Below are 57671 nucleotides of genomic sequence, written 5' to 3'. Positions count from 1 at the left end.
AAAGATTCGGGTCGCATCCGGGTCCCTCCGCAACCATCCCCTACATCAAAGCGCACGGTTCCCAAGCGGGCCGCTATATGGCGCGGGTCCCGCGCCTTAAATGGGTCGCAGTGGACGTCGGCGCATGCGGTCCATATCCCTGTCCGCCTTTGCCATAACTCGCGAACGCGATGAGAAAGAGGGCTTTTGAATGAGGCACTTTGTTACGCGTCACGCCTGGTGGACAATCCACGCATCGCGCATGACCATCGCCTGCCTGCTTACGCTGGCGGCAGTTCACGCGCTCGGTCTGACGGTGGAACTCTCAGCGGTGATCAGCGCCATCGTGGCAACCCAAGCGAATATCGGTAGTTCGCTTCGCAAGGCGTTCGAGCAGGGTGTCGGCTCACTCGCGGGTGCCATCGTCGCGGCGGCTGTCGCGCTAGCGTTGCGGCCGGACGATCCGATCTCGACGGCACTCGCCCTCGCGATCGCGTTAGTGCCACTCGCGGTAATGGCGGCTATTTCGGTTGGCTTCCAGATCGCGCCGATCTCGGCCACCGTCGTCCTCCTCGGGGCGCCGGGGCTTGAGGTCGGCCCGGAGGTACTCGCCGTAGAGAGGGTGATCGGTGTCGCGATCGGCCTAACGGTCGGGCTGGCCGTCGGTATAGTGGTGCTGCCGGCCAAAGCATCGCGCTCGGCGGTGGAAACGGCAGCTAGGGTCGCGCATCTGCTGGCCGCGCAGTTGCGGGCTATCTTGCCCGAAGTGGGCACAGGCGAGGACGAACTGACGACGCGCGCAGGGAAAGTCCGCGGCGAGCTGACGGCGCTAGCGACCTTCGCGGCCGAGGCCGCCCGGGAGCGACGGCTCGCCATCGGGCGTAGGCCCGATCCCGAACGCATCCTACGGGCCCTGCGCCGTGTGCGGCACGACGTCAACATGCTGCGTCGCGCTGCCCGCGGTGGCGGAGACGACACCCTCGTAGGCACGCTTGAACAGCCGTTCCGTCGCGCGATCGTCAGGGGAGCTGAGGCGCTCGATAGCGTACAGGGCCAACTCTTAGGCCGCCCCGTCCCCGGCCCCTCCACCCCCCTAGAACCCATCGTGCGTGATTACCGGGATGGCCTGGACACAATGCGGAAGACAGGTGAGACGGAAGACTTGACCACACCCGAACTTGCGCGCCTGTTCGGCATCAAATTCGCTTTGCGCCAACTTGAACGTGACCTGAGTGCCCTCGCAGAGGTAGCGACCGAGATCGCTTATCCGAAAATCCGTTGGTGGCGACGCTGGAGCTAAAATGCTTGCTCCGGCACGCAGCGAAAGAAAAACGTGTTCCAAAGCTGCGACCTCCGCGAAGAACGAACCGCGATCATGGCAAACATTCAAAAGAATTCCGTCTATACAAGAAACTGCCTCCTGTTTGCCGATCGGAGTTATCCGTACATCAGCGCTCATAAAAACAAGACTATCGGATTGCTCGCCGCTGCCCGCCCATCGGTCGATAGCTTCCAGCGCTCCGATCCTGCCAACAGACTCGATAATGCATGGTTTACGCGCTAAATCAACATTTAGCTCCCTTAATCGACTTGAATAAACAAATAACGTATATACATAAGGTAATAGGAATGTAGAGACTTATAACGGAGAACGAATTGTCTTATCACGGAAAGTACAAACTACCTTTCGAGATTCTGCACGACCCGAAACTGAGCCGCCGCGAAAAGGCTCATATGCTTAAACAATGGCGAGACGACAAAACGGCCTACATGCGTGCTAGTTGCGAGGGTATGAAGGGCGAAGATAGGGCTGATCTTTTGACGGAAATCAACGTAGCGCTCACCGCGGTATGATGATGACAACACCACTTTCTGCACAGATCAGGATTTAGGTCTCAGTTTTTTGGACGGTAATACAGCGCGATTGGTTTTTGAGTTTCTTTGATTTCAATCAGGATCCGTTCGCGGATCGAGAGCTATGGCGACTGGCGTTGTGTCGGGAACCGCTACGAACATTTCCTGCTGATCCGCAGGCAAGGGCGACTGCCGTCGAATACGAAGCAGCAGGAAAACCGCGAAGCTCACGGCCACGGCCGACTCAAACGCAAAAAAGCTGTAGGGGCCATAAAGAGCCATTAAAACGGACGCCAATAAGGGTCCAACCGTCGCGCCGATGGAATAGACCATCAGGAGACGCCCGGCCGCTGCGACATAATGCTTGCGTTCGAGCCGATCGAATGTCTCCGCGACGCAGATTGGGTAAACACTGCTCATAGCTCCGCCGAAACCTATTGCCAAAACCAGCAGCGCATAGAATGACGATCCCACCACGATGGAACGCGCCAGTAGTCCCCAGCAAGCGCCGACCATCAAAAGCGCTCCGGCAAGGACGACGCGGCGATCATATCGGTCGGCGAGAATTCCGACGGGCAGTTGAAATGCTAAACCACCCAGCACAACGACACTCATGAAAAGTGCGGCATCCGAGACATCGAGCCCGATACGTCGTGCGAAGACCACGCCGAGAGCGTAGAAGGATCCCACCAGCAATCCGGCGACACCAGCACCGAAAAATCCGTCGGGAGATGCCGCGTACAAATCTATCGTACGCAGTGGACGATGCTGCTTAAGATCCGGTTCGTTAAGGCTCGTCAAAGCCACAGGTATGAGTGATAGCCCAATCAAACAAGCGGAAAGGATGAATAGTTCCGAACCATCTATATTCGCGAGGTTGACAAGTGTTTGGCCCGTCGCGACCGCCAGATAGAAGGTGAGCATGTAGAGGCCGAGAATTCGCCCTCTTGTCGCATTGTTGCTGCGCTCATTCAGCCAGCTTTCGATCGCGGTGCTCAGACCGGCGATGCAAAATCCATTAAAGATCCGCAAGATGAACCACACCGTGAGCGTGAACGCTTGCGAATAAACTAAGGTCGTTACTGTGGTCAGTGCCGCGAAGACGGCGAAGGCGCGGATATGGCCGATCCGTAGGATTAGCCGCTTCGCATGCAGGCCACCAAACGCCAGCCCCAGATAGTAGGCCGCCATGATCGTACCAGTCAGTGCGACCGAATAGCCAGCCGCTTCCATGCGTAGTGGCAGGAGGACGCCAAGCAGTGAGTTGCCGACAATGAAAGCGCCTCCTCCGGTAAGCAGACCCTTAACCGACGCAAGGACTTCACGCACTCCGTGCGCCATCGTCATTCCCTCGTTTAAGCAGATCCGCCGGGCGCTGGAGCGGCATGGCTTGATATAGGCTTCTGCCGAAGCGGCCTACGTCTGACGGTCCAGATACGTTTCAATGACGAGAAAGTAGGGCCGAAACCCAGTCACTGCTCTCGTGTGCCGCAGTCCACTGAAGTTCCCTCTCTGGCTTCGGTACTGTCGTGAAATTGGCCACCTGGCAACCGTGGGATCGCTACCGTGAAACATAACGCTATCGGCCCCGCACAATCTCGTATCAGACGGTAGAGGAATGTTCACTGCGCCGTCATTACGGTTTGCGAGTTTTGTCATCTTCGAACCAAACGGCCGCCGTCTTTAGTCCCCTCTCGGCTTCGTAGCCATCGGCCCAAATCGAATAATCCGACGAGGTGGGCGAGTAAGGGTTGAGAGCTGTTGCGCCTTGTGCACGGGACGCTGCTCGGCCAGCTTCCCAAACTGTACGCTCGTGCTTGGCAAGCATGATCTTTTTAGCAAGCTCCTTGGTGATGTCTTCCATCAACTGCTCTCAAAATTCACAGATCGACTGCCGCTGTGGTCAGGGATGTCCGATCGGACCGGCAATATCGGTCTGATCTTCGTACTCGGTCTGCCGCTCGATCTCTCGCAGTACGACGCTCCAGTGGCGCTCGTCGTTCTCAGCATCGACCACCTGAGCCATCCGATGTTTGTCGCGGACGGCCACCAATGCTCCCTCAGGCCCAAGCTTTTCAATAAGAGCGGTTGCTTCACGCCGGACGCGTTTGGGCGTTATGAACAGTCCGCAAAGCCGCGCCAGCAGGTTCGTCAGCTTTGTCTGACCGAGGTTAGCAACATCAATAACGCGAACGATCCTGCGCCTATTCATCCGGTTGCTCGCTCACTACCCTGCGCGATCCAGCGTAGCGCTGTCGCGCCTGATCGGAGAGACAATGCCAGTTCCATGCGGCACTAAGCTCGTCAACCCGATCGTTTCTGCGGAAAGCCGATCTCTTTTCGGCGATCATCCGAGAACGTCGTCGCGGAAGAAGAGCACATCATGCTTCATCCTATCTATGGTTACGCCCGCCCCACCCGTCAACTACACCGTCCGCCAAGGCAATGTAGCGAACTCGTTCAAGTGTTCTTTTTCCCGACCTTCCGGCCCAAACCAAGCGACTTGGCCAATTTTGATCGCGACGCGGAGTAACCTGGTGCGACCATGGGATATTCGCCCTTCAGGCCCCAACGTCTTCGGTATTCATCAGGCGTCATTCCATGATGGGTCGCTATATGTCTCTTCAAGGACTTGAACGTCTTTCCGTCTTCCAAGCATACGATGTGATCATCGGTCACCGAGCGATTGATCGGAACGGCGGGTTTCGGCTTTTCGGGGACGGACTCTGCCACCGGCGCTTCTCGCGATCGTTCCAATGCAGCATGAACCAAAGCGATTGTCGCCGGCAAGTCAGATGCCGGCAGCGAGTTCTTGCAGACATAGGCCGCGACCACCTCGGCCGTCAGTTCCGTGATGAAATATTGACGATCGTTATCTTCAGTCAAAATGTTCACACTCCTCAGTGCTTCCGACTCGTTAAATAAGGGATTGAATAGCGGTACACAACTGCTCACTCCCATTTGACTTTATTCGTTCTCGATTTCCCTGCGCTATCCTCTGCGTCTGGTGCTGCTCGTCGCTATCCTGTGCTCGCACCGGCCATATCCGCACTGCTGATGTGATTGATTGCAACATCGTACCTCACTTGAGGTTGGCTTTGCGTTAGACAACGCCCATGGCTCGCATAGCCTCGGCGACGCGAACGAATCCGGTAATGTTGGCGCCCAAAACATAATTGCCGGGCGCTCCGTACTCCGCCGCAGTCTCGGCGCAGGCATCGTGGATGTTGTGCATGATCGCAGCCAAGCGCTCCTCGGTTTTCTCGAAGGACCAACTATCGCGGCTGGCGTTCTGCTGCATCTCAAGCGCTGAAGTTGCGACCCCACCCGCATTGGCCGCTTTCCCAGGCGCAAACAGCACCCCAGATTCCTGAAAAATATGCACGGCCTCAGGCGTACACGGCATATTGGCGCCTTCGCAGATTGCGACCATCCCATTCTTTACCAACGTTGCAGCGTCAGCGCCGGTGAGTTCGTTTTGGGTGGCCGATGGCATAGCTACGTCGCACGGCACATCCCAAATCGAACCGTCCTTGATATAATAAGTCCCATGCCCCTTGAGACGCGGATACTCAGATATCCGTTCTCTACGGATCTCTTTGATCTCCTTGACCAAACCAAGATCGATGCCAGTCTCATCCACGATGTAGCCGTCCGAATCGGAGCAGGCCACGACCTTGCCACCGAATGACACGATCTTTTCCATCGCATAGATTGCTACGTTGCCCGATCCGGACACCACGCAACGCTTGCCCTCGAAGGTCTGGTCGCGAGTCCCCAGCATCCGCCGCATGAAATAAGCGCTACCGAAGCCGGTCGCCTCGGTGCGGGCACGCGAGCCCCCGAAAGAAAGGCCCTTACCCGTGAGAACACCTGCTTCGTATCTATTCGTCAGGCGTTTATACATTCCGAACATATAGCCGATCTCGCGGCCCCCGACCCCTATGTCGCCCGCGGGAACGTCCACATACTCGCCGACATGTCGGTGCAGTTCGATCATAAAGGACTGGCAAAAGCGCATGATCTCACGATCTGAGCGTCCACGCGGATTAAAATCGGAGCCTCCCTTCCCTCCCCCGATCGGAAGGCCTGTCAGGGCATTCTTGAAGGTCTGTTCGAAACCGAGGAACTTAATGATGCCGACGTTCACTGAAGGATGAAACCGCAAACCGCCCTTGTAGGGTCCGAGTGCGGAATTGAACTGCACCCTGAATCCACGATTGATTTGCACATCGTTCTGATCATCGATCCACGGGACGCGAAAGATGATCTGTCGCTCCGGCTCGCATATGCGTTCAATCAATGCTTCGTCCGCGTATTCAGGATGCTTTGATATAACCCGTCCGAGACTTTCGAGAACTTCGTGAACGGCCTGATGGAATTCTTGCTCACCGAAGTTTCGGTGAATAACCGTGCTGAGGATCGGGCGCAATTTTTCGTCGATCGATTTCATCTTATCTTCCGGAAATAGCTGGCGAATGGTTGGAATACGCTATACTAAGAGTGCCTTATTACCGAGTGTATCTGGTCCATTCAGACTGATCAACGTGCTACGGATGGCAGGCTGATGAGCGTGCTGAAGCTCAAGCAGCGACCGGTTCCCGCACCGTGTGCCGCGCGATCTAGGCTCGATTTTCTCGCCATATAACGAAGACACCACTTGCGATGATGATCGTAGCTCCGAAAAAGATCGGCAGATCAGGCAGCTCATTCCAAGCAAGCCACCCCGCAGCGGTCGCCCAGACCAAAGCCGTATAGTCGAGGGGCGCCACCACGACCGCAGGCGCCAGCCTGAAAGCTTGGGTGATCAACGTCATTCCCGCGGTTCCAAACAGTGCGATAGCCGCGAAAAGCCAGAGGTCAGCCGCTTGCACCGGAACCCAGACGAACGGCATTAGGACGGCGCACAGAAGCGTCCCAGCACTGGTGAGGTAAAGCATCAGTGTCCAGACGCTCTCACGTTTATCCACCCAACGGGCGCTGACCATTAGAAGCGCGTAGAAGAGAGCCGTGGCGACCGGGAGCAACGAAGCGGGCTGAAAGGTAGCAGCTCCGGGCCGAACTGCGATCAACACACCGGAAAAGCCAACTAGTACCGCCCCCCATCGCCGCCACCCGACGGGCTCACGAAGAAACAAAGCCGAGATTGCCGTAATAAAGAGCGGCGCTACGAACACCAGCGCCGTGGCCTCGGCCAGCCCCAGGTAGCGCAAGCTAGTGAAGAACAGAAACGCGGCACAGATCCAGATCACCCCCCGCAGAAGATGCGCCACCGGGCGACGTGAGTACAGTGCACCTTTGCCGCCCATTCGAATTGCGATCAAGATGGAAAAAGGCAACGCGATCAGGTTGCGCAGAAAAAGAATCTGAAGCGGCGAGTAGTCGGGGGCAAGCAGTTTTGCAAAAGCATCGTTCATGCTTAGGCAGGCGACGCCGACGCACATCAACAGCATGCCCGACGCCACGGGGGTGGATTTCAGATCCGAGGTTATCCGCATGCTGCGCTCGATATAATGGTGCGTTCAATAGCTCGGAGAGGGCCGTCACGGGGTGCGTAAGATCGGCGTAGACACGCGTACGAAGAACTGAATATTCATCGGTTCTGGCGCCTACACGGCCTAGGGGAATAGCAGTTCCCGGTCGTCTCCCTCCTCGCTGATGTGGGTGGGTAGGCCGAGTTGTCCTAACAATCCGAGGAAGGGGCGTGGCGGGAGCTCTTCCACATTGACCATCCCCTTCACATCCCAGCGACCGGTGGCCACCAAGATCGCCGCAGCAGCAGCCGGCACCCCGGCCGTGTAGGAAATCCCTTGGCTTCCAACTTCTTCGTTTGCGTCCTCGTGGTCGGAAACGTTGTAGATGAAGACCGTCCGTTCCTTGCCGTTCTTCAGCCCTCTCACAAGGTCGCCGATGCAGGTCTTCCCTCTGTAACCTGGAGCGAGCGACGACGGGTCGGGGAGCACTGCCTTTACAACCTTGAGCGGAACGACCTCGATTCCTTCTGACGTGGTGACTGACTGTTCGGATAAGAGACCAAGGTTTTTCAATACGTTGAATACATTGATATAGTGATCTCCGAACCCCATCCAGAAACGCACGTTCGGCACACCGAGGATCAGAGAGAGCGAGTGCACTTCATCATGGCCCGTCAGATACGCTTTCTGCCTACCGACCACCGGCAGATCCCATTCCTTTTCCACCTCGAACATCCGATTGGAGACCCACTCGCGGTCCTGCCAGGACCACACTTGCCCCGTGAACTCCCGGAAGTTGATCTCGGGGTCGAAATTCGTGGCAAAATACTTGCCGTGGCTGCCAGCATTGACGTCGATAATGTCGATCGAGTCGATACGGTCAAAATAGTCGTCCTGCGCCAAGCGTGCGTAGGCGTTGACCACACCAGGATCGAAACCGGCCCCAAGTATTGCGGTAATGCCGGCCGTGGCGCATTCCGCCCGACGCTTCCACTCGTAGTTTGCGTACCAGGGAGGCGTCTCGCACACCTTCAACGGATCCTCGTGAATCGCAGTATCGATGTAGGCGGCACCCGTGGCTACGCAAGCCGAAAGCACTGACATGTTAACGAAGGCTGAACCCACATTGACGACAATGCCTGCGCCGGTGCGCCGGATCAGGGCCTCCGTCGCCGTTACGTCCATCGCGTTCAGTTCATGTGCCTCGAGCAGTCCGTGCGTCTTCAACGCTCTCCTATCCCGGATCGAAGCGACGATGGATTGGCATCTCTCAAGTGTTCGCGAGGCAATGTGTATATTGCCGAGAAAGTCGTTGTTCTGGGCACATTTATGCGCGACGACCCGTGCGACACCGCCTGCACCGATAATGAGGACGTGTTTCTTCATTTAGGGGAATTTTCTCTTTGTTTGTATACGTGCGGGACCACTACGAAAGGCTTGTCTCGTAGTCCGTGTAACCGAATTCTCGAATTGTCTTTGTCGAGCCATCAATTTCGCGCACGGCGATGGACGGCATGGCGAGGCCGTTGAACCAGTTCTTCTTCACCATCGTATATCCGGCGGCGTCCTGGATCGAAATACGGTCCCCGGTCTTCAGCGGAGCCTCGAACCGAAAGGTACCGAAGACGTCACCCGCGAGACAGGATTTGCCACAGATCATGTACTCATGTGGTCCGGTGTTCGGGAGGACATCCGCCTCTTCACGGTAGATGAGGAGGTCCAGCATGTGAGCCTCGATGGAAGCATCGACAACCGCTAAATGCCGACCGTTGAAAAGAGTGTCGACGACGGAAACTTCGAGGGTTGTTGAACCGGTGACAGTCGCTTCACCCGGTTCGAGATAAACCTGCACGCTAAAACGCTCTGAAAACGCGCGAAGACGATCACAGAGTGCGTCGCGCGGATAACCATTGGCGGTAAAATGTATCCCGCCTCCGAGACTGACCCAGTCCACATATCCTAGGTGTTCACCAAAACGATCCTCAATTTCATCGAGCATTCTTGAAAACTGATCAAAATCCTCGTTTTCGCAGTTATTGTGGATCATGAAACCGTTGATCCGGTCGAGTACAGCTTCGATTCTGCCTATGTCGCCTTCGCCAAGTCGGCTGAATGGCCGCACCGGATCCGCCAGATCGAACGTCGACGAGCTGACCCCTGGATTGATCCGCAGACCACAGTCGATGCCACCTGTACGATCGCGGAACCTGTTCAGCTGGCTAATCGAGTTGAAGATTACCTTGTCTGCATGCCCTAGCGCCTCTTCGATCTCGTGATCAGCCCACGCAACGCTGTAGGCATGGGTCTCGCCCCCGAAACGTGTCCGACCGAGCTTGACCTCGTTGAGCGAGGACGACGTCGTACCATCCATATAGGGACGCATGAACTCAAAGACCGACCAGGTTGCAAAACATTTCAGCGCAAGCAGTGCCTTCGAACCGGAATATTTGCGTACATACGCGATCCGTTCCAGGTTCTGCAGCAGTCTCGCCTTATCTATCAGGTAGTAAGGTGTATTCATCGATGCCTCGTCCGTGTTTCTCAATTTATACGTTCCTAAACAGCCAACACCTCAGCCCGCCCATCAGTGACGACGCTTCAGCGATTTCATGACGGACGACATGGTCCACCGAGATTGCCTGTAGCCGTCTTCAGCGAATGACCTCGTCTTTCGTGGAGGCGCCACCCTTGCGGAACACACGACGCGTTCACCGAAGCGCTGATAAGGCGAGAAACCCGGACCGCCCTGCTTCCGCACGACCTGTACACGGTTGCCGGGCGGACATTTCACTACGACATTTTCGTTCACAGCAACACGCTGGTTCCACGCCCGCCACACATCCCCTAGTTTAGAGCATTAAATATTTTTCCCTTGATTTTCTCTGCGTCCCCTGACGTGCGGATCTCCGCTAATAGCTCCGAAGCTCTCAATATTCGTCGTAATTTACCTGTGATCTGATTCATAATTGTGCAATCCGCTGACGACCCAACTATGCTAATGATCACGTCGACCTTTTTATACTCGACGTGATCAAAGAGGATTTCCTTCTCCAGTTTGGTAACGACGAGCAGCGGACGGTGGTCCCCTTCGATCACAGCACGCGGGAACGCTACGCCGCCGTCAGATGCCGTGGATCCGATCCTTTCGCGCTCGACGAATGATAATGCAATCTGACTGGCGGAAAGGTCACGGTTTAACTCTTGGCAACGGCTCGCGATACTAAAAAGTGCCTCTTTTCTAGAACTAGATCTTCGGTCACGCGTATATTCTATCGTGAATTCTGTGCAAGATGAAAGCATGACGTCCTCGAAAACGGCTTCGATTGAAGATCGGTAGAGCAGTATGGGATTTTCCGTATTCCGGCATACTCCTAGCCGAATTACAAAGCGCCATGATGACTCTACTTTTGATTGTCTCCTTTGTTCTTTCCCTCGAAGCCCTTTACCGCCCTTGGTATATCGCTACGACACAATCCTATGTCTGCGAGCGTACGGTCATCCAACCGTGAGAGTTCATTGACCATTCTGCGTAGTTCGCGCTGTCGATGAAGCCTAGCACGCCATCGCGCGAAGCGCGTAGAAGTATTAACGGCCGCCGCATTCGACGTATCGAGGTTTATTACCTGGATTTTCCGATCGTTCGTCATGTTCATATCCACCACATCCAACTGACACGCTGCCGCGAAACCAGCCTATCCGAGTTACGGACACACCTTCGGGATCCCGACAAGGGCTTTACTATTTAAAGATGCTGCTTGCAGACCCCGAGACAGGCAGGCGTTGGCGCCGACTGACCTCCCTCGGGGTTAGCTACGCGTCGCGAGTCTTCCTGCTGGGCGCAGGAACGGCCTGTGATGAGACACTGAATACATGATTTTTATATAGCCTCTCTCGGCAACTTTTGCTAGTCGGTGCGGCATTCTTGCGCGCTTCGTAACTGGAATGCCTAGCGTACCACTTTATTTCTAGTTAGTGGTCGCATCGCTATATTCTCTTTCAACACTTCGCGGTGCCGCCTTGATCTCACGTAGTCTAGGCTGCAGAGGGGTCCGGATCCTCGTCAAGGTGCTGCGAAACTGTCGCCGTAGGCTTGGCTCTGAACGGAATGATCGCGGCTTGCCTCTGGCCGCTTCCTGAACCTTGACCTTGCGCCATTTCCTCCACCGCGTGAAACAGGCGCTGGGCAGCTTCCGGTTGGTACGCCACCCGTTCGACTCTCAATACTTCCTTTGTTCCGTCGCGCCGCGAGACCACGACGCTCTGTCCCTCGGTTCGTCCGAGCAAAGCAAGTCCGCGTGGTGTTGCAATAGAAAGCGTCATACCCACAATTTCACGATCACCGTCCACAACAACAGTTCGGGTTTGCGACATCGTATCGTCAACGCGGAAGTCGACTCTAGAATCCAGCGTAACCACGTTCGGCGGGAAATCTTGACCAAAATGCACAATTGCTTCCGCCAGCTTTCCGCGAATTTGACGGTATATCGTGTCATTATAACCTGTTGCGAACGCTAACCGCGATCTAAGAAAACTATAGTCACGAACAGTCAGTATACTGGGCTCTACAACCGACATCAGATTCGCCTCCAAGCAGGTTATAAGTCAAAGGAATACTAGGCAGAGTCGAAGAAGGCCGTATGTCAGGCTGGGACCGCTGTCGGCTGCCGCACCGACAAGATCGTCAACTGACGACGACGCCCGTCACGTCCCGACCACATGATCGACTGACCGTCCGACAGCCCGATGAGAGCAACGCCGATCGGAGTCAGGATCGAAACCCTGCCACGCTCGATATCGGCATCCCCAGGATAAACAAGCGTCACTTGCCGTTGCTGGCCATCATCTGATCGAAACTCCAACGTGGAGCCCATTCTGATGATGCTGGATAGCATGCGTTTATCCGGGACGACTTTGGCGCGTTCCAATTCGGACAAGAGTTCCTCCGCTACATCTGGAATGCGCTCGAGCATAGCCGCGCCGAGCCGTGTCAGGCGCTCATAGTCACCACGACTAATGCTGATTTTCGGAAGACGTTGTGATTTGAAAGGATGACGCATGTCGTGACTCGCAGTTGTGCCGCGTCGAGATGCGAAACGTCGATTGAACGTTCCGTTTCAAGACTTCAGAAAATGGGAATGTGCGTCCACGTACATCCTCCGCGAGCAAAATTGCTTTCAAGACGGAAAATACGATGGAAGAATATATGATTACCCGCCCCCGGATCCGGGAGCGCTAGGCGACCGGATTGGGGCTTAAGATCCTGCGATCAGGAGCTTCCTGTCCATCATCAATCTGCGGAGGTCGATTAGAATCATCATGGATGGAAGATTGGCCTTTCGCTTGAGGTTGTCAACCCCAGCGAAATTCAGCCTCTACACCCGATATCAGACTTCTTGACTTCCATGAACATATGGCCAACCTTAGGCCCATGAACGACCTCCTGATCATAGCACCGCGAGAGCCTCAGCGCCTCAAAGCGGGAATGTAGCCCGGACGCACAAGAAGCCTCGCTTCGCGTCCGGGTAGGCTCGTCATCCATCCTGACCATTGACATCTTGTCTGCCTATTAGGGCTGTTTGTCACGCAAGTATATCTGCGTACATCAGCCGGGGGAAGTCATGTTGCTACCGCTGTCGCCTATCATCGGCTCGGCCGATGTCCTCGCATCGAAGAATTTGGACTGTTCGGAAACTGGGAAGTACGTCCCTCGCTCGGAATCGAATTTCCGCCGCAGCATGGGTCATGCCATCATTGTGGAGGATGGGGAGACTGCCAACCACGTTATTGAGAGGTTTCGACGTCGCTCCGCGCCGTTTGTGGTCATCAGCGAATGTCGCGAGCGTATCGCGGCGTTGCATGCAATCGGCGTATGCGGCGTCCACGGCGATGCGACGCAGTACAGTGTGCTTTCGCGCGCACGTGTCGTGAGCGCACGCCGGCTGGTGATAGCTGTTACGGATCTGGTCCACGGCTCTCGTATCGTTTCTTCCGCTAGACGCCTCAACCCGAGACTTATCCTGACGGATGCCTCCTCTTCAGGACTCTCCGATCTCTTACACGCGTGCCGGGTAGCAGAACTCGCCATAGCGGTCGGCGCCGGCACGGATTTCGTCGATCCGTGCCCGGACGCCCACTACCGGAGAAATTTCAAATGACGTGGCAGCCCCATTCGAACCAGTTTCGGACAAATCCTGACGCAACTCCTATGCCACAGAGGCAATACGGCGCGCTGCCCTATCGGTTCACGCCCGACGGCGATCTTCAGAACCTCCTCATCACCTCTCGCGGTTCGCGTCGTTGGGTGATCCCTAAAGGGTGGCCGATGCAATGGTGCTCATCATCGGAAGCCGCAGCACAGGAGGCATTCGAAGAAGCTGGGGTCGACGGATCGATCGCCCAAGAACCGCTTGGAAGCTACAGATACGAGAAGCGCTTGAAGCGCGGTCGCCGAGTCGTTTGCGAAGTGTTTGTTTTCCCGCTGCACGTGCATGATGAGCTGAAGAGCTGGCCGGAACAGCAAGAGCGCGTACGCGCCTGGGTTTCACCCGAACGCGCGGCCAGCGCTGTCGATGAACCTGGTCTCGCGAAGATTATCAGGTCATTCAATGAAGAGCTCCAAGATAGCGATGCAGATCGAGGTTTCCACTTGTGGCGCATTCCTTGGAGATCATTGGTTAGATAAGCCCTATTCTATAAGCGTAACTCACAACAGAACCAGATGATAATTTTCAGCCAGCACCGTTCATCCGACCGATACGTACGTTATCAAACCTTCTTCGCTGCATCCTCTCGATGCGAAGCGATATGTTCTGTCTTATCGCTGACAGTCTCATACTGCGGCTCCTCCTTCGAGGCACGACACGCATGACCCTTGTAGGTGAGGTCTTCCTCATGAACCGTCTTGATATGACCAGAAACCGTTTCGGCCTCCGAATCCCACTCACATGATGGCCGACGGAAAATTCGGCCCTTCTTATCTCCTGGTCGCTGGAGCAAATCACATTCTCACGGCAAGTCGTGACATGCTCAGGTTCGACCATCCAACGATTCAAACTCGGCGGCTTGATGGTCGAAATGGGCCCCCTCGCCGTTCATGCTCTTCAATACGTGATCCGAAATTATGTACGACCATGCGAGGTCTAGAGTTTCTCGTATGGTGTAGTGCGAACGCTCTGGTCGAACTCGATTCACCATTGCACAGATACCATAGAAAGCGGCTTTCTTGACGACAGTCACATTCCTCGATGCACTGCTACTGGTCCTTGCTGGGTTCAGCGCAGGCGCGATCAACGCGTTGGCCGGCGGTGGAACATTCATTGTCTTCGGAGCACTCACGCTCGTTGGCCTACCTGCGATTACAGCCAACGCCACGAGTTCGATCGCTCAGTTTCCCGGCTATGCCACAAGTGCCGTAGCCTATCTGCATGAACTGCGTGAGATCGGCCTCCGGGTCGTCCCGTATGCACTGGCTTCAATCTTTGGAGGCCTCTTAGGCGCACTTGGCCTGTTGGCAATAGACAACGATGCGTTTCGTGCCGTCGTCCCCTGGCTGCTAATCGGCGCGACGACGCTATTTGCAGCAGGTCCCTCCCTTACCAAATGCCTGCAACGGCGCGAATTCTCGGCGCCCCCCATGATTGGCTGGTTGGTGCAGTTTCTAGTTGCTATTTACGGGGGGTTCTTTGGCGGAGGGATGGGAATCATGATGTTGGCCTCCCTCGGCCTTACCGAAAATACTTCCGACTTCCATCGCCTGAACGCATTGAAGACCATCCTCTCAACTGTGACCGCCTTCGTGACACTGATTGTGTTCTCCAGTGGCGGCGCGGTAGCGTGGCCTCAAGCCACGATAATGTTGATTGCCGTAGGCATTGGGGGGTATGGGGGCGTTCACGCCGCCCGCAGAATTCCACAACCGCTCATTCGAGCTTTTGTTGTGGCAATCGGCACATTACTGACCGCATATTATCTTTTTACGGATTAGTATGTTTTATTCAAACAGCGCTCATCGTACACTCAGCCATCTTTTTCCAACTTGGCGCCTTCTGTCAGATCCGCCGAGCTGACGTTATCTTCTGCAAGGATGTGGAAAACTGTTTCACCTTGTGACTGGACTTGCCTCGCAAAACTGGAGATTTCTTCTGATGGAAGGAGGAGCATTCCATGGGCAAGCCACATCGCCGGTTCGACGAGGAATTCGAGGCGGAGGCCGTACGTCTGGTCGAGATGAGCGGGCGAACGCAGCGCGAGGTTTCAGAGTATCTGGGTATCGGGCTGTCGACGCTGCCGCGAAGAAGGAATTCCCCGTACAGCGTTTGTGCAAGGTCCTCGGCGTCAGTCCGCGCGGCTATTTCGCCTGGAAGGAGCGTCCGGCCTGCCGCCGACAGCGCGACGACATGGTGTTGCTGGCGCATGTCCGCTCGGCCTTTGCGCTGTCGAGCGGGACCTATGGAAGCCCGCGCTTGGTGCATGAGCTACGCGGCAATGGCCTGCCGATCGCCCGCCGACGCATCGCCCGTTTGATGCGCGAGAACGGGATGTAGGCACGGCAGAAGCGGCGCTTCAAGCCGACGACCGACAGCCTGCACGCCTTCCCGGTGGGCACGAACCTCCTCGATCAGGACTTCACCGCCACGGGGCCGAACCAGAAATGGGGCGCCGACGTCTCCTATGTCTGGACCCGCGATGGTTGGCTGTATCTCGCTGTCATCGTCGATCTCTTTGCCCGGCGCGTCGTCGGATGGGCAACCAGCGATCTGCTTCATAAGGAACTGGCATTGTCGGCCCTTCGCCGAGCCGTCACCGTGCGGCGTCCTGTCGCCGGCCTCATCCACCATGCGGACCGCGGCAGCCAATACTGCGCCATCGAGTACCAGGCGGAGCTAAGGAAGCACGACATCCTGATCTCGGTGCCGGGGAAGCGAAACTGTTTTGACGCGATGGTAGAGACCTTCTTCAAGACGTTGAAGGCCGAACTCGTCTGGCGCGGGGCGTTCCAAAGCCGGGAAGAGGCCACCCACGCGATCGCTCGCTACATCAGCAACTTCTACAACCCCATCCGGCGCCATTCGGCGCTCGACTTCATCAGCCCGCTTCAGTTCGAAAGGCTAGCCGCATAAACTGGAAACGCTCTCCAATTTGTCGGAGCAAGTCCAACGCTCGGTTTGAGCAGATCTTTGGATATCATTTTAGATCCGGAAGAAATTTTGTGAGGAACCCGAGGAAAAGCAGCATAGAAAGGTAGGTAAAGACCTGCTCTATCCCGATGTGGTCCGCCAGAGCACCGAATGCGGCAGCACCGAGCGCCCCCACACCGAACGCGAATCCAAAAACAAAGCCTGTCACCATGCCGACATTCTGCGGCATCAACTCCTGCGCAAATACCACTATCGCTGAGAAAGCTGACGATAGAATCACCCCCACAACGATACTCAACCCGACTGCTACCCATAGCTCAGCAAATGGCAGCATCAGTGCAAAAGGAAGAGCGCCGACGATCGAGACCCAAATAACTTTCTTTCGTCCGATCCGATCTCCCACTGGGCCACCGAAAAAGGTGCCGAAAGCAACCGCTGCTAGAAAGATAAACAGGAGGCTCTGTGCCTGGGCCACCCCAAGGCCAAACCTTTCAATCAGGAAGAATGCATAATAGGTTTTGAATGTCTCAATGTATATGAATTTGCTAAGCAAGAGCGCGCCTAAAATCGAGAACGAAATGCTGATGTGCCTGTACGAAAAACTCGGGCCATCCATCTGCCGCGCCCCGGCAGCAGCCGTCATGCGCTGATGATGCGCGAACCAACGCGCGATCCAAAGCAGAACGATAATCCCACAGACGCCGAGCAGGCCGAACCAGACAGTGCTAAACTGACCGAGCGGGACCACGATGAGCGCGGCCGCAAGCGGACCAAGCGCCGTTCCCGCATTCCCGCCGACCTGGAAACTTGATTGCGCAAATCCCAGACGACCACCCGACGCCATGCGACACACACGTGATGCTTCGGGGTGAAATATCGCCGATCCAAGCCCCAGAACTGCCGAAGCGAAGAGGAGCGACGGGAAGTCACCCGCCGTCGCGAGGAGTACGATGCCAATAGCGACTACCGCCATTGATACGGCTAGCGCATAGGGTTTTGGTCGTAGGTCTCCATACAAGCCCAATATGGGCTGCAGAATGCATGCGGTGATCTGTTGCGCCAACGTCAACAGACCTAACTGAAAATAGGTCAGCGCGTACTGTGACTTCAACAACGGGTACAGCGCGGGCAGGAGAAACTGGATCAGATCGTTGATCAGGTGGGTTCCGCTTACCGCTAGTATGACTGCATAGGAGGTCGGCATTACTGCCGTTCGTTGTTGGATCATGGCAAGCCTCAGCACGCAGGTGGTAGTGTTCGCTTTGCTCCATCCGCTGCAATCTGGCAGAGGAGAGCAGTCAAGCAGTGACGGGTTTCACCGACCACAATGCCGGTTTATCGACTGACTTTCGCGCCAGAAGGAATGTCGCAGGCTGTAGAAAAACTAAAGGCAGCTGATGCGGGCACCACGCAAATCTCTTCCGCCCATGAACGCGATCCGTACCTTTGAAGCTGCTGGGCGGTGCTTGAGCTTTCGAGCGGCTTCTGACGAGCTCGGAGTTACCCAGGGCGCTGTCGCGCAACAGGTTCGTCTTTTGGAAGACCATTTGGGACTGACCCTTTTTACGCGCTTGCCCCGAGGCATTGCACTCACCACCAGCGGCGTCGCGTATCATGCCGAAATTGCACGCGCTTTCGATATAATGAGAGGAGCAACCGAACAACTTGATAGCCATGACAGAAGCATCACACTGAGCGTGACTCCCACCTTCGCGACGAGGTTGCTGATCCCAAGACTATCGTCCCTTAGTGCTCTGCTCCCGGATATTGCAATCAGAACCATCGCGACAATCGCCATATCGGATCTAACCGGTGGTCAAGTAGACATCGCAGTGCGCGAGAGCCATCCACCGTTTGCGGCTTCGCTGGAGGCTAAGCTGTTGTTTCGGCAGCAACTCATTCTGGTGGCCAGCCCACACATCCTAGGAACTCTCGCTGCCCCCCTAACACCGGAACAGGTTCGGCGATTCCCTCTTCTTCACGACGCTTACGATCACTGGGCTAGATACTTCGGCGTGTCCGGGAAATTACCGGGTGCCACGTTCAATCACATCTCCCACGCACTCGACGCTGCATTGGCGGGACAGGGATTAGCGATTGTCAGCCGCGCTTTCGTTCAAGCCGACTTGGAATCCGGGCGGTTAGTTAATGCTGGAAAAGCAGGGTATGCGCCGGACGTTGATTATTATCTCGTCCGTAGGAAATCTCGCCATCCTCGACAAGTAACTGACGCGGTTTGGAAATGGTGTATCGACACCTTTTCCATGCATGACGAGGCTTGAGATCATAGCGGACTATCGTTCCTATGGCGCGGGTGCCACGCCGCGATCGAGGTTCTCGCTCGTCGCGAGCATTCCAATCAACCGAAAAAGGACCCGAGATGACGTGGCTTCTGAAAGCTTTGGTAGCCCTCTTAGTCGGCGCCGGACTTTCAGTCCTTTTGGCGCGGATGGTTTTTTCGGTCCCAGTCGTCGACGGTCGGGGCGTCACTGTCGCACTGCCATCACCGGTAGACGGTCCGCTCGCCGAGCGGGCTGCGCGGAACCGGCCCGGCCTGACTGGCGTCGCGCCGCTTGGGAACGGCGCGGACGCATTCGCCGCACGCATCCTCCTGGCGGACGCTGCTGCTTCCTCCATCGACGCGCAATATTATATCTGGCACGGCGACTTGACAGGATCGCTCTTGCTCGACGCCCTGCGCCGAGCGGCAGATCGCGGCGTGCGGGTGCGACTTCTTCTGGACGATAATGGTACGTCCGGCCTGGATGCGGAAATCGCGCAGCTCGACGCGCACAAAAACGCTGAGGTCCGACTCTACAATCCGTTCAACCTGCGCCGTTTGAAAATGCTCAGCTACGGCTTCGATTTTTTCCGGCTGAATCGGCGGATGCACAACAAGTCGTTCACAGTCGACGGGCTTGCCACGATCGTCGGTGGACGCAATATCGGCGACGAGTACTTTGGGACCGGCCCGACGCCGCTCTTCGTAGATCTCGACGTTCTAGCCGTAGGCGAGATCGTGCCCGAGGTGGCTGCCGATTTCGACCGCTACTGGGCCAGTCCTTCGGTCCATTTGGCAGAGACCATCGTGGCGGCGAGCAGTGGCGACCCAATCTCGGACCGGTTGACCCGCTGGCATGATGATCCCAGGCTTCTGGAATACAAAGCAATCCTAAGGAATTCGGACATTGTCGCGTCTCTGTCCAAGGGCACTCTCGCTCTGGAGTGGACCGACACAGTGCTGGTCAGCGATGACCCGGCAAAAGGACAGGGAGCCGTTCCGAGCGTCGACCTTCTGACCGGTCAATTGGCCCACGCGGTTGGTTCGATCGAGGAGCGTTTCGATGGTGTTACACCCTACTTCGTTCCCGGCAAAGCGGGCGTAGAAGCCTTCGCCACACTGGAATCCAGGGGCGTCCCGGTCCGGATGCTGACCAATTCACTGGAGGCCACGGACGTACTGGCGGTCCATGCGGGTTACGCCAAGCGGCGAAAGGCGTTGCTCGCATCCGGGGTCACCCTCTACGAGCTTCGCCCCGAGGTCGCGCCGGAAAACCCCGACGATCTCGGATTCTTCGGCTCTTCAGGGGCTAGCCTGCACGCTAAGACATTTGCGGTCGACGGTAAGCGGATATTCATCGGTTCGTTCAACTTCGATCCACGATCGGTCCAGCTTAACACCGAGATGGGGCTGCTGATCGACAGCGAGCTCCTCGCCCAAAAGCTGCACGCGGCCTTTGATGACGAGTTTCCCGGTCTCTCCTGGCGAGTAGAAGTCAAGGATGACAAAATTGCCTGGATCGATCCCGCTACCGGCACGGTTACCACTGAGGAACCGGGCTCGAGCAAGTTCCGAAACCTCGCATTGACGGTGATTGGTTGGCTGCCGGTAGAGTGGCTCCTCTGAAGAGACTACCGCCTACCCTATCCGCTCCGGCTGGCAGTCATGAACGGCGGACAAGGCGTTTGATCTTTGCCGCCCACGACGCCCGTGCCACGCTGGTATGGAGATTGTCAGCGGACACCGCTTCAGCCGGCAACCGGCTGACACTATACGCCAGCAGCTGGATAGACGACCTTGCCCTGCGCGGTTTTCTTTGCGCCTGGCGTAGGCACGGCAGGGTCGATCCGTCCAGAGGCCATCAAATGATCGACCGCATGGCCATTCAGCAGTAGGTAGTCGGTGATGATGCGGCGATGGCACCGCCACCAGACCGCTTCGGAACACATCAGTGCCAAGCGTTGGTCACGACCGAGATGGACCAGTTCATCGAACGCGGCGGCAAATTCGTCACCCAATGCGTAATCGGCGTAGTTGTGGAAACTCTGAACGCGCCAATGCGCGTTGAGAGTGTCATCGATACTCGATTGCTTCTTCCTTCGCCCGCCCAAAACCGGGCAATGCCGATAGCCGATCTGCACCTGCGCAAGATCGCCGGGCAGCCGGTCGATGTTGAAGGCCGGATTGGTACGTGATCGCGGAAACGAGCGGACGTCGATCAGCAGGCCGACTTGGGCCTCCCGCAGGATCTGCAGAAAGTCGTCTAGACTGCGGTTAGAATGGCCAACGGTGGTGAACTGCGCCACCATCAGTCGATCCTTGTCAGTGCGCCCTCCTTATGGGCGGCGATATGATCCGTCTTGTCGCTCTGAATTTCGTATTGAGGATCATCTTTCGACGCACGACGCCGGTGCCCTTTGTATTCGAAATCTTTGAGATGGATCTTCGTTATCCTGCCGCTGACCCGGCCGGCTTCGGAATTCCAGCTGACGTGATCACCGACCGAAAATGTCGCCACGGTCTCCTCCTGTCTTTGATGCGAATGCTTGTGTTTCTGACTTGTTCCTTCCGACAAACAAATTGCTTGGATTCGGACAGAGCGGACGGTCAACGTCAACTGCCAGCGCCGCCGGACGCTGAGCCTTCAAACCCGCGGTGGCTTCAGCGCCCGCTTTGCGCCCACAGAGCGTCCTGCGTTCCACGCCCCTGCGTGCGTTCGTTGCCGGATCGAATGATGAATGTCCCATTGTCGTTCTCCCGCGGCCAGGATGGCCAACGGGAAGTGTCCGGCATGGGCGTGGATCAGAAGTGATTTCCGATGCCGCCGTGGGCCGAAAGGAGACCGTCCGCTTCCCGGCGATCTACGCGGTTAGCTGACGTTCGTAAGCTCATGAGCCGCGGCCCGCTACATGCGAGGCGACATGCCTTTCCAACTGACGAATGCTCGGCTGAAATGCGCGGCATCCGCATATCCCAGTTCGTATGCCGCTTGCGAGATCGAGCATCCTGCGTCAGCCGAGAGGTACTTGGCTTCGCGCTGGAGCACCGTCCTCAGTACCACCTCGAAGGTCAGACCGCGTTCGACAGACGGCGCTGGAACGACCGTCGCGAGATTCGAGCGAGGGCTCGACGGCAGCTATAAGGATCATAATCGGCCACTGTCCGTTGCCCAGTGTATCCCCACTGCGAGTGGGCGTCCGAAGCAACGGAGTTTCCACGTGTCTATTGAGAAAATGATCCGCCTCCACCCTGACGTAGGCCAGGGTGCGAACGAGGCTCTAGCGACGGCGGCCCGCCATTCCATGCTGTGTTCGCTGTTCTGCACGTCGTGTGCAGACGCCTGCATGGCCGAAGAAATGGACATGCGCCAGTGCGTTCGCACCTGTATGGATTGCGCGGATGTCTGCAATGCCACGGCCCATCTTGCCGTGCGCCGGACAGGGCAGAATGTCGAACTGCTTCGGGCGCAGCTTGAGATTTGCATCAAAGCTTGTGAAACCTGCGCGGCCGAATGCGAGAAGCATGATCACGAACATTGCAAGCTATGCGCCACCATGTGCCGCGAATGCGCTGATGATTGCCGCAAGGCACTTGCGACCGTTCAGTAAGTCGGTGACCTCGTCTCGATGTGTTTGCAATCGGGACGAGGTCGATGGTGCCGCTGTCGAGCGGCAGTTTAGGGCCGAAAGCCGACCGGCAGCTTTCTGGACGGTATGGCTGATAGCTGTCGTACCGCTCACGACCCTTCCGGGCCGTTGGGGCTACAGTGGGTTCGCCCGAAAGCGGACAGCGATTGCGAGGCGCCATGAGTGTTCGACACGTCGTGCTTTCAGGCTGTTCTGGTGGCGGGAAGTCGACCCTCCTCGTCGAACTCGAACGTCGAGGGTTCATGACCGTGCCCGAACCTGGTCGCCGGATAGTCGAGGAAGAGCAACGCGGCAGTGGGCGTGCATTGCCTTGGGTCGACCTTGCCGCCTTCGCCCGCCGAGCGATCGACCTCGCAGCCGAGGACCGGAAGCGCATTGGGGACGAAGCGGGCTGGGTCTTCTTCGACCGCGGCTTGGTCGACGCCGCCGTGGCGCTTCAGCACGCGACGGGACACGCTGCGGCTGACGTGCTCCAACGCTACGAACGCTACCATCGCAGAGTCTTCCTGACGCCTCCGTGGCCCGAGATCTTCGTGAACGACGGCGAGCGGCAACACGGTCTGGCCGAGGCGGTCGCCGAGTACGACCGCCTTCTCGTCGCCTATGGCGAACTTCGATACGAAGTCATAGAGCTGCCCAAGGTCGGGGTCGCAGATCGAGCGGATTCCATCCTGAGCCATCTCAGCTAACGACCCATTGGTGCCGATCACATTCGCAAACGTCAGAGCTGGAAGCTGCCGTTCAGTCGGCCAGCGCCATTTCGATCGCCGCGTGCGCATGAAGAGCTGTCGTATCGAACAGGGGCACCGTGCTGTCTTCGGGTCGAACCAACAGCATGATCTCGGTGCAACCGAGAATTACCGACTGCGCGCCCGCATCGACCAGACGCGCGATGACAGCCCGGTAAGCGTCGCGCGAGGCATCGACGATCTGCCCTGCAACAAGCTCCTCGTAGATCACACGGTGGATCGTGGCACGGTCCTCCGAGTTCGGCACGAGCACGTTCAGCCCATGGCGCTCAGCAAGGCGTCCCTTATAGAAGTCCTGCTCCATCGTGAACGCGGTGCCGAGGAGACCAACCTTCTGCAAGCCCGCCGCTTTGATGCGCTCGGCCGTCGGATCAGCGATGTGAAGAAGGGGCACCTGCACTGCCGCCTCGATTGCCGGTGCCATGCGATGCATGGTGTTGGTGCATATTAAGAGGATATCGGCTCCGGCCGTCTCGAGCTTGCGCGCCGCTTCTACCAAGCGGGCCGTCAGCTCATCCCAATCTCCTCGATGCTGAAGAGCCTCGATCTCGGAGAAGTCGAAGGACCACAGAAGGCAGCGGGCGGAGGCCGTAGGCCCCAGCCGGTCTCGGACGCCTTGGTTGAGGATGCGATAGTACTCGACCGAACTCTCCCAGCTCATCCCGCCAATCAAGCCGATCGTTCGCATGCGTCCCCCTGTAGGTGCTGTCCCAATAGCAAATCCCGCTTTCCTACCCCATTCCGATTTCAGTCGACGGAGATCGTTGCTCCCGATAGTGGCCCGTCTGCATTCGATCAATGACGGACATTGCTGTCAAAAGGACCGGCATTAGATCTGATGGAGTTAGAAGGCTGAACCGGCCCGACCAAGAGGAAGCTGAATGACAAATAAAAGCAAGACAGAGACCGTCACCAGGACTGGTCCGACAGCTCCGTCGAGCCTTCACGATGGTATGCCTATTGCCGACAAGCGGGTTCGTTTTGAGAAAGGCGCTGGCAAATGGTTTCTGGTTTTCTGTGCCGTAATTATCTGCGCGATCCTGCTCTACGTTGAAGGCGTTGTCTGAGCGAAGCCACCGATCCGCCGCGCGTCTCACCCATCACAGCCCTTCCTGCAGTTGTAGCTATGGGCCGGAAGGAGACCGGCAGCTTCGGAGCGTCTGCAAAGCGAAAGCCGACGTTCAACTCTCGCTCCGCCATAGTCGTTTCGCGATGTCCTACGCCCAAAAGCTCCACCGTAGCGAAACGATTCGGATTCGCCGCGTAACAAGTTCCGCTATCCCGCGAGTTCCCTACGCAGGATGGCCGCGCCGTCCGCCATGGCTTTCATTTTGCCAAATGCGACATCGCGTGGAAGGTACTTCAGGCCACAATCAGGTGCCACGGTAATGCGATCGGCCGAAACATAGGGCAGCGCTCGCCGAATCCGGCCAGCGACGGTCTCGGCTGTCTCCACCTCGTGCGTCGACAGATCAAGAACCCCGAGAATAATGCCTTTGTTTGGCAAAGCCTCGAGCACTTGGCAGTCGAGCGAGGATTGCGCGGTCTCGATTGACAGGTGCCGAACTGTCGATTGCGAAAGCTCAGGCAGGAACGAGTAACCTTCCGGTCGTTCGTGGATCACCGCAGCATAACCAAAACAGATGTGGAGAGCTGTCTCTCCTTCAATTCCGTCAAGCGCACGATTGACGACTTCGACACCATACTCGCGAGCCTTGTCGGGACGCGCTTGCATGTAGGGCTCATCGATCTGCACGATATCGGCGCCCGCGAGAAAGAGGTCCCTGATCTCCTCATTTACCGCGGCGGCATAGGCCAGCGCCATTTCGCGTTCGTCACCATAAAAGTCGTCTTGCGCTTGTTGTGCCATGGTGAAAGGGCCCGGCACGGTGATCTTGACCCGCCGATCCGTATTGGCGCGCAGGAACTTCACGTCATCAACTTCAACAGGATGCATGCGCCGGACTGGACCGGTGACGCGGGGCACGGGGTTCGGATGACCACTACGGTCAAGAGCGGTGCCTGGATTATCGATGTCGACGCCTTCGAGGGCGGTTGCGAAACGGTTCGAATAGCTTTCGCGACGCATCTCGCCGTCGGTAATGATGTCGAGCCCGGCCCGCTCCTGATCGCGGATTGCGATCAGCGTAGCGTCGTTCTGTGCCTCCTCGAGCCATTCGGGGGCGATGCGCCACAGTTCCTGAGCTCGCACGCGAGGGGGAAAACGCATGCCGAGCTTTCTGCGATCAATAAGCCAGTCCGGCTGCGCATAAGAACCAACCAGTGAGGTGGGCAGCAGTGTTTGTTTGTCTGACATCAACCCTCTCCTTGTTCTGCACGTTCGAGCATTTGCGCCGTTTTCCCGAAGGCGCCGGTAACGGCTTCGAAATTGGTGTCGCCGAACTCAACTTCTAAAGACCGACCGGTCCATGCGCGATGCGATCTGGTGAGCCCGCCCTAGGTGATCTCGCAGTGCCCACTCGGCGGCGTGTGGATCGCCGGCCAGAATTGCGTGTGCAATCGTGCGGTGCTCGACTACGGATTCCTCGTACATGGCGGGCGTCATTGCACCGCTCAACTGGAGCATGATCAGCGGTAACTGCAGTTGGCGACTAAGCTCGGCTAGCTGCTGGTTGCCGCAGACGTCGAGTATCGATTGGTGAAAATTCCAGTTCTCCTCATGATATGCGGGACCTGACAGACGCGGTGCGTCGTTCCATATCGGTGCGATCGCCTTCTCGAAATCCACGCGCCTGCCTTCATTGCTGCTAGTCACCTGTGCGGCCAGCCGCACGGCCAGCGCCTCCAGCGCGGTCCGGATCTGGAAGAGTTCGATCATTTCCTCATAGGAGAGACGTCGGACCAGTGCCCCGCGATTGGGTACAATCTGCAGAAGCCCTTCCGCCGACAACCGCCGGAACGCTTCGCGCAACGGCCCTCTGCTTACCCCGAAATCGCGCCGGAGATCAGCTTCGATCAGCCTCTGCCCTGGCGCATAGCGACTGTTTAGAATCCCGTCGCGCAGCCCTTCGACGAGGCGATCGACCGTCCCACCCCGGCCTGCGCGTTCCTGCGTTGCTAGTTCGTGGTTCATGCGGCTCCGTCCTGTTCTGCGTACTTAGCCGCCGCATCGGGAGCTAGGCAAGCTTGACGACGTCAATTTTGTCCTACAATGTTGCCTCCTAAAAGACACGTCCCCCGTAGGATCGAGAGTGGACGGCGCTAGGAAACAGCTTCGCGGACCGATGGCCTGGCCGCCTCATTCACGAAGCCCGTATGGGAGGTTGCAATTTGCTGATCGGCAAGCACGCCAAAGCCACGTCCGGAATCTGCACGGCGGATCAGGAGAGCATTACCATTCGCGGCCGGGATCTCTGTGCCGACCTGATGGGGCGCCTAACCTTCACGGAATATTTCTATCTGCTGGTCACGGGGCGCGAGCCGACGACTGACCAGCGCGATTTTCTTGATCTACTTCTGATTGCGATTGCTGAACACGGGCTCACGCCAACAGCCGTGGCAGCACGCATGACCTACGACGCCGATCCTCGGTCATTGCAGGCAGCGGTCGCTGCGGGGATCTTGGGATGCGGCACAGTCGTCCTTGGAACGTCAGAGCTCTGTGGTGAAGTCCTGCACCGAGCCAAGGTTCGGGTCGATGCTGGCGAAAGCGTCGAGGCGGTCACGTCCGACATAGCCCGCACAACGCGCCAGGCTGGCAGCAAGATGCCGGGCTTCGGCCATCCTTTGCACCGCCCCGTGGACCCGCGTGCCCAGCGCATTCTGACAATGGCCGAAGAACGTGACGTCTCCGGTCTCCACGTTGCCTTGGCCCGGGCCTTCGAGCCGGCAGTCGCCGAAGCCTGGGGCAAGCCGCTGCCGATGAACGTGTCGATGCCAACCGCCGCTGTCATGCTCGACCTCGACTTCCCGGTGGCGATGATCAAGGCGATCCCACTACTCGGACGCACAGGCGGACTCCTCGCCCATCTGGCCGAAGAGCAGCAAAACCAGATCGGTTTCCTGATGGCATCCCATGCCGAGGAAGCCATCTCCTATGAGCCAGCCGAAGGTCAGTCCCCGACATGATGCACGAGCCGGAAATCGAGACTCTCCCCTGGCAGGAACAGCATCGTCAGGATGATGCGCTCTACCGCCAACAGATCGGCTATCTGCTTGAGCATTCCCGCTTCTACCAGAAGAAGCTCCAGGACGCCGGCTTCGAGACGGCAGGGCAAGTCGGTGGCCTGGATGACCTTGCAGCGCTGCCGCTGACTGAAAAGGACGAATTGCGGGCGACGCGCAGCGAAGCCGACCCAATCGGGACGCATCTCGCCGCCTCGATGCAGGATCTGGCCCGCATCTATTCCACAAGCGGCACGACCGGTACGCCGAGTTATATCCCGCTAACGGCGGCCGATCTCGACAACTGGGTGCGCACCTCTGCGCGCAGCTATGCGGCATCCGGTATCACCCCGCACGAGCGCATCGTCACAACCTATAATGCCGGTCCATTCGTAGCTGGCGCCGCGCTCGACTCGTTCAATCGGCTCGGCCTTTGCCACGTGCCGGTCGGGACGGGCAACACCGAACGGTTGATGGCCGCGGTGAACCTGTTAAAGCCGCAGGCGCTCGCCTGCACCCCATCTTATGCACTCTATCTCGCCGAGTGGGGAACGGCACGTGGCATGGACCTTCCGACCAATTCAGTAAAGCGGATTCTCGTCGCGGGCGAACCTGGCGGCGGCGAACCGGCGATGCGCTCCCAGCTCGAATCCGCCTGGGGCGCGAAGGTGACCGAAGCGATGGGGATCGGCGACATCGGCGCCTCGCTCTGGGGTGAATGCGAAGAGCAGACGGGCATGCATTTCTGCGCTCGCGGCTTCGTGCATATCGAACTGATCGATCCGCATACCGGCGAGGCGGTCGCGATGGAGGATGGCGCAAGTGGCGAACTTGTCTATACGCATCTTGCCCATCGCGGGGCGCCAATGCTGCGCTTTCGATCACGCGACCATGTGACGGTCCGCACTGAGCCCTGCCGTTGCGGTCGTACCTCGCCACGTGTGCGATGCATTGGACGCACCGACGACATGCTCATAGTGCGCGGCGTCAATGTGTTTCCCTCGGCCATCCGCGAAGTCGTGAACGAGTTTGCACCCGCGGTGACAGGCGTCATCTCCGTGCGTCCTGGTCACAAGGGGGTCAAGCAGACCCCGCCACTCAAGGTGCTCGTTGAACTTGCGGCCGACGGACAGGAGCCAGATGGGCTCGCCGATCGCATCAGGCAACGCCTGCGGGACAAACTCGTCGTAGCAACGGATATCGCGCTGGTCGCGGCGGGGAATCTACCTCGCAGCGAATATAAGTCCAAGCTGATCGACTACAGCGAGGTGCAGGAATAACGCTGCCGGCGAAACAATAAAAATGGGAGGAATAGAAATGAAAACGATCTTTACCGTCCTTGGGTGTGCTGTCGGAATGGCGAGCTCTGCCGTTCCGTCTTTCGCAGCCGAATTCGATCTTAAAATCTCGACGATGTTTCCCTCGACGCACTTCATCCAGACGCTGGCCATGGAGCCATGGGCGAAGGCGATCGAGGAGAAGACCGATGGGCGCGTTGCGTTCACGTTCTTTCCGGCCGGCTCCTCGCTTGGCGACGCGACCAAACAGTTTGACCAGGCTCGCGCAGGCGTCGTGGATGTTTCGGTTGGCATCCCGGCAATTCCGCGAGGACGGCACCCGCGTTCGGTTTTGGTCGAACTTCCGTTTACCGTTCCCAATGCAGAAGTCGGCACGTGCGCTCTGATGGCGGTCAAGGATCAGGTCGAAGCGGACTATCCGGGAACACATATCCTCTCATTGACCGTCACGGAACCCAGTGCCGCCCATACGAGGGAGAAGGTAGAAAGTCTCGAAGACCTTGCCGGAATGCGCGTGCGCACTCCGACCCCGGCAATCACGGCAATGCTGGAAGATGTTGGCGCGACCCCGGTTGGCATGCCGCCCACGGAGATCTACGAGAGCGTGGAGCGCGGCATCGTGGACGGCAACATCATGCCATGGGGGCCTGTCGGTGCCTTCAAGCTGCACGAGGTGCTCAACTATCATCTCGATGCAGGCATCAATCCGGTCGCCATGTACATCGTTTTCAACGAGCGACGTTACGATAGCCTCCCAGAGGACATCCGGCAGGTGATCGACGAGGTCAGCGCAGAGATGTTCGCGAACTGGGGGAAGTGGTGGCGCGAAACGGATCAGGAAGCGATCGAAGCCGCCAAGGCGCACGGCAACGAGATCATTCCGATGTCGGACGAAGATCGCGAAAAATGGCGCGAGCGGCTGCAGCCGGTCATCGACAACTATCTGGAGAATGATTCCGACCTGCCGCCCGACGAGGCGAAGTCGATCTACTCTGCCATGGGCGAGGCCGTTACCGAATGCGAATGAACTGACGCGTTCATCCGGGGCGGCCAGCGGTGCCGCCCCCTCGACAGGGAACTGGCCTATTGAAACGCGCATCCCTCTGGCTGGCGATTGCTGGCACCGTCGCCTTCCTGATCGCGGTCGGCCTGACGGTTATCGATATCGCCCTGCGGTCCGTCAGCACGCTGACAATCCACGGCCTGACTGACATTGTCACGCTCTGTACGATGATCGGCGCCATGCTTGCGATCCCCTACGGATTCGCCTCCGACCAGCATGTATCGATCGACGTCTTCACCATCCGGATGCCGCCGAGGTGGCAAAAGGTGTTGCGGATCTTCGCTGCCATGCTGGGCCTGGTGTTTCTCGCCGGAGCGTGTTGGTTCGCCGTTCAACAGATGCTGACGGCATACACCTATGGAGACCGGAGCCAGTCGATCGGCATTCCGATGGTCTGGTACTGGCTCCCGCTGATCGCCGGAATCGGTCTCGCCGCCCTCGTTAATCTATGGCTCGCAATACGCGAGTTCACCAGCATGGGTCGAGCCTGAGCCATGACGCCTCCTCTGGTCGGGGTTCTCGGCCTCGTCGTTCTCCTGTTTCTGATCGGCCTTCGCGTTCCCGTTGCAATCGCGATGGGCGCAGTCGGCATCTGCGGTGGGGTCTACTTGAATGGTTGGTTCAGTCTGGGATTTGTGCTCGGCTCACAGCCCTTTGTAACCTCTTCGAGCTATTCGCTCTCCGTCATCCCGCTGTTCGTGATGATGGGCGCGTTCGCCTCGAGGGCCGGGCTCTCGGCCTCGCTTTATCGTGCACTCAACTCTTTGATCGGGCACTGGCGCGGCGGACTTGCCTCGGCGACCATAGGGGCATGCGCTCTTTTCGGCGCCGTCTGCGGTTCCAGCTTGGCAACAGCCGCCACCATGGCACGGGTCGCGGTGCCTGAGATGACGGCAATCGGTTATGACCGTCGCCTGACGTCTGGTGCGTTGGCGGCAGGTGGTACTCTCGGCATCCTCATCCCACCGTCGATCATCATGGTGATCTATGCCCTCCTGACTGAACAATCGATCGGCCGGATGTTCCTCGCCGGAATGATACCTGGCTTCCTCGCCGCCGGACTGTACATGGCGACCGTTTACGCGATGGCACGCTTGAAGCCGCATTGGGCCCCGAGGACGGCACGGCTTGCGGGCGCAAGTCGCCTCGAGGCGTTTCGGCAAATGGCGCCAATTCTTGCGCTTTTCATCGTGGTCATGGGCGGCATCTATGTGGGGGTGTTCTCTCCTACCGAAGCGGCAGCCGTCGGCGCGTTTGGTGCCATCGTTCTGGCAGCCATGCGTGGACAGTTGAACTGGCAGGTGACCCGTGAGGCACTGGTTGAAACCGCGGCTACGACCGGCATGCTGTTCATGATATTAATCGGTACGTCGGTCTTGCAGTTCTTCATTGAGACATCGACGCTGCCGCGGGTCATCGTAGACTGGATCAACGCGCTCGGACTCGCGCCGATCGGCGTCGTAGTCATGATCCTGGTCATCTACGTGATCCTCGGATGTTTCCTCGACAGCCTCTCGATGATGCTAATCACACTACCCATTGTCTTCCCGATCATCGTCGATTTGGGCTACGATCCGATCTGGTTCGGTGTCCTTGTGGTTTCGGTTGTTGAGATCGGATTGATTACCCCGCCGCTGGGAATGAATCTTTTTGTGATTGCGAGTGCTTCTGACGACCTGCGCTTTGAAACCGTCGCCACGGGAGTTTTACCTTTCCTTTTCGCTGACCTTCTACGGCTGATTTTGCTGGTATCCATTCCGGCTCTGTCGTTGGCACTGCCCGCGCTACTGATGTAACCTTGGCAATCATCCCAAGAATGATATCTGTGATTTCTTCTCGCGCTCAAGAGCTTCCGGATATGGCTGAATTTTGCATTTCCGCCTTTGCATCCAGATCAGAAATAATCCTGATTTGCGGATCGGGTCGAAAGCGGACAGACATGTGTGGACGCCAATATTGAATACGATTCCTTGAGCATACTTCATCGCTGAGAGGACGGCCGAAGAAACAATATTCAGACGAGCGGATCGCCTTCGCGCTAAGACAGGCTGAAGGTGGTGCGGCCTTCGGCGAAGCGTGCCGCAAGATGGGGATCACTGCAGCCGCCTTCACCGCTGGAAGAGGTCTATGCGGAGATCGGGGTGTCGGACATCCGACAGCTAAAACAGCTCGATGACAAGAGCGGAACCTGAAGCGGCTGGTCGCGGACCTGACGCCGGACAAGGCAATGCATCAGGATGCCGTGAGACCTGCTGCACTCAACGTTAGGAACAACTCGGTGCGGCCGAAGCCGCCGGACTTCGTCACGACCTCCAGCCCGTCGAGGCGCCCTCCGATGATCCGGGAAAGCGGCAATCCGGGGCCAATCTCGCCCGCACATGCCAGTGACTGAGCCTTGGCCGCAGCAAGAACGATCATCAACGTTTTTCCGCCGACCACCATCAGCGCATGGTTGCGGGGCCGTTCCAAGCGCACGATCGCCTCATGCAGAAATCTGGACGTTTCCTCTTCGCTTCGCGCCTGTGGCACAGGATCGATCAGCACGACATCCCCGCCACCCGACTCCAGCAAGGCCTTCGTCTGCCGTCGGGTGACGGGGTGCGTCGTCCCAACGACGATGGTCCCGATCCGCGGACAGTCAATCGCCTTGGATGGCGAGCACAGCGCTTCAGCCAGCCCGCGGCTGCCGGCCCATAGCACCTCGCGCCCGGAGACCCGTCGCACCAGGTCGCGCAGATCATCCTGGCTCACCGCATTGCCGATCACGATACCGGACGCGGCACCCCGCCCATCGAAAAGGGCCGCCTTGGCTCCCTGCCTCTCGAACGCTGCGCGAAGATCGTGGATCGCAGCCGGCCCCCAGAGATCCGGCCGCTCCGGATCCGCCACCTCGTGAAAACCTCGGACGGTTCGGCGCCCCATATCGGGGAACGCCGGTGCAAAGACGCACAGACGCAGGTTCGTAAGCCGCATCAGCTCCAGTGTTTCCTCGACCGGCCAGCCACGCAGGACACTGTCGACCTTTTTGAACCAAAGGGTTCGGTCGCCTGGCCCGAGACGGATACGGGCAAAGGCGCCTTGCACCTGCTCCAGCGCAGTCGACAACGGGCATTCGCGGCTCTCGCTGCTGACCGTCCGTTTGATTTCCGGCTGCGGCAGCGCCGGATCGATGCTGAGATGGACCGGGTCAGCAGGCGTTGCGAAGGGTGCGGCAGCGTCAAGGGCACCGGTCAGGTCGTCGGCGATTATCCGAACTACGGTCATGGCATCCGCCTGACAGCAAAATCCAGGCAGGGATGCGCGGACGCCAGATCCCTCTGCAGTTCGGCCTCCAGTCTGTCGTCAATGATGATCCGATCCAGTTCCGACAAGGCGGCGAACTTGCAGAGCGAGCGCTTCGGAAACTTGGTCCGGTCGGCCACCAGCACGGTCTGCGTGGCAGCCGAGAGGAACGCCCTTTTGACTTCGGCGAGCTCTGTGGAGGTCTCCGAAAGCCCGTCCACGGAACCGGCGTGGGTCCCGATGAACAGCAAGTCCCCGCGGATCCGAGCGATATCGGCAACAGTCTCCGCCCCCATCAAGGTCGATGAGCCACTCCGGACCCGGCCGTGGAAAACATTGACCACGATCCTGTCGGTCCCGGCGAGAGCTGTGGCAATCGCGATGTCGTTGGTGAAGGCGGTAAAGGCGATACCGCGGGCCAAAGCGGCACGGGCTACCTGGCCCGTCGTCGTGCCGCTGTCGAACAGGACGGTGCTGCCTGGCGAAATCAGCCGCGCGGCGTGACGGCCGATCGCCGTCTTCGCCTCCGCCTCGATTTCGCTGGCGATATTGCTGCCCGGCTCGAAGGAGAGCACTTCGCTGGGACTGAGCGCCGCGCCGCCATGCGTGCGCGTTACCGGCCCGATTCGGCTGAGATAGTCCACGTCCCGCCTGACCGTGGAGACCGACGTGTCTAGGCGCTCGGCGAGCTGGCTCAACGACGCGAAGCCTTGAATCTGAAGCATTTCGATGATGCTTGCGAGTCGCTTGGCTTTACGCACCATATCACCTTGGTAGATTTCTATCAGATGCGCTGATTCCCCGCCGCACAGGCCGCGGAAGGTACCTCCTTTGCGCCGGTTTCGATATATTTCTTTCATTTTCGTCGCATCATGCCACGCCCTACTGTAGAGCGTGGCTCTAGCGGACGCTCCGGAGCAGGGAGCCTTGGATTCGAGAAGCGAGGATCACCAAGTGAAGCCTAAGATCGGTATCACAATGGGCGACGTCTGCGGCGTCGGCCCCGAGATCACGGCGCGAGCGCTCGCCAGCCAAGACGTCCTGTCGATCGCGCGTCCCTGTGTCATTGGCGACGCCGGCGCTCTGGCACGGGCACGCGACATCGTCGGTGCCACGTTTGACATCGTGAAGTTCGCCCCCGGTGAACCGGTCCCCGAGACCGGAGACGGCGTTGTCGCCTGTGCGGATCTGGGCCTTGAGGTCGGAGCCCTCCCCTTCGGCCATGTCGACGGGAGGGCCGGAGCTGCCGCATTCCATTTCCTGAAGACGGCTGTCGAGATGGTTCAGGCCGGGAGGATCGATGCGATCACGACTGCCCCCCTGAACAAGGAAGCGCTGCATGCCGGCGGGTACCACTTCCCCGGCCATACGGAGATCCTAGCCGAGCTAACCGGCACTGAGAATTACTCCATGATGCTCGCAACGCCGACGATGAAGGTCATCCATCTGACCACTCATGTGGGCCTGATCGAAGCGATCCGTCGTATCACGCCGGACCGCACCTACACGGTCTTACGGCTGGCCCACGAAACCCTCGAGCGCGCTGGACAGAAGAGACCCCGGATCGCCGTGTGCGGGATCAATCCCCACGCAGGGGAAAACGGGCTGTTCGGCAACGGCGAGGAGGAAGAGAAGCTTGTCCCCGGAATCGCGCGAGCGCAGCGGGACGGCATCGACGCCAGCGGCCCCTTTCCTGCGGACACGCTGTTCTACCGCGCGAACCGCGGCGATTTCGATGTGATCGTCGCCTGCTACCACGACCAGGGTCATGCCCCCGTCAAGGTGATGTCGTTCGATGAGGGGGTAAACATCACCGTCGGGCTAAACGGCGGCATCATCCGCACATCGGTGGATCACGGCACTGCTTTCGATATCGCCGGGAAGGGTATCGCGCGCGCGCAAAGCCTCGAGGCTGCTATTCGCTACGCGGCGGAACTCGCCCCAAGTTCGTCTCCGGCTTGAAGGTCTGGCGGCGGTCCGACAATCAGTAGCGGGCACGCTGGGCCGCGCCAGCGCCGCGCGCGAAAGCGTCGCGTTTTCGGATGATTTCAGAAGTCGGCCGAACATGGACATGCCGCTCCCCGGCTGATGACCGCTGGTCACGCAGCGAAGTCGAGCCGGCGACCGGTTTCCTTGTCGAAGAAATGCAAGGTGTCATGCGGCACGGCGATTTTGATCATCTCGCCCTCCAGTATGTCCGGCCTGCCGTGCAACACTGCGGTCACGGTTTCACCGCCGACATCCAGAATCACATGCAGTTCGGCACCGGTCGGTTCCACGATCCGCACGCGGGCATCAATACCGGTTTCCGCAATCTTGATGTTCTCCGGTCTGAGACCGACAATTATCGCCCTGTCCCGGTCGACGCCGATCGGTGCAGGCAGATCTAGCCGTGCTCCCTTCTCGGAGACGAATGCGGTTCCCGACGCGTCCAGATTGCCGACGAGCAAGTTCATGGCCGGCGATCCGATGAATCCGGCGACAAACACATTGGCTGGGGTATCGTAGAGTGCGAGGGGCGTGCCGATCTGTTCGACATGTCCGTCACGCATAACGACGATCTTGTCGGCCATTGTCATAGCCTCGATCTGGTCGTGGGTAACATAGACGATGGTGGCCTGAAGCTTTTTGTGCAGCTCGCGGATCTCTGCGCGCATCTGCACCCGCAGTTGGGCATCGAGATTAGAGAGGGGCTCATCGAACAGGAAGACCTGAGGGTCCCGGACGATCGCCCGCCCCATTGCCACGCGCTGGCGCTGACCGCCCGAAAGCTGCCGCGGATAGCGGTCAAGCAGGGGCAACAGATCGAGGATCTGCGCGGCCTTCTGGACTTTCTGGTCGCGCTCCGCCCTGAGGACGTTCTTCATCTGCAGCGAGAAGCCCATATTGTCGGCCACTGTCATGTGCGGATAGAGCGCGTAGGACTGGAACACCAAGGCGATGTCGCGATCTTTGGGATGCAGGTGCGTCACGTCCCGATCGCCGATCAGAACACGGCCCGTTGTCATGTCCTCAAGCCCGGCAATTAGGCGCAGCAGGGTGGATTTCCCGCAGCCGGATGGGCCGACCAGCACGACAAACTCGCCATCTGCAATATCCACGTCGATGCCGTGCAGAACAGTCAATCCGCCGAACGATTTGGTAGCCTGCTGAATCGTTACAGGAGCCATGATGTCTCACTCTGGTTGTTGCAGCGAGCAGGCGCGATCATCCCTTGACCGCACCTGCCGTCAAACCGCTCACGAGGTTGCGCTGCAGCAGCAGCATGATGAGGACGATCGGCAGCATGATGCCGACCGCGCCTGCCGCGGAGATCGACCACAACGAGATGTCCTCGCCACCAAAAGAGGCGATGGCCACCGGCAGCGTCTTGGTTTCCACGCCGGTCAGCACGAGGGCGAACAGGAATTCATTGTAGGACATTAGCAAGCTGAACAGGGCTGCGACGGTCATGCCAGGTCGCGCCAGCGGCAGGATGACAATGCGAAAGGCCTGCCACGAAGTGCAGCCGTCGATCGCCGCCGCCTCGTCGAGGTCACGCGGGATATCGAGGAAAAATCCGTGCAGCAGCCAGATCGTGAAGGGCTGATTTATGGCGACCAAAGCTAGGATCAGCAGCGGATAGCTGTCGATCATGTTGAGGGCAGTGCCCATCACGAAGAACGGGATCGCCAGTAGCATATGCGGGAACATGCGGATGGTGAACAGCACGTTAAGGATCGGGCCGGAATTGCGCCGCGGAATGCGCGACAATGCATAGGCCGCAAGGGTGCCGCACGGGATGGAGACCAACACGGTGCCCGCAGAAACGACCAGGCTGTTGATCAGATAGCGAAGGAAGTCGTTTTCGAACCAGACCTCCTGGTGATACTGAAGCGTTGGCTCGAAGATGAACGTAGGCGGTATGGTAAAGGCGTCCGCTGGATACTTGAAGGACGTCAAAACCGCCCACAGCAAGGGTACAAGGTTGACGAAGGTGAACAGGCAAAGCGCGGCGAAGAGAAGGTGCCCGCGGCTGCGCCCCTTGCTGCGAACGCTCATTGGTCGCCCTTCCTGTAGGTCCGAGTCAGAAACCGGTTGATCGTCAGCAGCAACGCCGCCACAATGATCAGTGTAATGACACCGAGGGCCGACGCCTTGCCCACTTCGAGCATCCGGAAGCCAAGTTGGTAGGTATACATCGTCACAGTTTCGGTTGCCGTACCGGGTCCGCCGCCGGTGAGGACGTAGATCGTGTCGAAGAACCGGAAGACATCCATCAACCGTACCGAGATCGTGAAGATGATCGCCGGGATCAGCGCCGGGATGATGATGTGTCGCAGGATCCGCCAGTTGCTCGCGCCGTCGATCCGCGCGGCCTCGAGCAGCGAGTTGTCGAGGCCTTGGAGCGCTGCGTAGAGAATGATCATAATCAACGGCGTGAAGATCCAGGCGTCTGCGAGAATCACGCTGATTTTTGCCCAGACCGGGCTGCCCAGCCAGTCCGGCGGCTCCAAGCCGATCGTCAGCAGCGTTGCGTCGACCAAGCCCCAATTGGATGCCAGCATCCATTTGAGAAACAGCGTCGCGACAACGGGGGTGATGATATGCGGCAGGAACAAGAGGGCGGAGAAGAACTTGGTGCCGACGCGGTTGCCATAGAGCGCTAATGCCAAGGCCAGCCCGACGACGAACTCCAGGGCCACGGAACCAAAAGCGATGATGATCGTCGTCCAGATCGAGTTCCACAGGCGCGCTTCGGACAGAAGGTCCGTGTAGTTATTCAACCCCACGAAGGTACGGACGCCGTCTCCAAGATAATAATCGAAGAAGCTGAGATATATCGCATAGCCGAGCGGCCACAACAGGACGACCGACAACAGCCCGAAACTGGGTATACAGAAGAGCCAGAGGCCACGTTGCCAACGGACCATTGCGGATACTCCAACGATTTCGCATTTAGGTGGGCCTACCGCCGGGGGACGGCGGCAGGCCGTTTAAGCACTCAGTTGTTGTAGTACCCGCGCGATGCGAGGAGCTCTTCTGTCTCTTTGGCGGCTTGATCGAGGGCGGCCTTAACCTCGACTTCGCCCGTGACGGCGCGCAGGACGTGCCGCGTCACGATCTCGCCGACATCGTTGAACTCTGCAATTGCCGGGAAGGCCTTGCCACCTTCCAGGGCGGCGAGGGCGGCAGGATACCAACGGTATTTCTTAGCCAGCTCCTCGTTCTGCAACACAGACAGTCGCGGCGGCATGGAAAACTCGGCGCCTTTGGTCATGCTGTCCACAGAGGTCGCCTCGGCCAGCATGCGGAACATCTCGTCCTTGTCACCGGAGGAAAATGCCGAAATCGCGAACCCGTCATTGGCCAGGCGCGCGCCGCCCCCGGGAGGCGCGACCCAGTCGATCTTGCCAACCACACGGGACTGCTCGGGATCGTCCATCGCCGCAGCCCGGGTGAACCACTGCAGCCCCATGGCCGCAAGGCCCTGCTGCAGGTTGATCGTCGACTCGTCGTTCGCATGGGAGGTGAAGCCACGCGGCGCGTACTGCGACATTTCCTTCATGCGGGTAATCGCCGCGACGCCCGCTTCCTGATTGAAGATCGGATGCCACTCTTCGTCGAACCAGCCGTCACCGACGGCATTCAGGTACCAGTGAGTTTCATTGAGCGCCGCGTCGACTGGCTTCAAGGACATGATCGTGCCCGACATGCGGCCCGAATCAAAATGCGCGGCCGCGCTATCGTAGTCATCCATCGTTTTGGGTGCCGCGATGCCAGCTTCGTCGAACAGGTCCTTACGGTAGAAGAAGAGTTCGGTGTTGGTCAGAACCGGCATCGAGTAGATATGGCCGTCATAGCTGACCGCGTCGATCACGGACTGCGGGAAGTCACCAAGGTCGTACTCATCCTTGTACTTTTCCCAGAGATCGTCGAGCGGCTCGAGCCAACCGTTGGCGGCGAAGCGTCTCAGAGAACTGTCGGTCAGATAGAGCACATCGATGGCGTCGGACTTCGACGACATGGTAATCGAGGCGAGTTCCAGCTCCTTGTCGATCGGCATGAGTTCGACGTTGACGCGCCCTTCAGGCAGAGCCTTCTGCATGGCGTCGGTATAGTATTCGTTCGGGGGCGAGCGGTGCCCGATGATGCGGATGGCATCCTGCGCAAGCGTGGGCCCAGCAAAGGCGGCGACCAACACGGCTGCGGTTGCGCTCAGGGTCCAAGGTTTCGAAATTCTCATTATTGCCTCCCATTGTAATGAATGACGGGCCTGGATATCCAAGCCGCTCCTCCGCGTCCGCACCCGAACGGGCTTAGCGAACCTCCAGTCTGATGACGTGATACGACAGCGGTCCGAGCCGGGCCTTCAGCTTGCCCTCGTCGAGGACGGCTCCTTCCCCCTGCACCGGAGCAATCCGGTCGGGTGCAGCCGCCGAATTGGTTGCGCGCAGATCGTGCCCTTCCATGACCTTGTGCATGACGATGCGCGAAGCATCGAGCCCGCCGATATCCATGACGAATTCCGCCGTATCGGTCATGTGCCGGTTGACTATGAAGGCCGTTAACGTTCCGCTTTCGCGATCGCGCGTCACCGCCATGTCGATATAGGCGACGTCGTCGGCTACCCGGGCATTGTAGGTCGGCGTATCAACCACCGCGTTGAGCGCCTCGCCCCGGCCGTAGAGACTGGCGAGCTGATAGGGCCAGTAGATCGACTGCCGCCAGGCCGGCCCGCCGCGTTCGGCGCGGATGGGCGCTATGACGTTGACCAGCTGCGCAATGCAAGCGATCTTAACGCGGTCCGAATTTCGGATGAACTCGTTAATCAGCGCGGCAACAAGAAGCGCATCCTCGAAATTGTAGTCTTCCTCGAGCAGCGCCGGCGCTTCCGGCCAGTCCCAGGTCTTCAGCGCATCCTTCTCCTGGTACCGCTTGTGGTACCAGACGTTCCACTCGTCGAAGCAGATATAGACGTCGTTTTTCGCCTTTTTCTTGGCTTTCACGAAGTCTATAATGCCGCCAACGGTCTTGATGTACCGCCCCATCACGTCGACCTTGGCGAGGAAGTTCAACGTGTCGCCGCTGCGGTTGCCGAAATACTTGTGCAGCGAAATGTAGTCGACGTTCTCGTAGCACTCCTCAAGGACGACGCGCTCCCATTCGGGATAGGTCGGCATCTCGTCGTTGCTGGAGCCGCAGGCGATGGTTTCGATCGTAGGATCGAAGCCCTTCAGCGCCTTGGCCGTCTCGTCCGCAATCCGACCGTAGTCATGCGCTGTGCGATGCCCAATCTGCCAAGGGCCGTCCATCTCGTTGCCGAGGCACCACATCTTCACGTCGTGGGGCTTCTCAACGCCATGAGACCGTCGCAGGTCCGACCAGGCGGTTCCGCCGGGATGGTTGACGTATTCGATGTATTCGCGCGCGTCCTGCAGGCTGCCGGTGCCGAGATTGACGGCCAGCATCAGATCGATCCCGGCGCGCTCGCACCATTGGGCGAACTCGTTGACGCCGATCTGGTTGCTCTCGCGCGAGCGCCAAGCGAGGTCAAGCCGCATCGGGCGATCCTCACGCGGACCGATTCCGTCCTTCCACTCATAGGCCGAGACGAAATTGCCCCCGGGATAGCGGACGGCGGGCACGTTAAGGTCGCGGACCAGTGCCAGCACGTCCTTGCGGAAGCCGAGATCATCAGCTTCAGGATGGCCAGGCTCGTAGATGCCGGAATAGATTGCACGCCCAAGATGCTCGATGAACGCCGAATAAATGCGGTCGTCGATCGTAGCGATCTTGAAGTCACGATGGATGGTGGCCGAGACCCGCATCCTCCCTCCCATTATATTAAGTAATCAGATTTAAATCGAAATTCTCGATATACATCCCAGAATTCGAGGTGGCCGTCAAGCGCGGCCGAAGCTGATCAGGGCTCGCTGTGCAGGCGGAGAATGATGTCCTGGTCGTAATTGCCGAAGCCGCGGCCGAAGATGTTGATACCACCCGGATGCCTGGCGTCGGCCTTGACCTCGATACGCAGCCGGATCGAGCGATGAGCGTCGAGACAGAGATCCGCCAGCCGGACATTAGAGATTTTCACGCCATCGACATAGGTTCCGTTGTCGTTGACGCTCCAGCTCTTGAGCATTCCGTACTGGGACCCTGCGAGCTTCCACCAACTCGGCGTAAATAGGCCGCGCTTGTCGCCGAAATCGCCCGGTGAGGTCCAGGTACCAAGCTCTACACCGTTGATCGAGAGGCTGATATCCGAGGGCCAGTCCGGGTCGGTCCCAGGCACCTCCGAACTGACCTCAAGGATCAGTTCGAGCGCCCGGCACTTGGCTCTTACAAGATTGATGTTGTTCGGGAATTGATATTCGACAAAGCCACTGGTGAACCACAGGAGAGCTGTCTTCATCCGATCCGGCTCAAGGAACGAGGACGGCACGTCCAGCAGACCGACGACCCCTTCCTTCGAGCAGATTCCGCACGGTGCAGTCACCTCGCAGTGGGAGTACAGACCCAACGGCATGGCGACCTCGATGAACTCGTTGCGCTCCTCACTCAGGTCGCTTTTGAACGTGACAATCACCTCGTCATAGGCTGCCCGGCAAATCTTCTGGATCCCTCGACGCGCCTTGCGGGCTTCGGTGAGTACCAGCCCGACCTCCTCCAGCACCTTGATATTGGAGGAGACGGAGGACTGCGGATGATCGAGGGTCTCGGCGATCACGTTCACATTTGTAGGGCCGCTGCGGATAAGCAGCCCGAGGATGTCCACGCGCGCCTGCGATGCCAGACAGCGCAGGACGGATATATCCTTGGCAGGATCCACCAAGAGAAAATTGCCCGGCATCTTACTCTCAATATCCAGAATTGCGTTCTGATCAGGATTTTGGATAGAGAAGCTACGGATGCAGGAATGTCAAACCAACATACACAAGAGCAGCGGGGGGCTTGAGGAAGGCTTCGACCTGGCCCAGCAGTGTGTCCGGGAATCGCGTAAGCTGGTCCGGTTTCGGGTACCTCGGGCGAAACTTCATCTTCGTGCCGCCTTGCGACCATGATCTCTGCGTTCGAATGTGTAGGGCGGTGACAATTAGGCCAGGGAGCGGCGCCAAAAGGGGCTGCGATGACGCCGAACTCCGTCATATGAGCGCGGATCGCGTTGCCGATCTGCGTGCGCTGGCGAACCAGAAAGTCCCGTGTGCGGTGGAGTACCAACACGGATGAGCACGCTTCACTCTTGATAGCAACGAACCGCATGGAAGGGCGCGTCACGGCTTCACAGATGGCGGCCGCGTCCGCAGCGTCCGTTTTTCCGCGCTTCACGTAGGGCTTCACGTATGACGGCGGCATGAGTCGAGCATCATGGCCCATCTCTTGAAGCCTGCGCCCCCAGTCGTGAGAGCCTGCGCAGCCTCCATGCCGACCAAGCATCGCGGCCGCTTCTCGAAAAAGGCGAGCAACTGGCTTCGGCGGAGCTGGCGGCGCACGAGAACTCGCCCGTTCTCGTCTACGCCATGGATCTGGATAACGCTCTTTGCGAGGTCGATACCGACTGTAGCAAGCTCGGACATGGATGGCTCCTCTGCTCGGGACGACAAATCCCAACTATGGCGCAGTGCGACGCCGGGAGCAGGAGCCATCCACATCATCAATCGAAACGGCCTTCTCCAAGCTCAAGGTACTGATGAGATCGAAGGCCGAAAGGACAGTCGACGGGCTGTGGGATGCAGTCGGCGCCGTCATCCCGCTCTTCAAGCCAGACGAATGCGCCAACTACTTCGCCGCTGCCGGATATGAACCGGATTAAGCCGGATGTGCTCTAGATATCCAGGATTGGTCGGGGCCCGCTGCAGAAAGCCCATCTGGAGAAGGTTCTCTCCGACATCAGTCCAATCAGAACCGAAAACGCAGCCGTTGCCGCGCCGGCAAAGACCAGGCGGCCGACGAGGACGCCCATCGGATCAGCGCCGAGCGCGACGACGACCAGCGTGTCTTCGATGACGCCATGGGCAAAGCCCATGAAAACGCAGGCGAGAAAGATCTGGCGCGGCGAAATCGCGCCCGATCGCGCCTCGCGGATCAAGAGGCCGCCGCCATAGGAGATTCCCAGGAGCAGGCCGACCGCCGTGAACTCTCCCGCCTCCCCCCGAATGCCGGCAAGCCGCAGCAGGGGCGCCAGTCCCCGCATCATCAGGTCCAGCAGCCCTGTGGCCTTCAGGATGTCCAACATCCAGGACAGCGCCAGAAAGATGACGAGCATCGTGGCCATGGTCTCCAGCAGGCCGAGAAGGAAGTCCCCCCAGCCCGGCTCGACGTTCATCGGGATCCAGGCAGGATTTACCGGCGACGCCAACCAGCCGGTCGCCACGAGCAGGCGGTGCAGCAGGAAGGCGTAGAGCACGCCCCCAAGGAGGCGGAGGATAGTCGTGACGATCAGCGCCGGCCCGGCCTTCTGTATGATCTTCTGCTCGATGGGCAGGCCATGGGCGAACAGCAGAAGGGCCGAGAAGACGGTGATGTCGCCGACGCTCAGATCGGCGGCCGGCACCAGCACGTAGATCAAGGGAATCGCTCCCCAGATCCCGATCAGGAGCCCGCTCAGCCAGGCAAGTCCCAATTCCGGAGGCAGGCCGAACACGTGCATCACCGGGCCGAATGCGGGTGCGATCGCCTCGATCACCCCCGACCGCGACAGAATCTCGGTGAGGATCGTGATCGGCACCACGATCCGCGCGAGCACCCAGTAGATGGCGAGCGTCTCCCGCGTCTTGCGAAGCACCCGGTTCAGAAGCGGCATCGGCGATCGTCCCGTGGAAGGGGCATGAGAGGCCCCGACTGCCACCCATGCCAGGTGAAATAGCGATCAGCCAAGCCTTGTGACCTCGGCTCGACCCGCTCAAGCGAGCGCCTCAGCCGGATGACCCCAGCCTATGAGCCAAGCGCACCGACTGCTTGCGGCTGGAGATGCCTGTCGCCAGTTGCTCGCCTTCTGAGGCGCCAGCCACCTTCTCGCGCTGCTTAAGGACGAACATGTCTCTAAGCCCGCCTGCCCGCTCGAAGTCAGGTCCGATGCCCCTCCGGGGGCGGATAGATCTGCGACAGCTGGTCGAGGTGCCCTCGCATCTCGGCGGCCGCCCGATCAGGATTGTGGGCTTCAAGAGCCGCAAAGATGCGGGCATGGGCAGCGTAGGCTGTCTCCATCTGACCACTGTTCAGCAGGCTGGTCCGGCGAACTTCCCGGAGCCACTCGTCGATTGCCACGAAGAACGCGTCGATGATCGGGTTTTCTACGACCCGTGCGATCGCGGAGTGAAACTCGACGTCGGTGCGCCCGAACTCGTCCATGTCGCCCACGGCATCACGGTTCCGCTCCAGTTCGGCCCGAAGTCCGGCGATCTGGTCTTTGGAAATGCGTTCCGCGGCAATACGGGCGACGCCCGTCTCGACGATCGCCCGGATCTCCATGAAGGAGCGCAGGCCGCCCGGCTCGGTCAGATGGAAGGCCGCGGCCTCCGACAGCATGCCGAGGAGAAAGTCCGGCCGGGGCCCGCAGACACGGGCGCGCGTGCCCGGCCGGGTCTCGATGAAGCCCTTGCTTTCCAGCGCGGCGGTCGCCTCGCGCACCGTGAGCCGCGACACGCCGAACTCGTCCATGAGGTCGCGTTCGGAGGGTAGCGCGTCGCCCATCTCGTAGACCCCGGCGCGAATGTCGGTCGCCAGCATGTCCACGAGATCCTCGTGCATGCGCCGCCGCCGCACGATCCGCCCCGCACGTCTCTGTCTGGCCGGCTTGGCCTTCTCGGTGTCAGCGACCACTGCGCTCTCCCCTTTTGCCAAGATCGATAGAGCGATGAATGCGCCCGTTGACAAGCCTAGTCAGCATGAGCCAGAAAGTCATCAGCTGGCTGGAACGTCTGATGGTCGGACCAGTTTGCAGCGGAGCCGCCATCCGGGAGGGATGCGGTCCGACTCGCCAATTGGGAGGTTCTTCATGCAGAAATCTTTGTTCGCGGCGCTGGTTCTCGGCGCTGCCACCGTTGCCTTTCCGGCGCTCGCCGAGGACATCGCCATCGCGCTCCACGTCGAGCCCGGCCACGAGATGTTCCAGGTCGGTGAGCGACTGAAGAAGAACATCGAGGAGAAATCCGAGGGTCGCTTCACGGTCACGCTGCTCGGCACCGAAGTCGGCGGCGAGCGCGATCACCTCGAGGGCGCCAGCAGCGGCGAGTACCAGATCGCACTGGGCGGCTCGATGCCGATGACCCTGTACGCGCCGAAATATGCAGGCGCCGACCTGCCCTTCGTGTTCGATGCCAGCGCCGACGCCAAGAAGGTCTATGAAGGCGAGATGGGCGAGCAGCTGCGCCAGGCCGTCCGCGAGACCGGCAATCTGGAGCTGGTCGGCCTGTCGATCCGCAACCCGCGCAACCTCACCTCGAAGAACCCGGTGAAGACTCCGGACGACATCCAGGGCGTTCGCATGCGGGTGCCGGAAATCGCCCCCTGGGTGCAGATCTGGACGGAAATAGGCGCCCTGCCGAGCCCGATCGCCTGGCCGGAGGTCTACACCGCCCTGCAGACCGGCGTCATCGACATGCAGGAAAATCCCGTCGACTACATCTGGTCGGGCAAGCTCTTCGAGGTGCAGTCCTACGTCGCCAAGACGCAGCACGTCTATTCGTTCTTTCACTGGCTGATGAACGAGGATTTCTACCAGGGCCTCTCCGAGGAGGACCGGGCGATGCTGCAGGAGTCCGTCGACGAGGCAATTGCCTGGGGCGACGAGCTGGTCACTGGCAACGAGGCCAAGCTGTACGAGCAGCTTCAGGAGAAGGGCATGCAGATCGTTGAGCCGGACGTCGCTGCGTTCCGTGCCAAGGCGGCCCCGGCCATCCGCAAGATAGCGGACGGCTTGGCACCCGAGGTCCGGGACTACGTCCTGTCCAAGCTGAACTGACGCATCCTTAGCATGCGGCACGCCCGTCCAGCGACGGGCGTGCCGTCGACTGAATGGTTTCGGGGGGATCGCGCGGTGGCGTCGATTGAGCAGGGAAGCAGCGGCTTTCCGAACAGACTTGCAGGCTATTTCTGGCGCTTCGTCGAGGTCGTCATGACCCTCGCCTTCATCGCCATGCTGGTCGTGATGTTCATCCAGGTGGCATCGCGCTACGCACTCGGCATTGGCGTGCCGTGGACCGACGAGACTTCTCGCTTTCTCTTCATCGCCGAGATATTTCTCGGCGCGGCCATCGCCCAGCGATACGGCGCGCAGATCCGGATCACCGTCCTGCTCGACCTCCTGTCGGCCCGCGTGCGGCGCTGGTTCGACATTCTCGGCGACGTCCTGACGGCAGCCATCGCCATTCTGGTGGTCGTCGGCGCCTTCGAGATGATGGGCCGGACCCAGAATGTCAGCGCCAGCACCATCCCGGTCTCCTTCGCCAATCTCTACCTGATCCAGGCGGTCGGTCTGATCATGCTGATCGCCCTCCTCCTCAAGGACATCGCCGACGCGTTCCACGGCGCAGGTCAGACGGACAACATGTCATGATCATTTTCCTCGCCCTCTTCGGCACGCTTCTCCTTCTGCTCTTCATCGGCGTGCCTGTCGGCTTCGCGATGATCGGCGCCTCGATCTCGGTGCTCGCAGCCACCCGTGGCTTCGACAGCATTCCCTACGAGATGCTCGCCCAGCGTACCCTCTACGGCGTCAACAGTTTCACCCTTCTCGCCATCCCCGCGTTTCTGCTGATCGGCCGGCTGATGAACGCCTCGGGCATTTCCGACCGCGTCTTCAACATTGCCCGATCGCTTGTCGGGCACCTGCGCGGCGGGCTCGGCCACGTCAACATTCTGTCCAGCATGATCTTCGCGGGCATGTCTGGTTCGGCAGTCGCCGACGCAGGCGGCCTCGGTCCGCTTCAGATGCGGGCCATGGAGCGCGACGGCTACGACCGCGGCTTCAGCGCGGCGGTGACCGCCAGTTCGGCGACCATCGGACCGATCATTCCGCCGAGCATCCCCGCCGTGATCTATGGCGCGCTCGCCAATGTCTCGATCGCCGCCGTGTTCCTCGGATCCATCGTTCCCGGCGTCCTGATGGGCCTCGGCCTGATGGCCCTCGTCGCCTATCTCTCACACAAGCGCGGCTATCCGATCGCCCAGCGTGCGACGCTTCGCCAGATCGCCGCCGCCTGCAGTGCGGGCTTCCTGCCGATCCTGACGCCGATCATCATCATCGCGGGCATTCTGTCCGGCATCTTCACGCCCACTGAGGCCTCGGCGATTGCGGTGGTCTACTGCACCATCATCGCCTTTCTGGTCTATGGCACCATCACGGTCCGCGAATTCTGGGTGATCTGCAAGGATACCGCGGTCGACACCGCAGCACTCCTCGTGATCATTGCCGGTTCGGCCCTCTATGCCTGGGTGCTCGCGCGCTATCAGGTCACCTCGCAGATCATCGACTACCTCGCAGCCAACATCGACAACAAATATGTGCTGCTGGCGCTCCTCAACGTCTTCATCCTGCTGGTCGGCTGCTTCATCGACTCGGTGCCGGCGCTGTTTCTGCTGACGCCAATCCTGACCCCGCTGGTGGTCAGCTACGGGATCGACCCGGTGCATTTCGGCGTGATGATGATCTTCAACCTGATGATCGGGCTGGTGACGCCCCCGGTCGGTACGGTTCTGTTCACCGTGCAGCGGGTGGCCGACATCCCCTTCGGCCACCTCGTGAAGGAAATCCTCCCCTTCTACATTCCGTTGTTCGCGATGCTGATCGCGATCACCTTCCTGCCCTGGCTCGTCCTCGCGGTTCCGAACCTTCTGCTGAACTGAGCCCGGACAATTCTTCAAGACGGAGCATTCTGATGGCAACCCTCGTCTTCGGCGGGCTGGGACATGTCGGGTCCTGGATTTCCCATGATCTGGCAGCACGTGGCGAGGATGTCGTGATCTTCGATCTCGGCGCGACCGGCCTCGACGGATTGGGCCTCGACTATCTCGAGCCCTATCGCGACCGGCTGACCTTCGAGAACGTCGACGTTCTCGATGTCCACACCCTGTTCGAACGGATGCGCGCCTATGAAGGGCGGATCGACGCCGTCATCTTCGGCGTCGCCGTCATCGCCGGTCCGAACTTCGCCAAGCGGCCGTTCCGCCACATCCAGATCAACACGGTCGGGATGCTGAACGTGATCGAGGCCTGCCGCATCTTCGGCGTGCCGAAATTCATCAATCTGAGCTCCGGCGCCGTCTATGGCGACCAGGCCGGCGGCCAGACCGAGGATCTGCCGGTCAAGGTGACCGACCTCTACGGAGCGACGAAGGCGTCGAACGAGGTGCTGGCGCTGCAGTACGGGCAGACCTACGGCATCGACGTGCGTAACGCGCGGCTCTATTTCGTCTACGGGCCCGGCAAGCTGCCGTCGCGGATGCACGTGCTCTACCAGGCAATGTTCGGCCCGCTGGAGGGTCCGACCGAGGCAAATTCTCCGAAGGGCGGCGACCAGTCGCTCGACTGGACGCATGTTCGCGACACGGCGGCCGGCGTCGTCGCTCTGCTCGACGCTCCGGCGGAAGTGTCGGGAGAGGCCTTCAACATCTCCAGCGGTGTTGCCGTGGCCCATCGCGACATTGTCGGTCACGTCGCCGATATCGTCGGACACGAAAGCAAGGTCACGCTCGGCTCGGGCCTGTTCTTCGAACGCGGTGCGCCGCTGGACATCTCCAAGGCTCGTGCGGGCCTGGGCTTCGAGCCCCGCTTCGCCGACATCCGCGAGGGCCTGCGCGACTATCACGCGTGGCTGCAGGGCGCCCGCCCTCACTGATCTCACGAACTGCGGAGAAAAAACATGGATCAGCGGATCGTCGCCGAATACATCCTCAGAACGGCCGGGGATCCGCATCGTGTCGCGGATATCATTGCCGGTGAGCAATCCTCGGGGACGTTCATTGCGATCCCCGGCGAGAGCGAGGAACTGAAGGCACGATCCGCCGCCACGGTCGATCGCCTGGAGGAGATCGAGGATAGCGGTCTGCCGATGCTGCCGGGCGCGATCGGGGAAGCTCCGCGCAGCTATCGGATGACCCTGTCCTGGCCGCTTGCTAATGTCGGGCCGTCGCTGCCGAACCTCTTGGCCACCCTCGCCGGCAATCTCTTCGAGCTCCGCGAGGTCGCCGGACTCAAGCTGGTCGATCTGCACCTGCCCCCGGCCTTTGCCGACCGCTATCCCGGGCCGGCCTTCGGCGTGGAGGGAACGCGGCAACTGACAGGCGTTGCGGATCGTCCCGTGATCGGCACCATCATCAAGCCGTCGATCGGCCTTAATCCGGCGGAAACGGCTGCATTGGTGGACCAGCTCTGCGACGGCGGCATCGATTTCATCAAGGACGACGAACTGCAGGCCGACGGTGCGATCTGCCCCTTCGAGGAGCGGCTTGCGGCCGCGACGACGGTGATCGCGCGCCATGCCGAGCGGACCGGCCGCAAGGTGATGTATGCCGTCAATCTGACCGGTGAGATCGACGAGATGCTTCGGCGGCACGACCAGGTCGAGGCGGCTGGCGGCACCTGCGTCATGGTCAGCCTCAACAGTGTCGGCCTGACAGGCCTGACCGCCCTGCGGCGGCATTCCCGCCTGCCGATCCACGCCCACCGCAATGGCTGGGGCTATCTCGGCCGCTCGCCGGACAATGGCTGGTCGTATGTCGCCTGGCAGAAGATCTGGCGTCTGGCCGGCGTCGACCACATGCACGTCAACGGCCTCGCCAACAAGTTCTGGGAGCCGGACGACAGCGTCATCGCTTCGGCGAAGGCGTGCCTGACACCGCTGTCCCCGGCCCGCCCGGACCTGGTGATGCCGGTCTTCTCGTCCGGGCAGAGCGTCAAGCAGGCGGAAGGCACCTGGCGGCATCTGGGCTCGCCGGATCTCATCTACTGCGCGGGCGGCGGGATCGTCGCGCATCCCTCGGGGATCGCCGCCGGGGTGCGATCCCTGCGAGAAGCCTGGGACGCCGCGATGCAGGGCGTGTCGTTGCAGGAAGCCGCCGCAGCCTCGCCCGATCTGGCCGTCGCCGTGAAGACGTTCGCATGAGCGGCGGATTGCCGGACGGCGTCCTCCTCGCCTTCTATGGAGACGACTTCACCGGATCGACCGATGCCATGGAGGTCACCGCCTTCGCCGGGCTGCGCACCGTGCTGTTCACCCGCACGCCCAATGCGCAGGATCTCGCCAGCTTCGCCGACTATCCGGTGGTCGGTATTGCCGGAACCGCGCGCTCGCGAAGCCCGGAGTGGATGGACCAAAACCTGCCGGGCCCGTTCCGGGCGCTGGCCGACCTTTCGCCCAAAATTCTCCAGTATAAGGTTTGCTCGACCTTCGACTCCGCTGCAGACGTCGGCTCGATCGGACGCGCCATCGATATCGGCGACAGCCTTGTCGCCGGCCCCTGGTCGCCTTCGATCGTCGGCGCCCCGCAACTCGGCCGGTGGCAGGCTTTCGCCAATCTCTTCGCCGCCGCCGGCGGTACACACTATCGCATCGATAGGCATCCGACGATGTCGCGGCATCCCGTGACACCCATGCGCGAAGCTGATCTGCGCCTGCATCTGGCCGCGCAGACCAAACGGGACATCGTCGCGATCGACGTCGCGGCGATCGCCGGCGGAACCGCCGACGATGCCGCCGACCGGGCACGCGACAAGCCAGGCACAATTGCCTTCATCGACGTCGTTGACGAAATGACGCAGGCCGAAGCCGGCCGGCTCGTCTGGAACGGCAGCGACGGGCCGGTGTTCAGCGCTTCCTCCTCGGGACTACAATACGCGCTGGTGGCGCACTGGCGCCGGGCAGGGATTTTGCCTCAGACTCCGGCCCCGTTCGCGCCGGTCCCGCCGGTCGATCGCCTGCTGGTGCTGTCGGGCAGCTGCTCGCCGGTCACGGCCGAGCAGATCGAAATCGCCGAAGCGGGCGGCTTCGAAACTATCCGTCTCGACGTGGCACAGGCCATCGCCTCCGAGACCGCGGCGACTGAGATCGCAAGGATCGAGACGGCGGTCGACGCGGCGATCGAGCGCTGCGGCCGCGTCATTGTCTTTGCCGCCCGGACCGTCGACGATCCGGCCTTCGCCGTCCTCCAGCGGACGGCCGCCGATCGCGGCATTTCCTTTTCGGACGCCCAGGATTCCATCGGCCGCGCGCTCGGCCGGATTGCCGCCACCGCCGTCCCGCGCCTTGACCTGCAGCGGATCGTCGTCGCCGGCGGCGATACGTCAGGGCGGGTCCTCGAGGCGTCGCCGGTAACCGCGCTAGAAATCGCGCACCCCCTAGGCAAGGGAGCGCCGATCTGCCGGTGCCACAGCCGCGCCCCGGAATTCGATGGACTCCAGGTGGTTCTTAAGGGCGGACAACTCGGATCGCCGTCCCTGTTCGTTGATGCGTTGGGAACGCAGCAAGCGCCCTGATCTCGGTTCCAAGGACGACTTCGAAGGCCGTGGTGTTGGAGAACTGCGAGACGGACCTCAGAGCCGTGCGCCACTTCCCGTTCGTCCAATGCATTCGCAGCCAGGTTGGGCAATGAGGGGCCGTAAGCGGAAGGTCTACTTCCAAGCGAAACTCGCAAAAAGCTGCCATTCCGGTCACGGTATAACCCGGACCTAGTCCTGCTATCTCGTCCGCTGGAAACGCCGACGTTCCCCAACCGCTCTACCTGCGGGCAGGCTTTTAATGGCTCGCCTGTCTTCCGTCGTCTACCTGAGGTCGGGGCTGCCGAGCACGGGGGCCGTGAACCAGACTAAAGACGCACGCACTCCTTCCCTGCTGGCGGCAACGAACAGGCTCGTACGATCCGCAGCCATGACTGGGCGAGTTCGCCGCTCGGCCAACCGGAACTGTTGCCTTCAGGCCCTCGTACCCTCGTTGCGCTCATAATCGATGCCCGCCAGCCGATGTTCACGATGTGGGACGAAGATTGCACTGGCAGAGAACAGCAGCGACTTCGTCGGCATGGCGCACAGGGATGGACGCGTCTTCTGCGTCAACGAAGCCGCCCGCCGCCTCGTAGGGCTGGGAAATGCGGACATCACCGAACTCGTCATCACCGGCTTCTTCCAGCCGGAGCAGGTCGAGACGGTCAGACAAGAGGTGCTGCCTACCGTGCTCCAGGACGGCTACGATCGCAACAAGCGTCAGTCCGAACTTATGGTGACGCTCAAATGCGATCTGAAAACCGATCATACGCGTCAATCCGCCGAACCGGGGGATCGACCTCATACCGATAGATTTCCGTTCTCAGGAACCGCAGCTCGGCCTCGCGCTGAGCCTCGTGAACGTCAATATACCATGCGCGCGGCTGCGGGCCTGGATCACCGTTCCAACGGTATCCCCGCGCTTTGAGGACATCCTTGAGGTCGAAGGGCGAATTCTCCGCCCAGATGCGCCAAGAGACGGCACGAGCGCCGTCCAGGAGGCGGCTAAGACCCGCAACACCAGATCGGGGAAGCCTCATTGCCAACAACTCTACCGTAGCGAGACAGTCGTGCATCGCGCGGTGACGGTCGTAGAAGAAACCAGCGGCCTGAGCGAGATAGGCGAGTTTTGTGCCCTCAAACCCCTCCGCAGCCCAATCGATCTGGCTGAACGAGCAAGCCCAGGGCTTCGTTGAGAACACGTCGCTGAATCGTTCAAGAAAGCGGCGGTCGAACGCCGCGTTGTGCGCGATGACAAGCGAAGCTGGCGCTGCGAATGCGGCTACCGCTGCGGGATCGATAATCTGGCCGGCCACCATCTCGTTAGTGATGCCCGTGATCGCGGTAATTTCCGGGGCGATAGGCTCGTTCGGCTGACGCAATCCTTGGAAGCTATCGCCCACGTTGAAAATGGTGCCATCCAAGCCGTAGTTGAATGGCGTCATAGCAAGTTCGATGATCTCGTCGCGCTGAGGGTCGAGACCCGTGGTCTCCACATCGACCATCAGGCCAAGGCGTAGCGGGGTGCCAAGCGGCGCAACGGTGGAAGGACGCGGCTTGAGACGCCGGATCACCCGGTAGTCCCCTGTGGCCTCCAGTGTCTGCGCCAGAGTCTCCAGATAGTCAGAAGATGTCATCGTCCAGCGCTTCGTTTACCGCCATCGGCTCCTCACCAGCCGCCGCCGCAGCGGCGTCGATCGGACGGAGCGCGAGGCGAATGTCAGCGGCTCGCCCTTCTTCGTGGAACCAAAGATCGACGACGGCGGTGTCGTCGCTTCGCGGTCGCGGGGATGCCTCCCTGACCTTGAAGGTCGTCGGAAGATTGACCGAGGTTCCGAACACCAGCGCATGTTGCCGAGGCAACGACGGCAACCGCTTCAGAACTGATTCTGAAATGAACGGAGTCATCTGCCGTATCTGAGAAAGATCGTCGGGATTCTGGATGCGGTGAACCAGGAAGTTGGAGCACTGGCTGAGGACCGTTTTGGACAGCTCGCTCGGGCGCTGAGACGCCAGCAGGACGAACATGCCGTATTTGCGTCCTTCCTTGGCGATGCGTTCGAATATCTTGGTCGCGTCCACCGCATAGCGAGATGGCGTCGCCGAAATGTAGCGGTGCGCTTCTTCCAGCAGGAGATGGATCGGAAAGCGATTGCGCGGATCGGCTCGCCGGACCAAGCGAAACAGCATCCGCGCGATCACGGCGCTGACCAGCTCGACCACCTCGTCCTCGACGTCATTCATGTCGATAATGATGATCTGATTAGCTTTGGTGTGACCGGCTCCCTTGCCAATCAGGCCGACCAGCCTGGTGAGAAACTCCATCTCCCCATTGTCGGCGGCTGCACCCACCGCCTCGTGCCGGAGAAACTCATACTCTCGACGATCTTCCAGAGCCTGGAAGCGCGTCACCATCTGGGAGCAGTAGTCGCGGATTTGCCGATTGCCGTGCGCCTCCGCATACAGGATGGCAAGGTCTATTGCGTCGCCGAGAGCAGAAAAATCGAAGGGCAAGTTCTGGTATTCTGGGAGCTTCAGATCCTCTAACTCGAACCCATTCGGGCCAACCAGATAATTATCCAGACCCGCCGGGTTCGCCATTTGACCGAAGTTGATCGCAATGAATGGCCGGATTTTTGCCGCGTTGATTTCGTTCGTGCTGAAGCGATGGAGAATACCAATGATCCGATCATGCTTGGACGGACTCGAAGAGTCGTCGCGGATGATCTGGGTAATGCATTTAGCGAGGATGTGATTGCGGACGCTTTTGAGTTCTGCGGCCCCCACATTTGAAAACAGGGTGGAAAGCCCGAGGGCCATTCGCAGGATTGGAACTTGGGTGCGCTCGCTGGCTTGCAGCAACAGCTCCCATTCCGCCAACTCCAGGAACCAATGCGGCAGGCGGAAGCCTGCCGCCGTGCCGTCGAGGACGACGCGCTCAACCCCGATTGCCCCTTCTTTCGCAGAAGCATTCAACGCGGCGTGATACTCGCCGTTGACGTCGAAGACGATAAACGTCGCGCCCCGCGCGTGATGCTCTTCCGGTTTGTTGAAAAGGGACTGCAAAACCGAGGCTACCGTGCAGGACTTGCCGCTGCCGGTATTGCCAAGGACGGCGACATGACCGCCAAAGAACTCGTTCAGCCGGACCTTAATGTCGTAGTTCTCGAACACCACCGACTTGCCGATGGGCAGAACTCGATAGCGCGTGGCCCCTTCAGGTTCGCAGGCGCCGCCATCCGGTCCCATTGACGGCTCAATGGCCGCCTCGGTCTCGAAGATGCGATCAAGTTCGCCATCCAGTGCATAGAGCGCGTCAGCATACAGGGACGGGAAGACGGAGACACCGAACCGAAACGTCCCGCCGCGCATAGGCAACATGCCGACAGGCACCACGTCCAGATATTTTGAGGAGCCAGCCCGATCGAAGTCTCCTCGCTCGGATGGGGTGCTCGCGTCGCGCTCACGCAGGCCTACAACTTCGACCACGACATATTCCGACTGCGACGGAATCATCAGGAATGATCCCAGCCGGGCCACATAATGCACGCCATCGAAGCCAACGACTGTGAAGTTGTCCGTGCCGACGTGCATCTCAACGACAAAGCGGTCGGCCGCGACCGAGACCACCTTGCCGATCGCGCGCTTGCGATCATCGTGGCTCATGCCTCGCCATCCTTCGGCTCGTCATCCCTTTTCGGGGCCAGCTCCGACAACACTTTGCGAACAGCGTCGTCGATCCTGTCGGTGGGACGCTGCGGCATGAAATGCTCGACGATCATGTCGAAGTAATGCGCGCTCGTACCTTCGGCTGGACCGTTACCCCCAATGATCCAAATGCGCGGGTCGCGCAGCGCCCGCAGCTTGGCGATCTCGCCGGCCGTGTCCGGCGCGGCGAAGATCACCAGACGGAACGTCGGGATCGTCAGCGCCTGATAGATGATGTTGTTCAGGTGCTCGTCGCCGAAGGCGTAGCCCGCCGTAATGAGAACGCTCTGCTCGCGCACGATCCGGGATTGGAACTCGCGGAACAGGTCTGCGTAGGGCGAGCCGAGCGACGAGTTTTGCTTCGCAGGCGTCGGATAGATCAGCATTTGGTTCGTTGACTCAGGAGGCCAAACCTCCCTGATCGGGAACAGGCCATGATCATCCTCGGTCCAAGTCACCGACCCATGCAATTTGCAGAGATAGACGAAGGCGTCGACGGCGGTCCACTTGCGGCTGGCGACGTCGAGTTGCTCGGCCAGGGCATAGCGGAAGCTTGCCGGGTTAAAGCGACGCTCCACCACGCCGGAAAAGCCGTTGGCATAGGGAATGCCTAACCGATCCATCGCCAATTCGCTGAAATGGTCGTAGTTGGTCGTGAACACCCACGGCCGGGGCAAGGACCGATCTCTCAGGACCAATTTCTTGTAGAACCGCTCATAGAGGTCGCGCACGGTAGTGTCGCCCTCTGTGGCGAAAGCCCCTTGGGTGACACGGGTCCACAGGAAGTCCTGAACTTTCTTGATGATACCGTCGAGAACAGCGCGGTACGGATGGAGGCTGGGATTTTCGCTTTGGCGCAGTACGAACCGCTGTGCGAACAGCACCTCCATCAGGCGTTCCAGGTTGCGATTGTAGTCTTTCGCCAAGTCGATCCCGAGCGAATCGAGATAATCGAGTTCGCCCTTGGCCAGCCGCCACGGCGCCGGGTCATCGCCGATGAATAGCGGATCGTCGTAGAACCCTTCCACCCGTGCATTGAGGGTTTCTCCGCAGAACTCCTTGGCCAAAGGCGCCATGGTCGCAATGCCGAGTTCTTTCTTGTCCTTCATCAGGGAGGAACAGCCGGCACCGAGCAAGAACGCGATATTCTTTGCGTTCATAGCCTCGGAAATCGCCTGGCGGGCGCTTTCGATTCCCTTCTTCCAGTCGAGTTCCGACGGATCGGCATCGCCGTTCCGCAGAAACTGGAATTTTCGCTCGTCTCCGATTTCGCTCATTAACCTCCCCCCCCTAACTTTTCACATGCCCGCCCTGGTCCGCCAGTCGAGCGCGCACCGAACTCCAGGATGACGCTCGGTGCGACGTACCCCGAACTAGCGGGAGTCGCGTCCTCGCAACCATAGGCTCGCTCCGGCCCGGCGACGAGGTGTCGTCGAAGAGGTGCAACTTCACGGCGAGGGCGCCGACGACCTGGACGGCGGGCTACATGGCACCGGCACTCATGCCGGCCTATCAGGTTTTCGGCGAGTCCGGGACGGCGACGTCCATCTTGGAGCGCAAGAGTGCGATTTCCAACTCAGACTTGCCAACCCCAATCGCTTTCAGGCGCTCCATAGACCCGTCCTTTTGAAGGAACTTGGCGTAGTCGGCATCGAGCTCCCGTTCAGCTTGCTCAAGTCTGTCCCGTTCCTTGCCCGAGGCGGCTTCGAGCTTAACGCGGTTCCACTCGTATTTGAGGATCCACTGGCCATGCCGGACCATGATCTCGCTGGCGAGTTCCATATCCGCCCACCTATGAATGCGTGCAGCCTGATCTAGCTTGCGCGCCGCGTCGATTAGGTTTTGAGCTATCGTCTCTCGTGGATTGAGCCTCATCTTCAGAGCGGACATGTGGGTGCGCAAGGACTGGACGTCTGTCGCCCACTCGACCGAACCGACGTACTTGGGATCCTCTCTGCGAGCAAGCACACGTTCTGCGGCTCCCGAGTAATCGGCGATGGATTCCCGCAGGGCGTCGATCCACTTTGACCGCTCGGCGGTGACCGAGTTGATGTAGACGGCCCGATTGGCGACGCTTGCCGTCGTGCGCGCAGTAATCGCGATGTTGAAGATCGTGATGACTGCGCCAGCAATTGATGCGACTGCCGCAACGCAAGCTACGATCACGGGGATGTAAGCCGGATCGCTGAAGACCCTTTGCAACCAGTCGATCATCTACTCTCCCGAAGGTTCTTCCGCGTCTGTTCTTGCGCCCAATGCCCAAAGGAAGATGGGAAGCCGCCCCGACCGGATCCAGATCCAGTATCGCAGCGTGGGCCGGAACTGAGGAGAGTGACATTCTCATCGTAACGCAAGGTCCACATGCAGCGCAGTGGACGGATAGATGAACTGTCCAGGCCCGCGGGAGCAAAAGGCTCGTGCCTTCGCGGGGACGGGGAACAGACAATCCCCGCCGTCAACGGCGCGCAGATCAATGCCCATCGACTAAGAGCCCGTCCGGAAAGGTCATGATGCGCGGCCAAGGCGGCGAATGAGGATCATGACCGAGGCGGCATAGAGGAAGGCGGTGGCAGAGGCGATCGTGGCCTCCGGGTCTTTCCAGAGCCGGCGGTTC

General features: G+C 59.5%; 56 protein-coding genes and 5 pseudogenes. 23 read left to right on the top strand and 38 right to left on the bottom strand.

What is annotated here, in order from left to right:
• Positions 1–190 precede the first annotated feature (190 nt).
• A complete protein-coding gene (locus J3367_RS19880; protein WP_421462339.1) occupies positions 191–1279 on the top strand; it encodes an FUSC family protein in 1089 nt (362 codons plus the stop codon).
• Positions 1280–1926: 647 nt separating this feature from the next.
• Here J3367_RS19880 and J3367_RS19875 read toward each other — a convergent pair.
• The 12 genes and pseudogenes from J3367_RS19875 to rnk form a co-directional block, all read right to left on the bottom strand.
• Positions 1927–3180, bottom strand: coding sequence for an MFS transporter (locus J3367_RS19875; protein ID WP_421462337.1), 1254 nt, complete (start codon positions 3178–3180; stop codon positions 1927–1929).
• A 289-nt stretch (positions 3181–3469) separates the two neighbouring features.
• Entirely contained in the window at positions 3470–3697 is a 228-nt protein-coding gene (locus J3367_RS19870; RefSeq protein ID WP_421462335.1) for a hypothetical protein, read from the bottom strand.
• Positions 3698–3736: 39 nt separating this feature from the next.
• On the bottom strand, positions 3737–4045 hold the full coding sequence (locus J3367_RS19865; protein WP_421462333.1) for a hypothetical protein: 309 nt from the start codon (positions 4043–4045) through the stop codon (positions 3737–3739).
• Positions 4046–4293: 248 nt separating this feature from the next.
• The gene (locus J3367_RS19860; protein WP_421462331.1) at positions 4294–4728 is read right to left on the bottom strand and encodes a MucR family transcriptional regulator; all 435 of its coding nucleotides are present in this window, start codon (positions 4726–4728) and stop codon (positions 4294–4296) included.
• A gap of 208 nt (positions 4729–4936) precedes the next feature.
• The gene (gene gdhA / locus J3367_RS19855; RefSeq protein ID WP_421462329.1) at positions 4937–6286 is read right to left on the bottom strand and encodes an NADP-specific glutamate dehydrogenase; all 1350 of its coding nucleotides are present in this window, start codon (positions 6284–6286) and stop codon (positions 4937–4939) included.
• A 169-nt stretch (positions 6287–6455) separates the two neighbouring features.
• Positions 6456–7331, bottom strand: a complete 876-nt coding sequence (locus J3367_RS19850; RefSeq protein ID WP_421462327.1) for a DMT family transporter — start codon at positions 7329–7331, stop codon at positions 6456–6458.
• 120 nt (positions 7332–7451) lie between these two features.
• A complete protein-coding gene (locus tag J3367_RS19845) occupies positions 7452–8693 on the bottom strand; it encodes a saccharopine dehydrogenase C-terminal domain-containing protein (RefSeq protein WP_421462325.1) in 1242 nt (413 codons plus the stop codon).
• Positions 8694–8733: 40 nt separating this feature from the next.
• On the bottom strand, positions 8734–9828 hold the full coding sequence (locus J3367_RS19840; RefSeq protein ID WP_421462324.1) for a carboxynorspermidine decarboxylase: 1095 nt from the start codon (positions 9826–9828) through the stop codon (positions 8734–8736).
• Positions 9829–10151: 323 nt separating this feature from the next.
• Positions 10152–10607 carry a PTS sugar transporter subunit IIA gene (locus J3367_RS19835; protein ID WP_421462322.1) on the bottom strand — a complete coding sequence of 152 codons (456 nt, stop codon included), beginning with the start codon at positions 10605–10607 and terminating at the stop codon, positions 10152–10154.
• 101 nt (positions 10608–10708) lie between these two features.
• A pseudogene (locus tag J3367_RS19830) lies at positions 10709–10861 on the bottom strand (DUF1127 domain-containing protein); the annotation flags it as partial.
• A gap of 478 nt (positions 10862–11339) precedes the next feature.
• Positions 11340–11882, bottom strand: coding sequence for a GreA/GreB family elongation factor (locus tag J3367_RS19825; RefSeq protein ID WP_421462320.1), 543 nt, complete (start codon positions 11880–11882; stop codon positions 11340–11342).
• Positions 11883–11947: 65 nt separating this feature from the next.
• Positions 11948–12364 (bottom strand): nucleoside diphosphate kinase regulator, encoded by a 417-nt coding sequence (gene rnk, locus J3367_RS19820; RefSeq protein ID WP_187392105.1) that lies wholly within the window; start codon positions 12362–12364, stop codon positions 11948–11950.
• A 561-nt stretch (positions 12365–12925) separates the two neighbouring features.
• On the opposite strand from rnk, the gene J3367_RS19815 reads away from it, so the two are divergent.
• Positions 12926–13462, top strand: a complete 537-nt coding sequence (locus tag J3367_RS19815; RefSeq protein ID WP_421462318.1) for an NAD-binding protein — start codon at positions 12926–12928, stop codon at positions 13460–13462.
• On the top strand, positions 13459–13989 hold the full coding sequence (locus J3367_RS19810) for an NUDIX hydrolase (protein WP_421462316.1): 531 nt from the start codon (positions 13459–13461) through the stop codon (positions 13987–13989). The genes J3367_RS19815 and J3367_RS19810 overlap by 4 nt, the downstream gene beginning before the upstream one ends.
• Before the next feature lie 83 nt (positions 13990–14072).
• Here J3367_RS19810 and J3367_RS19805 read toward each other — a convergent pair whose 3' ends face one another.
• Positions 14073–14303, bottom strand: a complete 231-nt coding sequence (locus J3367_RS19805) for a DUF2945 domain-containing protein (protein ID WP_421462314.1) — start codon at positions 14301–14303, stop codon at positions 14073–14075.
• 226 nt (positions 14304–14529) lie between these two features.
• Here J3367_RS19805 and J3367_RS19800 point away from each other — a divergent pair, with 226 nt between their 5' ends.
• On the top strand, positions 14530–15291 hold the full coding sequence (locus J3367_RS19800; RefSeq protein ID WP_187392108.1) for a sulfite exporter TauE/SafE family protein: 762 nt from the start codon (positions 14530–14532) through the stop codon (positions 15289–15291).
• A 179-nt stretch (positions 15292–15470) separates the two neighbouring features.
• Positions 15471–16426: pseudogene (locus J3367_RS19795) on the top strand (IS3 family transposase).
• Positions 16427–16490: 64 nt separating this feature from the next.
• On the opposite strand, the gene J3367_RS19790 reads toward J3367_RS19795, so the two are convergent.
• Complete coding sequence (locus J3367_RS19790; RefSeq protein ID WP_421462312.1) at positions 16491–17648, bottom strand: MFS transporter; 1158 nt, start codon at positions 17646–17648, stop codon at positions 16491–16493.
• A gap of 223 nt (positions 17649–17871) precedes the next feature.
• Here J3367_RS19790 and J3367_RS19785 point away from each other — a divergent pair, with 223 nt between their 5' ends.
• Positions 17872–18726: a LysR substrate-binding domain-containing protein gene (locus J3367_RS19785; protein WP_421462310.1), complete on the top strand. Its 855-nt coding sequence runs from the start codon at positions 17872–17874 to the stop codon at positions 18724–18726.
• Between the two features lie 98 nt (positions 18727–18824).
• Positions 18825–20351, top strand: coding sequence for a phospholipase D family protein (locus J3367_RS19780; RefSeq protein WP_421462309.1), 1527 nt, complete (start codon positions 18825–18827; stop codon positions 20349–20351).
• A gap of 143 nt (positions 20352–20494) precedes the next feature.
• Here the strand turns inward: J3367_RS19780 and J3367_RS19775 are convergent, their stop codons facing one another.
• The 4 genes from J3367_RS19775 to J3367_RS19760 all read right to left on the bottom strand — a co-directional run bounded on the left by J3367_RS19775 (position 20495) and on the right by J3367_RS19760 (position 22261).
• Positions 20495–21034, bottom strand: coding sequence for a DUF488 family protein (locus J3367_RS19775; RefSeq protein WP_421462307.1), 540 nt, complete (start codon positions 21032–21034; stop codon positions 20495–20497).
• Positions 21034–21243, bottom strand: coding sequence for a DUF2945 domain-containing protein (locus J3367_RS19770; protein ID WP_421462305.1), 210 nt, complete (start codon positions 21241–21243; stop codon positions 21034–21036). The genes J3367_RS19775 and J3367_RS19770 overlap by 1 nt, the downstream gene beginning before the upstream one ends.
• Positions 21244–21630: 387 nt before the next feature.
• Entirely contained in the window at positions 21631–21798 is a 168-nt protein-coding gene (locus J3367_RS19765; protein ID WP_421462410.1) for a helix-turn-helix domain-containing protein, read from the bottom strand.
• A 205-nt stretch (positions 21799–22003) separates the two neighbouring features.
• The gene (locus J3367_RS19760) at positions 22004–22261 is read right to left on the bottom strand and encodes a hypothetical protein (protein ID WP_040325110.1); all 258 of its coding nucleotides are present in this window, start codon (positions 22259–22261) and stop codon (positions 22004–22006) included.
• Between the two features lie 18 nt (positions 22262–22279).
• Between J3367_RS19760 and J3367_RS19755 the strand changes: the two genes are divergently transcribed.
• Together J3367_RS19755 and J3367_RS19750 are read left to right on the top strand one after the other, a co-directional pair.
• A complete protein-coding gene (locus J3367_RS19755) occupies positions 22280–22333 on the top strand; it encodes a hypothetical protein (protein WP_421462408.1) in 54 nt (17 codons plus the stop codon).
• A gap of 197 nt (positions 22334–22530) precedes the next feature.
• Complete coding sequence (locus tag J3367_RS19750; protein ID WP_421462304.1) at positions 22531–23061, top strand: AAA family ATPase; 531 nt, start codon at positions 22531–22533, stop codon at positions 23059–23061.
• 52 nt (positions 23062–23113) lie between these two features.
• Here the strand turns inward: J3367_RS19750 and J3367_RS19745 are convergent, their stop codons facing one another.
• The 3 genes from J3367_RS19745 to J3367_RS19735 form a co-directional block, all read right to left on the bottom strand.
• Positions 23114–23809, bottom strand: a complete 696-nt coding sequence (locus tag J3367_RS19745) for an aspartate/glutamate racemase family protein (protein WP_421462302.1) — start codon at positions 23807–23809, stop codon at positions 23114–23116.
• Positions 23810–24397: 588 nt separating this feature from the next.
• Positions 24398–25438, bottom strand: coding sequence for a 5-methyltetrahydropteroyltriglutamate--homocysteine methyltransferase (locus J3367_RS19740; RefSeq protein WP_421462300.1), 1041 nt, complete (start codon positions 25436–25438; stop codon positions 24398–24400).
• A gap of 87 nt (positions 25439–25525) precedes the next feature.
• On the bottom strand, positions 25526–26215 hold the full coding sequence (locus J3367_RS19735) for a GntR family transcriptional regulator (RefSeq protein WP_421462298.1): 690 nt from the start codon (positions 26213–26215) through the stop codon (positions 25526–25528).
• 197 nt (positions 26216–26412) lie between these two features.
• Here J3367_RS19735 and J3367_RS19730 point away from each other — a divergent pair, with 197 nt between their 5' ends.
• The 6 genes from J3367_RS19730 to J3367_RS19705 all read left to right on the top strand — a co-directional run bounded on the left by J3367_RS19730 (position 26413) and on the right by J3367_RS19705 (position 31783).
• The gene (locus tag J3367_RS19730) at positions 26413–27210 is read left to right on the top strand and encodes a citryl-CoA lyase (RefSeq protein WP_421462296.1); all 798 of its coding nucleotides are present in this window, start codon (positions 26413–26415) and stop codon (positions 27208–27210) included.
• Positions 27207–28526, top strand: a complete 1320-nt coding sequence (locus tag J3367_RS19725; protein WP_421462294.1) for a phenylacetate--CoA ligase family protein — start codon at positions 27207–27209, stop codon at positions 28524–28526. Before J3367_RS19730 ends, J3367_RS19725 begins: the two co-directional genes overlap by 4 nt.
• 37 nt (positions 28527–28563) lie before the next feature.
• The gene (locus J3367_RS19720) at positions 28564–29571 is read left to right on the top strand and encodes a TRAP transporter substrate-binding protein (RefSeq protein WP_421462292.1); all 1008 of its coding nucleotides are present in this window, start codon (positions 28564–28566) and stop codon (positions 29569–29571) included.
• A 59-nt stretch (positions 29572–29630) separates the two neighbouring features.
• On the top strand, positions 29631–30098 hold the full coding sequence (locus tag J3367_RS19715; protein WP_421462290.1) for a TRAP transporter small permease: 468 nt from the start codon (positions 29631–29633) through the stop codon (positions 30096–30098).
• Positions 30099–30101: 3 nt separating this feature from the next.
• Positions 30102–31403 (top strand): TRAP transporter large permease, encoded by a 1302-nt coding sequence (locus tag J3367_RS19710; protein WP_421462288.1) that lies wholly within the window; start codon positions 30102–30104, stop codon positions 31401–31403.
• Positions 31404–31567: 164 nt separating this feature from the next.
• Positions 31568–31783, top strand: coding sequence for a transposase (locus J3367_RS19705; protein WP_421462407.1), 216 nt, complete (start codon positions 31568–31570; stop codon positions 31781–31783).
• A gap of 56 nt (positions 31784–31839) precedes the next feature.
• On the opposite strand, the gene J3367_RS19700 is transcribed toward J3367_RS19705, so the two are convergent.
• On the bottom strand, positions 31840–32871 hold the full coding sequence (locus J3367_RS19700) for a four-carbon acid sugar kinase family protein (protein ID WP_421462287.1): 1032 nt from the start codon (positions 32869–32871) through the stop codon (positions 31840–31842).
• On the bottom strand, positions 32868–33749 hold the full coding sequence (locus tag J3367_RS19695) for a DeoR/GlpR family DNA-binding transcription regulator (RefSeq protein ID WP_421462285.1): 882 nt from the start codon (positions 33747–33749) through the stop codon (positions 32868–32870). The genes J3367_RS19700 and J3367_RS19695 overlap by 4 nt, the downstream gene beginning before the upstream one ends.
• A gap of 94 nt (positions 33750–33843) precedes the next feature.
• On the opposite strand from J3367_RS19695, the gene pdxA reads away from it, so the two are divergent.
• Positions 33844–34851, top strand: a complete 1008-nt coding sequence (gene pdxA, locus J3367_RS19690; protein WP_421462283.1) for a 4-hydroxythreonine-4-phosphate dehydrogenase PdxA — start codon at positions 33844–33846, stop codon at positions 34849–34851.
• A gap of 137 nt (positions 34852–34988) precedes the next feature.
• Here pdxA and J3367_RS19685 read toward each other — a convergent pair whose 3' ends face one another.
• The 7 genes and pseudogenes from J3367_RS19685 to J3367_RS19655 all read right to left on the bottom strand — a co-directional run.
• On the bottom strand, positions 34989–36059 hold the full coding sequence (locus J3367_RS19685; RefSeq protein ID WP_421462281.1) for an ABC transporter ATP-binding protein: 1071 nt from the start codon (positions 36057–36059) through the stop codon (positions 34989–34991).
• A 37-nt stretch (positions 36060–36096) separates the two neighbouring features.
• The gene (locus J3367_RS19680; RefSeq protein WP_421462279.1) at positions 36097–36930 is read right to left on the bottom strand and encodes a carbohydrate ABC transporter permease; all 834 of its coding nucleotides are present in this window, start codon (positions 36928–36930) and stop codon (positions 36097–36099) included.
• The gene (locus tag J3367_RS19675) at positions 36927–37802 is read right to left on the bottom strand and encodes a carbohydrate ABC transporter permease (RefSeq protein WP_421462277.1); all 876 of its coding nucleotides are present in this window, start codon (positions 37800–37802) and stop codon (positions 36927–36929) included. Before J3367_RS19675 ends, J3367_RS19680 begins: the two co-directional genes overlap by 4 nt.
• A gap of 71 nt (positions 37803–37873) precedes the next feature.
• Positions 37874–39115: an extracellular solute-binding protein gene (locus J3367_RS19670; RefSeq protein WP_421462275.1), complete on the bottom strand. Its 1242-nt coding sequence runs from the start codon at positions 39113–39115 to the stop codon at positions 37874–37876.
• Between the two features lie 73 nt (positions 39116–39188).
• Positions 39189–40700: an alpha-N-arabinofuranosidase gene (locus J3367_RS19665; RefSeq protein WP_421462274.1), complete on the bottom strand. Its 1512-nt coding sequence runs from the start codon at positions 40698–40700 to the stop codon at positions 39189–39191.
• Positions 40701–40795: 95 nt separating this feature from the next.
• Entirely contained in the window at positions 40796–41725 is a 930-nt protein-coding gene (locus J3367_RS19660) for an ArsR/SmtB family transcription factor (protein ID WP_421462272.1), read from the bottom strand.
• A gap of 269 nt (positions 41726–41994) precedes the next feature.
• Positions 41995–42449, bottom strand: a pseudogene (locus J3367_RS19655) (IS110 family transposase); the annotation flags it as partial.
• Between the two features lie 65 nt (positions 42450–42514).
• Between J3367_RS19655 and J3367_RS19650 the strand changes: the two are divergent.
• Positions 42515–42685, top strand: a pseudogene (locus J3367_RS19650) (IS630 family transposase); the annotation flags it as partial.
• A 12-nt stretch (positions 42686–42697) separates the two neighbouring features.
• Here the strand turns inward: J3367_RS19650 and J3367_RS19645 are convergent.
• Complete coding sequence (locus J3367_RS19645) at positions 42698–43675, bottom strand: nucleoside recognition domain-containing protein (protein WP_421462270.1); 978 nt, start codon at positions 43673–43675, stop codon at positions 42698–42700.
• Between the two features lie 263 nt (positions 43676–43938).
• A complete protein-coding gene (locus tag J3367_RS19640; RefSeq protein WP_421462405.1) occupies positions 43939–44622 on the bottom strand; it encodes an FCD domain-containing protein in 684 nt (227 codons plus the stop codon).
• Between the two features lie 247 nt (positions 44623–44869).
• Between J3367_RS19640 and J3367_RS19635 the strand changes: the two genes are divergently transcribed.
• The 6 genes from J3367_RS19635 (at position 44870) to J3367_RS19610 (ending at position 51346) form a co-directional block, all read left to right on the top strand.
• Entirely contained in the window at positions 44870–45835 is a 966-nt protein-coding gene (locus J3367_RS19635) for a TRAP transporter substrate-binding protein (RefSeq protein WP_421462268.1), read from the top strand.
• Positions 45836–45910: 75 nt separating this feature from the next.
• Positions 45911–46429 carry a TRAP transporter small permease gene (locus J3367_RS19630; protein ID WP_421462266.1) on the top strand — a complete coding sequence of 173 codons (519 nt, stop codon included), beginning with the start codon at positions 45911–45913 and terminating at the stop codon, positions 46427–46429.
• Positions 46426–47718 carry a TRAP transporter large permease gene (locus tag J3367_RS19625; protein ID WP_421462264.1) on the top strand — a complete coding sequence of 431 codons (1293 nt, stop codon included), beginning with the start codon at positions 46426–46428 and terminating at the stop codon, positions 47716–47718. Before J3367_RS19630 ends, J3367_RS19625 begins: the two co-directional genes overlap by 4 nt.
• 32 nt (positions 47719–47750) lie before the next feature.
• Positions 47751–48710 (top strand): NAD-dependent epimerase/dehydratase family protein, encoded by a 960-nt coding sequence (locus J3367_RS19620; protein WP_421462262.1) that lies wholly within the window; start codon positions 47751–47753, stop codon positions 48708–48710.
• A gap of 24 nt (positions 48711–48734) precedes the next feature.
• Positions 48735–49976, top strand: a complete 1242-nt coding sequence (locus J3367_RS19615) for a ribulose-bisphosphate carboxylase large subunit family protein (protein ID WP_421462260.1) — start codon at positions 48735–48737, stop codon at positions 49974–49976.
• On the top strand, positions 49973–51346 hold the full coding sequence (locus J3367_RS19610) for a four-carbon acid sugar kinase family protein (protein ID WP_421462258.1): 1374 nt from the start codon (positions 49973–49975) through the stop codon (positions 51344–51346). The genes J3367_RS19615 and J3367_RS19610 overlap by 4 nt, the downstream gene beginning before the upstream one ends.
• A gap of 487 nt (positions 51347–51833) precedes the next feature.
• Here J3367_RS19610 and J3367_RS19605 read toward each other — a convergent pair whose 3' ends face one another.
• The 6 genes and pseudogenes from J3367_RS19605 to J3367_RS19580 form a co-directional block, all read right to left on the bottom strand.
• Complete coding sequence (locus J3367_RS19605; RefSeq protein ID WP_421462256.1) at positions 51834–52118, bottom strand: hypothetical protein; 285 nt, start codon at positions 52116–52118, stop codon at positions 51834–51836.
• Positions 52093–52986, bottom strand: a complete 894-nt coding sequence (locus tag J3367_RS19600; RefSeq protein ID WP_421462254.1) for a 3'-5' exonuclease — start codon at positions 52984–52986, stop codon at positions 52093–52095. Before J3367_RS19600 ends, J3367_RS19605 begins: the two co-directional genes overlap by 26 nt.
• Complete coding sequence (locus J3367_RS19595; protein WP_421462252.1) at positions 52973–55015, bottom strand: ATP-binding protein; 2043 nt, start codon at positions 55013–55015, stop codon at positions 52973–52975. Before J3367_RS19595 ends, J3367_RS19600 begins: the two co-directional genes overlap by 14 nt.
• The gene (locus tag J3367_RS19590; RefSeq protein ID WP_421462250.1) at positions 55012–56334 is read right to left on the bottom strand and encodes an SIR2 family protein; all 1323 of its coding nucleotides are present in this window, start codon (positions 56332–56334) and stop codon (positions 55012–55014) included. Before J3367_RS19590 ends, J3367_RS19595 begins: the two co-directional genes overlap by 4 nt.
• A 235-nt stretch (positions 56335–56569) precedes the next feature.
• A complete protein-coding gene (locus tag J3367_RS19585) occupies positions 56570–57271 on the bottom strand; it encodes a hypothetical protein (protein WP_421462248.1) in 702 nt (233 codons plus the stop codon).
• Positions 57272–57562: 291 nt separating this feature from the next.
• A pseudogene (locus tag J3367_RS19580) lies at positions 57563–57671 on the bottom strand (IS5/IS1182 family transposase); the annotation flags it as partial.

It is taken from the genome of Aurantimonas sp. NFXS3 (assembly GCF_049132005.1).
GTDB classification, from domain to species: Bacteria; Pseudomonadota; Alphaproteobacteria; order Rhizobiales; family Rhizobiaceae; genus Aurantimonas; species Aurantimonas coralicida.
The sequence above is the reverse complement of the archived record's forward strand: the minus strand, read 5'-3'. Positions and strand labels throughout refer to the sequence as shown.

Coding starts and splice junctions, on each gene's coding strand:
- J3367_RS19880 (WP_421462339.1), top strand. CDS start 191: ATGAGGCACTTTGTTACGCGTCACGCCTGGTGGACAATCCACGCATCG.
- J3367_RS19875 (WP_421462337.1), bottom strand. CDS start 3,180: ATGACGATGGCGCACGGAGTGCGTGAAGTCCTTGCGTCGGTTAAGGGT.
- J3367_RS19870 (WP_421462335.1), bottom strand. CDS start 3,697: ATGGAAGACATCACCAAGGAGCTTGCTAAAAAGATCATGCTTGCCAAG.
- J3367_RS19865 (WP_421462333.1), bottom strand. CDS start 4,045: ATGAATAGGCGCAGGATCGTTCGCGTTATTGATGTTGCTAACCTCGGT.
- gdhA (WP_421462329.1), bottom strand. CDS start 6,286: ATGAAATCGATCGACGAAAAATTGCGCCCGATCCTCAGCACGGTTATT.
- J3367_RS19850 (WP_421462327.1), bottom strand. CDS start 7,331: ATGCGGATAACCTCGGATCTGAAATCCACCCCCGTGGCGTCGGGCATG.
- J3367_RS19845 (WP_421462325.1), bottom strand. CDS start 8,693: ATGAAGAAACACGTCCTCATTATCGGTGCAGGCGGTGTCGCACGGGTC.
- J3367_RS19840 (WP_421462324.1), bottom strand. CDS start 9,828: ATGAATACACCTTACTACCTGATAGATAAGGCGAGACTGCTGCAGAAC.
- J3367_RS19835 (WP_421462322.1), bottom strand. CDS start 10,607: ATGCTTTCATCTTGCACAGAATTCACGATAGAATATACGCGTGACCGA.
- J3367_RS19825 (WP_421462320.1), bottom strand. CDS start 11,882: ATGTCGGTTGTAGAGCCCAGTATACTGACTGTTCGTGACTATAGTTTT.
- rnk (WP_187392105.1), bottom strand. CDS start 12,364: ATGCGTCATCCTTTCAAATCACAACGTCTTCCGAAAATCAGCATTAGT.
- J3367_RS19815 (WP_421462318.1), top strand. CDS start 12,926: ATGTTGCTACCGCTGTCGCCTATCATCGGCTCGGCCGATGTCCTCGCA.
- J3367_RS19810 (WP_421462316.1), top strand. CDS start 13,459: ATGACGTGGCAGCCCCATTCGAACCAGTTTCGGACAAATCCTGACGCA.
- J3367_RS19790 (WP_421462312.1), bottom strand. CDS start 17,648: ATGCCGACCTCCTATGCAGTCATACTAGCGGTAAGCGGAACCCACCTG.
- J3367_RS19785 (WP_421462310.1), top strand. CDS start 17,872: ATGAACGCGATCCGTACCTTTGAAGCTGCTGGGCGGTGCTTGAGCTTT.
- J3367_RS19780 (WP_421462309.1), top strand. CDS start 18,825: ATGACGTGGCTTCTGAAAGCTTTGGTAGCCCTCTTAGTCGGCGCCGGA.
- J3367_RS19775 (WP_421462307.1), bottom strand. CDS start 21,034: ATGGTGGCGCAGTTCACCACCGTTGGCCATTCTAACCGCAGTCTAGAC.
- J3367_RS19760 (WP_040325110.1), bottom strand. CDS start 22,261: ATGTTCGTGATCATGCTTCTCGCATTCGGCCGCGCAGGTTTCACAAGC.
- J3367_RS19750 (WP_421462304.1), top strand. CDS start 22,531: ATGAGTGTTCGACACGTCGTGCTTTCAGGCTGTTCTGGTGGCGGGAAG.
- J3367_RS19745 (WP_421462302.1), bottom strand. CDS start 23,809: ATGCGAACGATCGGCTTGATTGGCGGGATGAGCTGGGAGAGTTCGGTC.
- J3367_RS19740 (WP_421462300.1), bottom strand. CDS start 25,438: ATGTCAGACAAACAAACACTGCTGCCCACCTCACTGGTTGGTTCTTAT.
- J3367_RS19735 (WP_421462298.1), bottom strand. CDS start 26,215: ATGAACCACGAACTAGCAACGCAGGAACGCGCAGGCCGGGGTGGGACG.
- J3367_RS19725 (WP_421462294.1), top strand. CDS start 27,207: ATGATGCACGAGCCGGAAATCGAGACTCTCCCCTGGCAGGAACAGCAT.
- J3367_RS19720 (WP_421462292.1), top strand. CDS start 28,564: ATGAAAACGATCTTTACCGTCCTTGGGTGTGCTGTCGGAATGGCGAGC.
- J3367_RS19710 (WP_421462288.1), top strand. CDS start 30,102: ATGACGCCTCCTCTGGTCGGGGTTCTCGGCCTCGTCGTTCTCCTGTTT.
- J3367_RS19700 (WP_421462287.1), bottom strand. CDS start 32,871: ATGACCGTAGTTCGGATAATCGCCGACGACCTGACCGGTGCCCTTGAC.
- J3367_RS19695 (WP_421462285.1), bottom strand. CDS start 33,749: ATGAAAGAAATATATCGAAACCGGCGCAAAGGAGGTACCTTCCGCGGC.
- J3367_RS19685 (WP_421462281.1), bottom strand. CDS start 36,059: ATGGCTCCTGTAACGATTCAGCAGGCTACCAAATCGTTCGGCGGATTG.
- J3367_RS19680 (WP_421462279.1), bottom strand. CDS start 36,930: ATGAGCGTTCGCAGCAAGGGGCGCAGCCGCGGGCACCTTCTCTTCGCC.
- J3367_RS19675 (WP_421462277.1), bottom strand. CDS start 37,802: ATGGTCCGTTGGCAACGTGGCCTCTGGCTCTTCTGTATACCCAGTTTC.
- J3367_RS19670 (WP_421462275.1), bottom strand. CDS start 39,115: ATGAGAATTTCGAAACCTTGGACCCTGAGCGCAACCGCAGCCGTGTTG.
- J3367_RS19665 (WP_421462274.1), bottom strand. CDS start 40,700: ATGCGGGTCTCGGCCACCATCCATCGTGACTTCAAGATCGCTACGATC.
- J3367_RS19660 (WP_421462272.1), bottom strand. CDS start 41,725: ATGCCGGGCAATTTTCTCTTGGTGGATCCTGCCAAGGATATATCCGTC.
- J3367_RS19645 (WP_421462270.1), bottom strand. CDS start 43,675: ATGCCGCTTCTGAACCGGGTGCTTCGCAAGACGCGGGAGACGCTCGCC.
- J3367_RS19640 (WP_421462405.1), bottom strand. CDS start 44,622: ATGCACGAGGATCTCGTGGACATGCTGGCGACCGACATTCGCGCCGGG.
- J3367_RS19635 (WP_421462268.1), top strand. CDS start 44,870: ATGCAGAAATCTTTGTTCGCGGCGCTGGTTCTCGGCGCTGCCACCGTT.
- J3367_RS19625 (WP_421462264.1), top strand. CDS start 46,426: ATGATCATTTTCCTCGCCCTCTTCGGCACGCTTCTCCTTCTGCTCTTC.
- J3367_RS19620 (WP_421462262.1), top strand. CDS start 47,751: ATGGCAACCCTCGTCTTCGGCGGGCTGGGACATGTCGGGTCCTGGATT.
- J3367_RS19615 (WP_421462260.1), top strand. CDS start 48,735: ATGGATCAGCGGATCGTCGCCGAATACATCCTCAGAACGGCCGGGGAT.
- J3367_RS19610 (WP_421462258.1), top strand. CDS start 49,973: ATGAGCGGCGGATTGCCGGACGGCGTCCTCCTCGCCTTCTATGGAGAC.
- J3367_RS19605 (WP_421462256.1), bottom strand. CDS start 52,118: ATGATCGGTTTTCAGATCGCATTTGAGCGTCACCATAAGTTCGGACTG.
- J3367_RS19600 (WP_421462254.1), bottom strand. CDS start 52,986: ATGACATCTTCTGACTATCTGGAGACTCTGGCGCAGACACTGGAGGCC.
- J3367_RS19595 (WP_421462252.1), bottom strand. CDS start 55,015: ATGAGCCACGATGATCGCAAGCGCGCGATCGGCAAGGTGGTCTCGGTC.
- J3367_RS19590 (WP_421462250.1), bottom strand. CDS start 56,334: ATGAGCGAAATCGGAGACGAGCGAAAATTCCAGTTTCTGCGGAACGGC.
- J3367_RS19585 (WP_421462248.1), bottom strand. CDS start 57,271: ATGATCGACTGGTTGCAAAGGGTCTTCAGCGATCCGGCTTACATCCCC.